The sequence below is a fragment of the Micromonospora sp. PTRAS2 genome (assembly GCF_054052245.1).
Map to the genome: position 1 here is coordinate 1 of NZ_JBSWBU010000021.1, position 52,713 is coordinate 52,713.

The following is a 52,713-nucleotide window of genomic DNA, read 5'->3' on the forward strand; positions in this document are numbered from 1 at the left end:
CCTCCAGGGGTCCGAGCTCGCACCAGGATTCACCCGCCTTGATCCGTTACTTCGTCGATCACCAGCGGCAGCAGCAGCCCCGAGAACACCGTCTTCGTAAGATCATCGATCTCGCACACAAGGTCCCAACGACATCGACCACCTTCGGTCACCACCGAATGTGAGGCAGAGCCGTTCGTCTTACAGTCCCCAACACGGGAACTCAGCCGGCGGTAAGGCCGAGGTCTCGTCGCAAGAGCTTCCACAGCTCAACGACTCGAGCGGGGACCGCCGTGCGGTTGGCGAACCGAAACCCTAAGAGAGGTTTGTCCTTCCGCCCCGCGCCCAGGCTCAACTCCGCCCAGGCGGACGCGTCCACGGTCTCAAAGAAGGCTTCGATCTCGCCGTACCCCTTGCGGTCGCCCGTGCCGAACTCCGTGGCGAGCGTCCGCACTCGGTACGGCGCCCACCGGCTTACGGCCTCTACGAAGGCTTCGTTAGTCGGGTCGGCAGGGGCAGGTGCGGGGTGGGGCAGCTTCGTTAGGGCTTTGCCCGGGGCAAACGCTGGGCCGTCGGCGACGATGGCATACGGGATCCCGAGGGCCTCCATGAGCTGTGAGTGCTTGGCGAACCGTTCGTCGCCGCCCACGCTCAGAAACACGACATGCGACGACTCTGGAGTGGGCAGTCCCAGCTCGTCGACCCCAGCCAACCAGGTCTCGAAGGCGTCGACCTCCGTGGGGCCCTCGACGAGCACCACGCCTGCAGCGAAGAGAAGCGCTCGCAGTTGGGAGTGCCTCAAAAGCTCCTTCAGTTCGTCGAACTGGTGCTGGTCGAGCCGCGGCTGGTGGATCTTGGTGACACTCCGCTGACGGGTCAGTCGCGTAATGACGGCGAGGTCGGATGCATCGTTGACCGGCACGAGATCGGCGCTATGTGTAATCATGATCGTTTGCCGGCCGCGTCGATGCTTACGCAGGACTTGCAAAACGCGGCGCTGCGCGATGGCACTTACGTTGCTGGCCGGCTCGTCGAGCACCAGCGCGTGGTGATCACCAGTCAGGAGCGTCGCCAGCCATGCGCTTTCTTCCACTCCGGCACCGGCCAAGCGGAGTGAGAGGTCCACATCCCGGCCGGTGACGGGGTGGGTGTCGACCACAACGGGAGTTAGGAGCAGCTCGTGCGCTTCGGGGCCAGAGGCTTGCTGACGTATGTCAAGCCGCTGGTCGGTAATTTCTTGGAACACGTCTTGGACTGCACGGAATCGCGTTCGGTCGGCGGCGTCTCCGGTTTTGAGGCGAAGCAGTTCAATGGCCAGGCCACTGCCATCCTCCATGCTCTGCAGTGCATTGATCTCCACTGGCTCGATGATCGTTGTCACGGGCACGCGTCGGTTGTCGGTGACGACAAGCGACGACGAGATCAGGTAATCGAGAACCTGAGCGAAGTGAAGGTAGCCCTGGACTGTTTCGCGGAAAGCCGGGAAGTGGGCCATCAGCCGACGCAGCGAAGGCAGTTCAGGATCGTTGTGGCTACGGCGTGCGACCAATTCGACCGGATTGCCGGAATTGCAAAGATCGGCGAAAGCGAACGAGGCCAAAGCTTGTGCGTACGGCTCCTCCCAGTTCGGCGGTGTCACCTGGGCGGTGAGGTCGGGAACAGGAGTGCCATCCGGAGTACGCAAGGCTTCGTGGGGTCGCTTCCGTGAAGACACCCGTCCGGCCTCGTCAAACACCGGGCCAGACGTGCCGGTGAGGGTATGTCCGTGCCCTAGATCGAGGCGGGCGATCGGATCGATGGTCTGCCAGCACACGCCCCAGGGTTGACTTCGCCGGTCGTCACGGCGAACGATCAGTTGGCCCCGTGCAAGCAAATCGCCCGCCCGGAGGCTGTCGGGGAGGAGGCCGTCAAGCCGAGCCAGGGTCTGCGCATTCTGAAGCTGGAAGGCAGTCAGGAAGGCCGCTCGAGCCCAGTCCTCAATGAGCGCAAGCTCTCCCTCCCGATCGAACGTGATTTCAACCCTCGCCTCGAACCGAGGGCTTCCATACCGTCCAGCGAGAGACCACTCTTGCTCCAAGGTAGCAAAGTCGCCAGAAGCCGCCGCTCGTACGGCCGCCCCAGCAAGCCGCACCAGACGCCCCAGATTCGTCTTGCCGCTGCCGTTCGAACCAACGATCACCGACAACCCGTCCGGCACATCGAGACTTAGCTCAGCAAACGACAGGAGATCCACAGCGGCGATGTGAGACAGACGCATGGCATCCAGCAAACCAGCAGACAGCCTCACATTCGAAGCGCCTCGCCGGGGCGTAGGGGCATGCTCGCACGGACGAGCCGCGCAGAGGAACTGCGAGTTGAGTGCTGCCCGCGCAGCCGCCGCGATCGAACCACAGGTGTTCCATAGGCGACAGCCAGCCTTGGTGACCAGGTTCCTGAGCCCACTCGCCTAGGCCGAGCGGCACGGCCGAGATCCTCGCCCATGTCGGCGCTCGCGGCCTGCCGGTGGCCAGGCGAGGCCTTGGGGCGGACCTCGACGGCAGCCTGAGAGCACGTTCGGGATGTGGGCTGGTCAGGCGTGTCGCACAGTGGGTGCGATCGATGGGCTGGGCATGGTGGGTGGGCGGGTATGGATCAAGCACGGCGGTACCCGTCTGACATGACGATGCCAAGTGGGAGATCATCGAGCCGATGCTGCCGTCGCCGCAGTGAATGGTCAGACCGGAGAAGCATCCTCGTCGGGCGATCGTCGACGCCGTCTGCGCAGTGCGGACCGGCTGCGCGTGACGGTACCTGCCGGTCGCCCTGGCAGACCGTGTACTCCCACTCCCAAGTAAGAAACCGGCGGGGCGTGACCGAGCGGATCCTCACCGAACTGCGGAAGCAGGTCCGCCTGGCCCACGACCGGTAGCCCGAGCCGACAACAGGGACCATCGACTCCCAGAGCGTGCGGGCTGGCGACACCGTGCACCGCGACATAGCGGCTACGACAGCGGGAAGAGGGTCAACGGTCGCGAGCGGTTCATCGTGACCGACACCCTGGGTCTGTGAGCTCCCCCCGCTTTGATGGAGCGCCTCCCCCCAAGCCACTGAGCGGAGGGTTCACCAGTCCAGGCCGCGTGGCGTCGTCGGCCAACGTCCCTACTGGAGCTACGTTCGCGGCGCGGGGTAGGAGCGGGTGGTCTTCCCCGGTCAAGGCGCTCAGGGCGCGTGCAACTTCGTACACGTCCGCTCTGACGTACGTGCTGGTCGTGCCTGCGTCTGACCTGCCGTTGTGGCCTGCGTAGGCGCGCGCTATGCCGTACCCGAAGTTGCGCTCCACCCACGTCAGCGTGGTGTGGCGCAGCCAGTGGGTGCTGACTTGTTGCGCCCCGACCCAGGGGAGGTGTCTTCCCAGGCGTTGCCAGAGATGGTCGTAGCGACGGCTGGTGATGGGAGCGCCCGTCCGATATCTCAAGAGCTGAGCGTTTGCTTCACCGGCACCTCGTTCCTCGATGTGCTGGAGCAGGCAGCCGGCTAGCGTAGGCGAGACGGGCTGCCAACGGACGGTGCCGCCCTTCTCGTGCAGCTGGAGGAGGCACTGGTCAGTGTCGAGGTCTGTGCGGTGGAGCGCCAGCGCTCCTCCTCGCCTGCATGCGGTTTCGAGGTGGAGCCTCAGCAGGAGAGTGTCGAGGTTCGGATCGTTTCCGGTCGTACCTGCAATGTTATTGATCATCGCCAGTTGCCGTTCGTTGAGTGCCCGACGGGTACTGGCTAGGCGCCGTGGCTTCGGAACGCGCTTCGCCGGGTCGTCGCGCTCAGCGATGAGGCCGTCGGCTACGGCGTGGCTGTAGAGACATCGCAGCGCGGAGATGAGGTGTTCGGCGGCGCTGCGGCCGCCCCGCGAGTTTCGGCGCACGACCGTATTCTATTTCGCCTGCTCGGCAAGTTGTCTTATCTCGGAAGAAGTCGGCTCGCTCAATCGTCGACTGCCCCAGGCGGCGCTCACTCGACTCCAGTAAGTTCCGTACAACCGCCGCGTTGCTGGCGTGACGGCCATACACACACGCTCGATGTACTCGTCGAACGTCGGCACCTCACGGGATCCCGCAGCCCCCGATACGAGTTGCTCAGGAGTAACTCCCATCCGGGCGAGGATGGCGCGTATCGCCTCCAGTTCTCCACTGCTGAGACCAGTGGGTTCCGCGCCTGTCACAGCACCTCACCACCATGCGTTGCGAGGTATGAAAGGAGCGCTAACTCAAGGAAGCCCGCGGCCACGACCATCAGCAGGCCATCTGCGTGATGCGCTGCTACTAGCAGACGTTCCCCCGGCATGATGCCAGCGCTCGCCCGGACTGCCCGCGACAGGCGGAGATGGCCTTGTGAGGTGATCACCCATTCTCGCCGCTGACTTGCCGAAACCCTAACGACTCCCTCCTGAACCCTGATCTCCACCGGGTCACCAGGCGACCAGCGCATCGCCCGCAGAACGGAACGGTTTGCTAGGCGCCCGCGCAGGTCGACCACTGTTAGGCAGTAATAAGCCTGCGGCTTTCTCGACCTCCCACCAATTCGAGGGAGAGGAAGCCCACCGGGAGCAGGGGGTGGAACAACGGTATCGCGCTGGCGAACATGGCTACCACTTGCCCGCAGGACACCCTGGTGCACGTCGCCGAAACTCGGAAGGATCATGTCCAGCGGCCAGACTTGAGGCTCACGACACATTGAGACTTTGTCGGGATAATAAACTCCATCTCATCCTCTCACATGAGCCACCCCAGAACCTCGAGGTTGCACTGCGACCGCACCCGAGCAGGCGACACGCCGGGATATCGCGGCCCGCGAAAGCCACGCCTTCGACGCAACCGACGCCAGTCAGCCCGCTCATCGAGATTCTGCTACAACTCAGCCGATCATTCGATGCTACGCACCAACCCGATAAGCACCAAGGGAAAGAACCAGGAGTGGCCGATTCGGCGCCTCCTGTCGAGAGGTGCCAACAATACCGCTCCTGAGCCCACGCCAGAGCGACCTTGCATCGTAAGCGTGAGCACAGCGACCCTGCAATCGGTGACGAGGAAGGTCGCGTTCTTCCACAGTCGGAGAGTGATAGGTACCTGGTGTCGGCTGGAAGAGGGTCTGCTGCACCGGCAGGGTGAGCCTGTACATGTCGGCCAGACCCACCCTGCCTCCGCGGTAGCTACGCCAGGGGATGGGGCTCGTTGGTGAGGGCTGCGAGCGCGGCGGCTACCTCCTGGAGGCTCGCCCGCACGTAGGTCGTGGTGGTGCCGACGTCTCCGCCGCTGTCGGAGTGACCGGCGTACGCACGTGCCACCGCGTAGCCGAAGTTCCGCTCCACCCAGGTCAGCGTCGTGTGCCGCAGCCAGTGCGTGCTGATTTGCTGCACGTACACCCAGGGCAGGTGCTCACCGATACGGACCCACAGGTGGTCATAGCGTCGGTAGGTGATCGGCTGACCGTTCCGATACCGCAACAACTGGCTCGTACCCGTGGCGTGCCGCTCCTCGGCATGCCGTTGCAGGTGTCGCATCAGGGTCGGTGACACCGGCTGCCAGCGCACCGTGTCTCCCTTCTCCCGCAACAGGATCAGGCACTGATCTGGGTCGAGGTCGACCGGACGCAGCGCCAGCGCCCCGCCCCGCCGGCACGCCGTCTCGGTATGCAGCCGCAGCAGCAGACTGTCCAGCGCCGGATCGTCACCCGTGCTGGCGGCCACAGCGTTGATCTCCGCCAGCCGGGTGTCCGCCACCGCCCGCCGGGTGCTCGGCAACCGCCGTGGTTTGGCCACCTTCAACGCCGGATTGTCCGCCGCCGTGATGAACCCGTCGGCGACCGCCCGCTTGTACAGACACCGCAACGCCGCGATCAGGTGTTCCGCCGCGCTGCGCCCGCCACGGGCGTTACGCCGGGCCACCACATGCTTCTTGACGTACTCCGCCAACTGCTCGATCTCCGACGGGGACGGCTCGTCCAGCCGTCGCTGCCCCCAGTGCTCCACGACCCGGTTCCAGTACGAGCCGTACGCCCGCCTGGTGCCCGCCGCCGACACGACCGGAACGTACTCGGCGAACGTCGGCGCCGGCGGCCGCGCGGACGCCGCCTCGACAAGATCAGCCGGCGAGATCCCCATCCGCGCCAGCAACAACCGCGCCGCGTCCAACTCGGCCCGCCCCGCCGTGCTGTCGCTCATGCGCCGTCACCACCAAGGACCGCCAGGTGGGCCTGGGCGATCATCGCGTCCAACGCAGCCGGAGGGTGCACCACGAGCCGGGAGGTCTCCGGCTCAGCCGCCAGGAACACCCGGTCACCGGCGGCCAGCCCACACCACTGCCGGACCACGGCCGGCAACCGCAGGCGCCCCTCCCTGGTCACGGCGAACACGCCCCGCTCGTCGGCGGCCACGATGACCAACCCGCCGTGTTCCCGGATGTCGAGGCGACGGCCCGGAGCCCAGCCCAGAGCCCTCATCACCGTCCGGTCGGCCATACGTCCATGACAATCCAGCGTCACCAGGCCATAGACCGTGCGCGCAATACGGCGGGGGTCCGCGAGCCTCGCCAACGGCAGAGGCGGTCGCCTGGCGACGCCAGTGGATGATCTTCCGCCACCGGCACTCACCTGGCCGGGCAGAGCCACAGCCGGAACGACAGTGGAAGCAGCAGAGGTGCTCACGATGCCCACCGCCCCGCCAGCGGGACAGCCAAGGGCTTACAGAGAGTCAACGAGGGTGGTTGAAGCCGCTCAACCACCGCTCCGCACAACGTCGCATGAATGCTACGCGGGAGTGTCCGAGGGGGGACTTGAACCCCCACGCCCTATACGGGCACTAGCACCTCAAGCTAGCGCGTCTGCCATTCCGCCACCCGGACCTACTCGCCCAGCCTACCGTGTCGACCAGAGGTGACTTCGCCACCCTCCGGCCGCCCCGGTGGGCCGCACGGGGGCTTACTTTACACGGCGCACGTGGATCATGCACATCACCCTTTGGCCGCGACGTCCGCCCAGCTCAGAGGCGGCGACGGCCGGCCTTGAGGGCGCCTGGGAACGATCATGGCCGACCCGGCGGGTGGCGTCGGGACGCCCTCTCCGGGCAGCATGGCTGACGTGTCACAGCCCTCTCCCCTGGCCGCACTCCAGCACCGGGCGCTCGCGCTACGCGCCGCCGGCGACGTCGCGGGTGCCTGCCGGCTGTTGGCCGACGCGATCGACCCGCTGAGGGCCAGCTTCGGCGAGGACCATCCGGAGGTCCTGGGCACCGCCCACCTGCTGGCCCGCCTGCATCGCGAGGCCGACGACCCGGCCGCCGCGCGACGCGTACTGGAGGAGGCCCTCGCGGCCGGCGAACGCCGGTGGCATCCGGCGGACCCGCTGATGCTCGCGTTCTCCTTCGACCTCGCCTCGGTCGCCGAGGAGCTGGGCAACCGGCACGAGGCCCGCCGCCACTACTCGCGGGTGGCCGAGGCCGGTCCCGCCGTGCTCGGTGCGGACCACCCGGCGGTGCAGGCGGCCCGGCACTACCTCGGGGGCGCGGGGGCGGGCACGACGCCGCCCCTTCCTCCCGTTCCTCCCCCGCCACGCTATCCGACCACACCGCCGGTGCCGCCGGCGTTCCCGCGTCAGCCGCCACCGCCACCGCTGCCGGTTTCCGCCCCGCCACGGCAGCCGCCACCGCCTCCGCCCCGGATCCCGGCGCCGTCCCGGTCGCCGGAGTCCGCCGCGCCCGCCACCACCCGGCACGGGTCGGAGCCGCCGCAGCCGGCGACAGTGCCGGGGGTGCCGCCAGCGCCGCCGGTGGCCGCGCCCCCGGCGGCTGCGACGAAGCCCACTTCCGGCACCGACGCGCCGCCGCAACAGCCGGTCTCGCCATGGGCTCCGCAGGCGGCACCGCCGGCACCACGGATCCCGGCTCCCCCACGGCCGGGGCCCGGGGGGCAGGGCGGGCCGGTGCCGCAGCCGCCGCCCGCTCCGACGCGCGGTTGGGACGAGCCGACCATCCAGGTACGGCAGATCGACCCCCTGCTGCGGGAGGAGGCCGCCCGGCAGGAGGCCATCCGGGCGGCGACCGGACCGGGCGGCGACAGTTCGCCGGCCCCGGCGATCGGGGCGGGCCCTTCCGGGGGCGCTCCGCCGGGCGGCGGGCCCGTGAGCGGCGTACCCGCCAGCGCACCACCGTTGCGCGCCACACAGGACGATGGTCGACCGGCCGGCGACACTCCGGTCAGTGGAAGCCCGATCAGCGGCGTCCCGGTCAGCGGCACCCCGATCAGTGGGAGCCCCGTGCCGCCGTGGGGCATGACCGCACCGCCCTGGAGCGGGGTCTCGCCGCCGCAGTCGCCGGCCGAACCGGTCGGCGCGGAGCCCACCACCCGGGACGACGCTGAGCCCACCGCACCGATCGGAGCTGAGCCCACCGCACCGGGCTGGGCGGGCCACCCGCCCGCCGAGAGCACGGACCAGCCGGGGCCGCGCGGCCAGGTCCACGGGGCAGCGCAGCCGGACGTGCCCGTGCCGCCACCGGCACCGGACCGCCGCCCGGCGGCCCGACCCCACCAGCCGCCGTGGCCCGGTCAGGGGGCGGTCGAGCCGGGACCGGTCGGTCACGGGCACGCACCGGTCGACCACGGTCCGGTCGAGCACGGGCCGGTCGAGCACAGGCCGGTCGCACAGGAGTGGGACGGGCAGTCGGGGCAGGGCGGGCCGGCGTGGCCCGAGCGGGGCGGCGGGGAAGCCGACGACGGTTACCCTTCCCCGCGCGAGGCGTGGCAGACGACGTACCCCCAGGAGGAACAGGCCGGGCGCGGCCGGCTGATGGTCGTCGTGGCCGTGGTGGTGGCCCTGGTCGTGCTCGTGGTCATGGTCGGCGTCGCGGTGCTGGTGCTCGGCCACGACGGGGCGCCGCCGCCAACGCAGGCGACGCCGCCGTCGGCGGCGGCCGGGCCGACGGTGGACGGACCGCCGCCGGGTGACCTGAAGCTGCGCGACGACAGCAGCACGATCACCCTGACCTGGACGGACCCGTCGGCCGGCGCGGTGCCGTTCATGGTGGCCGGCGGCCGGGCCGGGCAGAAGCTGGGGGTGATGGCCACGGTGGACCCGGGGCAGACCAGCTACACGGTGAACGGGCTGAACGCCCGGGTGGACTACTGCTTCACGGTGCTCGCCGTGTACTCGACCGACGCGTTCGCCACGTCCGGGCAGGTGTGCACGCAGCGGGAGCGGACCGCCACGCCGCGCTGATCGACCGTCCACTTGGCATGCACGCTGGGTGCGCAGGGGCCGACGGTGCGGGTTTCCCCTGTCTCAGGGTGGCCATATGATGGCACCCGGCTCACGGGAGGGTCGCCGGTGGACGGCGGTCACCTGCCACGACGACACGGGGAGGCAGCCGCTTGTGGCCACCATCGACGACGCCGTGAGCACGGAACCGGGTGCGTCCCGCCGGCGGCGCTGGCGCGGTGGCCTCGTCACCGTCGGCACGGTGTCCGCGCTGCTGGCCGCGATGGGGCTCACCGTCCTCGGGTTGGGCGCCGCCGACAACGCGGTGGCCAACTACGACGCCAGCAGTTGGCTGTGGAGCGCGGCGCGCAGCGAGCTGGCGCGGGTCAACGGCGTGACGGCGCGGGTGGACACGCGGGTGGAGGTGCCCGACTCCCGACGGCACCCGGTGCAGGTCGTCCAGACCGACCGGCTGCTGGTCCTGCGCGACCTGAACACCGGGCAGGTCAGCTCGCTGGACCTGGCCACCCTCCAGATCACCGCCACCACCCGGACCACCCCCGGGCTGGGCGTCAACGTGGCGCTGCACTCCGATGCCGCGTTCGTGGTGGACGCCGTGCAGGGCATCGTCCGGCAGCTCGACCCGCGTTCCCTGGCCCCAGTGGGCGAGCCCGTGCGCTACCCGCCGGGCATCACCGGCGGGGCGTTCGACGGCGAGGGCCGGCTGTGGATCGCCGTGCCGGCCGAGGGCACCGTCTCGGCGGTCACGGCGGCGGAGCTGCCGTCCGAGCCGGGCTCCGCCGCGCCGCCGGGAAGCGGCATCTCGCCGAAGAGGATCGAGACGTACGACGTCGCGGAGCCCAGCCACGAGCTGGTGGTCTCCACGCTGGACGACGGGGTGGCGGTGCTCGACCGCACGGTCGGCGCGTTGGTGCGGGTGCAGCGCGGCGAGGTGGTCCGCACGCCGCTGACGATCACCGGTCCGGGGTCGCTGCCGGCGCGGACGAGCGGGCCGAAGGTGCCGGTTACCGTCCCCGGCGAGCGGAAGGTCCACGTGATCGGTGCCGGCGGCGAGGAGCGACAGTTCACCGTGCCGGGGCGGGGCGACAAGCTCAGCCCGGCCGTGGCGTGGGCGGACCGCTTCTACTGCGCCGACGAGTCGACGGGCACCGTCTACTCCTTCGACGCTTCCGGCCAGCTCGTCGACACGATCGGCGGCAAGGGTGCCACCGGCCCGCTGGAGCTGGAGGTGCGGGAGAACCGGCTGTTCATCAACGCGCCGGACTCGTCGACCGCCCGGGTCGTCGACGACAAGCACCAGGTGCGCGAGGTCAACAAGTACGCCAACGACGTGCTCGGCGGCGACCCGCCGCCGGTGCCCCCGCCGCCGCCACCGCCGAAGAAGCCGAAGGTGGGCAAGCCGAGCGCGCCGCGCAGCGTCACCGCGTCGGCCGGCAACGCGCGGGCCCGGGTGAGCTGGCGGCCGGCGGCCGCGAACGGTGCGGAGATCATCCGGTACGTGGTGGAGGGTGCCGGCGAGCGCCGCGAGGTGGGTGCCAACCAGCGGTCGGTGGAGGTCACGGGCCTGACCAACGGCGAGACGTACCGGTTCTCGGTGCACGCGGTCAACGCCAAGGGCGACGGCCCGGCGCGGTCCAGCAACCCGGTGACCCCGACCGCGGCGGTGCCGGACCCGCCGTCGGGCGTCACGGCCGAGGCCCGACCCGACGGCACGGTCCTGGTGAAGTGGCCGGCGGCGAACGGCCAGGGCAACACCATCGCGAAGTACGCGGTGACGGCGACCTCGGCGGGCGCCAACGCCCCGGCCGGCGAGTCGACGAAGACGGAGCTGGTCGTGCCGGCCGGCGAGCTGGACTACGGCACGCAGTACGCGTTCACGGTCGTCTCGGTCAACGACAGGGGCGCCGGCTCGGCGGCGTCGCCGGTGAGCAACAGCGTGGTGCCGTTCGCCGCGCCCGGCACGCCGGTCGACCTGCGGGCGACGACGGTGGCGAACCGGCCGGGCACCGTGGCGGTGCAGTGGTCGCCGGCTGCGGCCAACGGCCGACCGGTGACGAAGTACCTGGTGGAGGCGGGGGGCCGCAGCAGCGAGGTGACCGACACCCGGGCCACCGTGGACGGCCTGGGCGACGGGCAGAGCGTCACGGTGACGGTGAAGGCGGTCAACGAGGCGGGCCCGGGCGCGGCGGCGACGGCCACCGCCCGCACGGTGGCACCGCCTCGGGTCACGGTCACCGGTTCGTCGGCGACGGCCACGGCGGTCACGGTGAACTTCACGGTGGACGCCGGCGGCGGGCAGGCCACCTGCACGGTCAGCGTCCCGGGCGAGAAGCCGGTCACCGCGCGCAACTGCGCCAGCGCGACCGTGCCGGGCCTGACGCCGGGCACGGCGTACACGGCGACGGTGACGGCCAGCAACGCCGCCGGGGAGGGCACGGCGAAGCGGTCGCAGAGCACCGACCCGCTGTACGGGGTCGCGACGTGCAACAACGGTCCCGACGGCGACCAGCGGACGTACTGCGACAAGGATGTGGCCGGCCGCAACGGCAACGAGATCTTCTCCGTTCCCCAGCAGGACAACGACAAGCAGGTCGGCTGGGCCAGACCGGGCACCCGGTTGAAGGCGTACTGCAAGCGGCAGGGCGAGAACGTCGACTCCTGGATCTACAACGGCCAGAAGCAGAGCAGCTGGTGGGTGCGGGTCGAGTTCGAGGGGAAGAACTACATCCCGTGGGCCTGGCTCAACCTCGAAGGCGGCGACAACATCAACGTCCTGCCGACCTGCTGACCGCGCCACCAGGCAAGGAGCACCGCCGTGAACACGCACGAACCGCTCACCCAGCCGGAGGTGCAGGGCTTCGCGGCCCTCGCCGCCCGGCTGGCGGAGAACGTCAACTCGGTGGTGCTGGGCAAGCCGAAGGTGGTCCGGCTGGCGTTGACGGCGTTGTTCGCGCAGGGGCACGTGCTGCTGGAGGACGTGCCGGGGGTCGGCAAGACCACCCTCGCGCGGGCGATCGCCGCGACGGTGAAGGGGCGGTGGCGGCGCATCCAGTTCACCCCGGACCTGCTGCCCTCGGACGTGTCGGGGGTGACCATCTTCAACCAGGCCACCCGGGGTTTCGAGTTCCACCCGGGGCCGGTGTTCGCCAACATCGTCATCGCCGACGAGATCAACCGGGCGTCGCCGAAGACCCAGTCGGCGCTGCTGGAGGTGATGGAGGAGCGCACGGTCACGGTGGACGGGGTCCGGCATCCGGTGCCGCAGCCGTTCCTGGTAGTGGCCACGCAGAACCCGGTGGAGATGGACGGCACGTACCGGCTGCCGGAGGCGCAGCTCGACCGGTTCCTGGTGAAGCTGTCCGTCGGGTATCCCGACGAGGCGGTCGAGGTGGAGGTGTTGCGCGGGGCGACGGTCCGCTCCCCCGAGGCGCTGCCGGCGATCACGGACACCGACACGGTCGGTGAGATGGTGCGGATGGCCCAGCGGGTGCACATCGCCGAGCCGTTGTACGCGTACGCGGTCCGGCTGGCCGCCGCGACGCGGGGTCACCCGCAGGTGCGGGTGGGGGTGAGTCCCCGGGGGGTGATCGCGCTGACCCGGGCGGCGTGCGCGTACGCGTTGATCGACGGGCGGGGCTGGATCATGCCGGAGGACCTGAAGGCCCTCGCCGAGCCGGTGTTCGCGCACCGGCTGCTGCTCACCTCCGATGCGCAGGTGCGCGGGGTGAGCGCCGCCGAGGTGCTGCGCCAGGCGGTCGCCTCGGTGCCGGTGCCGCTGCCGTCGGGCCAGGTCGCCCCGGCCCCGTCCCCGGCCTCGCCCCTGGTGCAGGGCTGAGGCGGCTGCGGGGCGTGGGGATCACCGCCCGGGGTGCCGGGCTGCTCGTGGCTGCGGTGGTGCTGCTCGCTGCCGGTTTCCGGTTCGCGTACCCGGAGTTGACGCTGCTGGGCGTGGCGGCGGCCGCGGCGGTGGGCTACGCGCTGCTGGTGGCGCTGTGGCGGCCCCGGCTGGAGGTGACGCGGCGCGCGGACCCGGACCGGGTGTCGCGGGGCGAGCCGGCGCGGATGGTGCTGACGGTGCGCAACGCGGGGCGGCTGCGGGCGGCGAACCTGCTCGCGGAGGACCGGTGCGGTGACCGGACGGTGCCGGTGCCGGTACTGCGGTTGCGGCCGGGGCGGGACACGACGGTCGACTACGACGTGCCGACGGACCGCCGGGGGGTGGTGCCGGTCGGGCCGCTGCGGGTGACCCGGCGCGACCCGTTGGGGCTGGTGGCGCTGGCGCGGTCGTATTCGGCGGTGGTGCCGGTGTGGGTGCACCCGCGGATCCACCCGCTGACGGCGGTGCCGACGGGCGCGGGGCGCAGCCTCGACGGCCGGGTGGACGGGGTGCCGCAGGGTTCGATCACCTTCGACTCGCTGCGGGAGTACGTGGTGGGCGACGAGCTGCGCCGGGTGCATTGGCGCACCAGCGCCCGGGTGGGCGAGCTGATGGTGCGGGAGAACGTCGACACCAGCCTGCCCCGGATCGTGGTGCTGCTGGACAACCGGGCGACCGCCCACCCGGGCCGGGATCCGGAGTCGTTCGAGTCGGCGTGCGAGGCGGCGGCGTCGGTGGTCGCGGCGGCGCTGCGCGCCGACCTGCCGGTGTCGTTGCTGCTGGTCGCGCCGGAAGGGCTGGCCACGCCGGAGGGGCCGGCCGGGGAGGCCGCCGGCGTGGGGGTCGGGCCGCTGGACCGGCTCGCCGCCGCCCGGCTGGACACCGGGGACGCCACGGCGGCGTTGCGCGCGGCGGCGACCCGGCTGCGCCGGGACCGGCTCGGCGACACGTTGGTCTTCCTCACCGGGCCGGGCGGGCGGGGCGAGCTGGGGCATCTCGGCGCGCTGCGCGGGGCGTACCCGTCGGTGGTGGTGGGGGTGTTCGGGGCGACGGAGCCGGCGCCGGCCGGCGCGACGGGGATCGTGGTCGTCGACGCCGCCGACGGGGCGGCGTTCGCGGCCGAGTGGGACGGGGTCCGCCGGTGGTGAGGGGGTGGCGGGCGCTGCGGGCGGCGCCGCTGCCGGTCGCGCTGGTCGCGATGGTCGCGCTGACCGGGGTGGTGCTCGGCCGGGTGTACGCGGGTGGGCTGCTGACCCGGCTGGTGGTCGGCGCGGCGGTCGGTTCGGTGCTGGTGAGTGTGGCCGCCCGACGGCTGCCGTCCTGGCTGGTCGCCCCGCTGTCGGTGGTGGGCCTGGCCGGTTTCACGGCGTGGTCGCTGCGGGTGTCGGCCGACGCGGCGGGGCTGCCGGGCTCGCTGGTCGAGGTGGCGGCGGACGCGGCCCGCAACGGCATCCCCCGGCTGCTGACCGCGATGATCCCGGTGGAGCCAACGCCGGACACGGTGCTGGTGCCGCTGGTCGCGGCGTGGCTGGCCGGGCTGGCGGGGGCGGAGGTGGCGCTGCGGGCCGGCCGGGTGCTGCTGGGCTACCTGCCGCCGGCGCTGCTCTACGCCGGGGCGGTGTACGTGGTGGGGCCGAACGCGGACCCGGCGGTGTGGCCCACGGTGGCGTTCGCGGCGGTCGCCGCGCTGGGGCTGGCGGTGCCGTCCGGCCGGCCGGGCCGGTCGGCCCCGGATCCGACGGCCGGGCTGGCGCCGGGGGTGCGGGCGGCCGTTCGGGTACGCCTCGCCGCCACCGCCGCCGCCGGCCTCGTCGTGGTGGTGGGGCTGGCGGCCGTGGTCGGGCCGGTGGTGGCGGGCCGGGTCGACGAACGCCCGGTGGACCCGCGCCGGTACGTGGAGCCGCCGCAGGTGGAGTCGCTGGACGAGAACCCGCTGATCCGCATCTCCGGCTGGGCGTTGAATCCGCAGCAGAAGCTGCTGGACGTGGCCACCGAGCGCCCGGACGCCCCGGATCCGGCTGGCTCCCCCGCCGGCCCGCCCGGTGCCGCCGGGGAGACCGGCGGGGGCCGGTCGGTGCGGATCCGGCTCGCGGTGCTCAGCGACTACGACGGGGTGACCTGGCGGGTCGGTGCGACGTACCGCAACGCCGGCCGGATCCTGCCGGCGGCGCAGCCCGCGCCGGGGGCGACGGTGGAGACGGTCCGGCAGGAGATCACCGTGGCGGACCTGAGCGGGCGGCTGCTGCCGGCCGTGGCCACCCCGCGTGAGGTCGGCGGGGCCCGGGTGGCGTACGACCCGCTGACGGGGACGCTGATCCGGCCGGAGGGGCTGACGCCGGGGCTGCGGTACACGGTCACCTCGGCGGCGGAGCGGCCCGACAACAACCTGCTCGCCACGGCGGACGTGCCGGCCGGGGAGGAGGTGGCCCGGGTGCTGCGGGTGGCCGACGGGGTGCCCGACCCGGTGCGCCGGCTCGCCGCCCAGCTCGCCGAGGACAACGGGGCCCCGTACGCGCGGGCGGCGGCGATCGAGCAGTTCCTCGCCGAGCACTACCGGGTGGTGGCGGACGCGCCGAGCGGGCACGCGTACCCGAATCTGAACTTCTTCCTCTTCGGCCCGCGCAACGGCGGCGGGCAGCGCGGCACGTCGGAGCAGTTCGCGGCGGCGTTCGCGGTGCTGGGCCGGCTGTCGGGGTTGCCGACCCGGGTGGTGGTGGGCTTCTCCTCCAGCGGGAATGGGCCGGTGCGGGCGGCCGACGCGTTCGCCTGGCCGGAGGTGCTCTTCTCCGGGCTCGGGTGGGTGGCGTTCGATCCGCTGCCCCGCCCGGACGACGAGCCGCGCCCGGTGGAGGAGGACTTCCGTCCGGTGCCGGAGGACCCGCCGCCGTCGGAGGTGCCCGAGCCGACCCTGGAGCCGACGGAGGCGCCGCCGCCGCAGGCGGGGCCGGCGCGCCCGGTCGACTCGGGCGGGTTGTCGACGCCCGTGCTGGTCGGTGGCGGCGCGGGCGGCCTGCTGCTGGTGGTGGGGGCGGTGCTGGCGGCGCTGGTCGGGATGCGTCGGGCGCGGTCGCGGGCCCGACTGTCCACGGGCGACCCCGGCCAGCGGATAGCCGGCGCCTGGCGGGAGGTGACCGACGCGCTGCGGCTGGCGGGTCGGCCGGTGGGCGGGGACCTCGCCGCCTCGGAGGTGGCGGAGCGGGCCCGCGCCGCCCTGGCCGAAGCCCGCGCCACCCGGACCGACCGCAGCGACCGTGAAGCCGGGAAGGAGCGTGACGCCTTGGCCGACCGCGCCGCCGGGGCCGACCGCGAAGCCTTGGCCGTCACGCGCACGGCTCGCGCCACCGCCGGTGCCGTCGACCCCGCCGCCGCTGCCGTGCCGCCCGACCTGGCGGAGCTGGCCGGGGTGCTCAACCGGCTCGCCTTCGCGCCGGGCGCTGCCGCGAACGAGCAGGCGGACCGGGCCGCCGCCCTGGCCGGCGAGTACGTCGCCGCCCTACGCAGCGCCCGCCCCTGGTGGCGCCGGCTGCTCTGGTCGATCCATCCTGGCCCACTACGCTGGCGCCCCTGACCCGCCCGCCACCCACCACCCGACCGCCCGCGCACCGGGCACCCGCACCGGCGGCACCGGCGGCACCGGCGATCTTGCACTTGCGGCCCTTGGAAAGTCCATTTCGCCCCGTAATGCCGGGGCCACAAGTGCAAGATCGCGGAGATGAAGGGACACCGACGGGCAGCGCGGGCAGGGCCCGTGCACCTAACCCGCGTGGAGCCGGCCCGACCCGCCTGCGACAAGATCGTGCTCCTACCTGGATCGAGTGGCATCGGCGTCGCGTGGAGGCCACTCGATCCCGGATCGAGCCCGATCAAGACCGGGCACGGCGGGCCCAGGCGAAGGCGCGGAGGCGGGCGGGGCGCGGGTGAGCGGGGTCAGGCGCGGAGGCGGCGGACCAGTTTGCGGAGGCCGGCCTGCCAGCCGTCCGGGTCCTCGGCGCGACGGAGGGCGTGCTGCGCGACCTCGGGGTGAGGCAGGATGAGGAAACGCTCCTCGGCCAGGCCGGCTATCACCGCGTCGGCCACCCGGTCGGGGTGCAGCACCGCGCCGGACGCGGCGATCACCCGCGCTCCGAGGTGCCCGGTGGCCAGCCCTTCGGCGAGCATCGGCGTGTCCACCCCCTGCGGGCAGAGCGCGCTGACCCGGATGCCCTGGTCCCGGTAGGTGACGGCGAGCCACTCGGCCAGGCCCACCGCCGCGTGCTTGGTCGCGGTGTACGGGGCGTCGCCGACGGCGGTGAGCAGCCCGGCGGCCGAGCAGGTGTGCAGCAGGTAGCCCTGCCCCCGGGCCAGCATCCCGGGCAGCACGGCCCGCGTGGAGTGGACGTGGGCGAGCACGTTGACCCGCCAGGCCCGGTCCCAGTCGGCGTCGGCGGCGTCCAGCCCCGCCGCCGTGGCGACGCCGGCGTTGGCGCAGAACAGGTCGATGTGGCCGTACCGCCGCTCGGTGTCGGCCACCAGCGCGCGGACCTGCTCCTCCACGGTGACGTCGAGGCCGGCGGCGTGGACCACCGGGCCGACGGCGGCGGCGACGGCGCGGGCGGCGTCCGCGTCGAGGTCGGCCACCACGACGGCCGCCGCGCCCTCGGCGGCGAACCGGCGGGCGAGGGCCGCGCCGATGCCGCCGGCGCCGCCGGTGATCACGGCCACCCGGCCGGTGAGGTTCACGTCGGCTCCCCGCCCCCGACCGGCCCGAGCCGGGCGATCAGGTCGGCCAGGGCCGCCGGGCCGCCGGCGGCCAGCTCGGGCGTGGGCAGCAGGGCCAGCACGGGTACGTCCACTCCGGCGTCGGCGTAGCGGCGCACCTGGTCGCGGCACTGTTCGGGGGACCCGTGCAGCACGAGCGCGTCGACGACCTCGTCGGGCACGGCGGCTGCGGCGCCCCGCCGGTCCCCGGCCGCCCAGGCCCGCCACACCGGGTCGAGGATCTCCGCCCGGCCCAGCCAGCGGTGGAACGCCGCGTACGCGGGCACCGTCAGGTAGGTGGTGATCAGCCGGCGGCCGAGGGCGCGGGCGTGGCCGGCGTCGGAGGTGGGGCAGACGAAGATCCGGGCGACCACCTCGAACCCGTCGGGCCGCCCGCCCAGCTCGGCGACGGCGGTGGGCACGTCCTCGGCGGCGAGCCAGTTGAGGATCACCCCGTCGGCCTCGGCGGCGGCCAGCCGCAGCATGCCCGGGCGCAGGGCGGCCAGCAGCAGCGGCGGCGGCACGGCCGGCGGCCGTTCCAGGGTGAACCGGCGCACGGCGAAGGTGTCGAACGCGCCGTCGACGGTCTGCCCGGCCAGGGCGGCGCGCAGGAAGCGCAGCACGTCGCGGGTGCGCTTGAACGGTTCGTCGAAGGCGACGGCGTTCCAGTCGCCCACCACCACCGGGGAGGACGCGCCGATGCCGAGCGCGAACCGGCCGGGGGCCGCCTCGGCCAGCGCGGCGGCGCTCATCGCGAGCAGCCCGGGGCCCCGAGTGAAGGCGGGGGCGATGGCGGTGCCGAGCCGCAGCTCCGGCTGCCAGGCGGCGGCCAGCGCCAGCGGGGTGAACGCGTCGGCCCCGTTGACCTCGGAGGACCACACGTCGGTGAAGCCGGCCCCGTGCAGGGTGGCGTAGGCGGCGGCGTGGTCGGCCAGCGGGAGGCCGCCCAGCGGCACGGTCATGCCCCATCGGTTCGTCACCGGTCGATCCTGCCCGCTGCCCCGCGCTTCCGGCAAGGGCGGCGGATCGTGGCGGATCCGGGGGAACCGGGCCGGGGCGGCGGGCCGGGGTGCTACGACTGCCAGGTGGAACGGTACGACGGCGGGAGCCGCTGAGCATGGCCGCCGGGGCGGACCGGCCCGGCCGGTGGTGGCGCGCACCCCCGCCGGGCTGGGTGAGCGGCCTGCAGCCGGCGAGCGCCGGAGCGACCCGGGCCACGTTCCTGGAGCTGTTCTTCGACCTGGTGTACGTCTTCGCGCTGACCCGGGTGTCGGCGCGGGCGTTCGAGGACCTGGCGGTGGAGGCGGGCGGCACGAGCGGCTGGTCCCCGTTCACGGGCACGGGGAAGACACTGCTGCTCCTGCTGGCGCTCTGGTCGGTGTGGCAGGGCACCGCGTGGACCACCAGCCGGTACGACCCGTACCACTTCGGGTTGCAGGCGGTGGTGGTCACCGCGCTGGTGGCGAGCATGGTGATGGGGGTGGCGATCCCCCGCGCGTTCACGGTGAGCGGGTTGGCGTTCGCCGCCGCGTACGTGGTGGCGCAGGTGACCCGGCCGCTGCTGCTGCTGGTGGCGCTGGGCCAGCACGAGTACCGGCAGCTGAAGCTGCGCATGTTGATCACCTACCTGTTCCTCGGGGTGCTCTGGCTGACCGGCGCGTTCCTGCCCACGAACCCCCGGGTCGTGCTGTGGGCGGCGGCGCTGGCCGGCGAGTACCTCGCCTCCCGGTTCGGCTGGCCGGTGCCCGGGCTCGGCCGTTCCATGGTCAACCGGTGGCAGGTGGTCGGCGAGCACCTCGCCGAGCGCTACCAGCAGTTCTTCCTGATCGCGTTGGGCGAGACGATCCTGGTGGCCGGGTTCGCGTACAGCGCCCACCCGTTCGGGCTGGCGCGGACGGCCGCCTTCGGCACGGCCATCGTGATCTCGGTGCTGCTGTGGCGGATCTACTTCCAGCGGGCCGGGCAGATCCTGCCCGAGGCGGTGGCGAAGGCGACCCGGCCGGCGGTCATCGGCCGGTCCGCCGCCGACACCCACCTGGTGATGGTGGTCGGCCTGACCGCCACCGCGATCGGCTACGAGCTGACCATCGAGCACCCGTTGGGCCATCCGGCGGCGGCCTGGATCGCCATGGTGGTGGGCGGCCCGGTGATCTTCCTGGCCGGCCGGGCCCGCTTCGAGTACGAGGTCTTCGGCCGGGTGTCGCGGTCGCGGTGGATCGCGGCGCTGGCACTGCTGGCGGCCGTACCGGTGCTGTTGCACGTGGCGACGCTGGTGTCGGCCGCGGCGGCGGCCATGGCGCTGCTGGCGGTGGCGGTGGCGGACGCCCGGCGGGCCTGGGGCCGCCCGCCGGAGCAGCCCGCGCCGCCGTTCTGACCCCGCCCGCGAGCCGGGCCGGCGGGCCGCCAGGGCGCCCCCTGACGACCTCGGGGTGCCCGACGGGTCAGCCGCCGAAGGCGAGCAGGCGCAACCCGGCGGCCCCGAGCGCGGTCCGCTCCCGGCCGGTCAACGGGTCCCGGCCGGTGGCCTTGCGGAGCACCGTCAACCGGTCCCAGCCGAGTTCGGGCGGCACGGCCCGGCCGCCGGTCAGCAGCGCCGCGACGACCTCGGCCGCGGTCGGGGTCAGCCAGGGTCCGCGGCCCAGGGCGGCGGCCAGGTCCAGGCCGTGGACGCCGACCTCGACCACCCGGGTCACCAGGAACTCGGTCAGGGCCATCGCGTCGCCGTGCCGGGTGCGGACCACCCGGTCGACGCTCTGGCGGGCCACCGCCGCGTCGGCCGCGCGCCAGTCCCGGTCGAACGCGGCGGCGATCCCGGCCGGGTCGGTCGCCTCGCGGGCCTGCCGGCGGGCGCTGTCGACCCGGTCCCGGTCGACCTGCGGGGCGAACTTGGCCGCGCCGAAGTAGCCGGCGGCGTCCACCTCGGCGCGGGGCGGGGCCGGGGCGGCGAGCATGCCGGTGAGCCGGCCGGCGCCAGCGTGGACGTGGGCGACGAGGTCGCCTACCGCCCAGGGCGGGCAGTCGGTGGGCCGGTCCAGGTCGGCGGGGGTGAGCTCGCGCAGGACGTCGCCCAGCGCCGTGCACTCGTCGCGGAACGCCGCCCGCACCGTGTCGTGGGCCGTCCGCATCGATCCTCTCCTCCGCCGTCAGCCCTTGACGCGGGGCACCAGGCGGTGCACGACGGCGAGCACCAGCGCCGCCACCACGGCCATCGTCCCGGCGATGCCGGCGGCGCTGCCGGCGTAGCCGACGAACAGCGACCGCCGGCCCATCTCGTCCGGGTCGAGTTGGGGCAGGTCGACCAGCCAGGACAGGGCCAGCGCCGAGGCCACCACGGCGATCGCCCCGCCCAGGCCGAGCAGGACGGCGGCGACCCGGTGCGCGTCGGCGGGCTCCACCTGGGCCTGCTCCCGCTGGGTGACCAGGAGCAGCAGCCCGGCCAGCGCCGCCCAGACGCCGACGACGAGGAACGCCGCGACGGCGTCGCTGGGCCGGTGCCAGCCGGCGGAGAGCGTGGCCACGCCGGCCACGGCCGCGTACGCGGTGCCGAGGTACGCGCCGAGCACCCGGACCGTGGGCGGGAGGACCAGGATCAGCGCGAGGGCTACCGACGCGGCCACGGTGGTGTGCCCGCTGGGCAGGCTGTTGCCGGCGGCCGACCGCTCGGGGTCGATGCCGAAGTCGGGCCGGGCCAGGAAGTGTTTGAGCAGCTGGGTGCTCACGTTCGCCCCGGCGATGAGCAGGGTCGCCGTGATGGCCAGGGCGACCCGCCGCCGGATGAGCGCGATGAAGCCGATCATCGCCGTCGCGGCCAGCAGCGACAGCGCGGACATCGTGTTGAGGATGCGGTTCACCGGCTCGGCGATGCGGTCCTGGCCGATCCGGTTGCCGGTGAGGGCGACCGTGTCGAGCCACTGGCCGAGCTCGGTGTGCAGGGCGGCGCGCCACACCACGAGGAAGGCGGCTGTCTGGGCCAGGGCCAGTACGACCAACCAGACCGCCGTCCAACCCCTCGCCGTCGCGCGCACCCGCACACCGTAGCGGCACTCGCCGGAGCGTTCCCCGGTGGCCCGCCGGGGCCCTGCGGTTAGTTTGGGGCGGACGTACAGGAGGTTGCCGGTGACCGCCGCACCCGGGCCCGAAGGCCCTTCGCACCCCGTTCCGTCGCCGCCGGCCGACCGGCCCGAGTCCCTCGCCGACCTGCTCGGCGGGCGGCGCGGTGCGGTGGACGCCACCGCACCGCCGGTGGCGTTCGCGCTCGGCTGGCTGGCCACCGGTCACTCACTGGTCGGCGGGGTGGCCGCCGCCGTGGTGGCCGGCACGGCGGTGGCGGCGTGGCGGCTGCGCCGGGGCGACCGGCCACGGTCGGTGCTGATCGGGCTGCTCGCGGTCTGCGTGGCCGCCCTGATCGCGTTGCGCACCGGGCGGGCCACCGACTTCTTCCTCGTCCAGGTGCTGTCGAACGTGGCCAGCGCGCTCGCCTGGGCCGTGAGCATCGTGGTCCGCTGGCCGTTGCTGGGCGTCCTCGTGGGGGTGGCGCTGCGGCAGCGGGGCCGGTGGCGGCGCGACCCGGCGCTGCTGCGGGCGTACGGGCGGGGCAGCTGGGTGTGGGCGGCGACGTACGCGCTGCGGGTGGCGGTGTTCGTGCCGCTCTACCTGGGCGGGCAGGTGGTGGCCCTGGTGGTGGCGCGGGTGGCGCTGACCTGGCCGCTGGTGGCGTCCGCGCTGGCGGTGAGCTGGCTGGTGATCCGCCGGTCGCTGCCGGCCGGGCATCCGGGGCTGCGGCACCCGGTGACCGTGCCCGACCCTGCGCCGGAGGCTGGGACGGGGCCCGGTGCGGGGCCCGGTGCGGGGCCCGGGACGGGGCCCGGGACGGGGACAGAAAGGGAGAGGCCGCCACGGGGGGAGCGGCCTCTCCGGTGACGTACGTTACTCCGTCCGCGACCGTCACGTGATCCCTGGACGGTCACTTTTTCCGGGGCTTTTTCGCGGCAAGTTCAGCTTCGGGCGGTGGGGCGGGCCGGCCGGTCCGCTGCGTTGACCGGACGGCCGGCCCGCCCCGGCCTGACCGTGGGAGTCAGGCCGTCCGCCGACCGGGCTCATAGTTCCCCCGGGCCCGGCCGGGCTCCGGGTGGACGGGCCGCGCCGCCCACCCGGAGGGGTTGGGTCACCCGTTCGGGAAGAGCATCCCGTAGTCGGCGTACGCCATGGCGATGTCCGACTGGGCCCAGAACCGGTGGTAGTTGAACGTCGGCTCGGGGCCGCCGTCGAGGTACGCCTGCACCTTCGGCCAGTCCGGGTCGTTCTTGTAGAACGACCGGATGTCCAGGAAGCTCTTGCCGGCGGCGATGGCGTCGCCGTTGGGCATCTTCCCGGTCCAGCCCGGGGGCACGTAGAGGCCCTGGCCGTCGGCGGCGTTGTAGACGTCGTCGAAGCGCTTGTAGTCGCCGCGCTTCTCCGTCGTCGAGACACCCTTGCTGTCGGCGGAGGCGGACAGGGCGTCGAGTAGGCCCTTACCGGTGGTCTTGGCCGCCGTGTTGCCGGACTTCGCCGCGTACGCGATCAGGGTCCGGGCGAGGGAGCCGGTGACGCCGACGTCCTGGCCCGTGGAGGAGACCTCGACGTGCAGGCCGGTGTTGGCCGCCGGGCTGCTCGGGTTCCAGTTGGCGGGCTGGCCCGTCCACTTCAGCTCGGACGGGACCGACCAGTTGGTGCCCAGCGTGGTGTTCGCGATCGCCCACGGCACCCACTTGTCGAGCAGCGCCTTGGCCTTGGTGTTGCCGGTCTCCAGGTACAGCTCGGCGATGCGCTGCATCGACCAGACCTGCATGCCGAACCACTGGTTCGACGGCGGGTCGTTGTAGACCGGGTCGACGTCGTAGAACATGCCGTAGAAGGTGGCGGTGCCGGCCGGCGGGGTGCCGTAGTTGCCGTCCCAGCTGTTGGTGGCGCCACCGGCGATGCCGCCCTCGGCGGACTGGAGCCAGGTGTAGAACTCCAGCTGCCGGTCGAGGCTCTTCTGCCAGTCGCCGACCGCGGTCGGGGACTTCGGCTTCAGCTCGTTGACGTTGGTCATCGCCCAGGCCGCGAACGGGTTCTGGTAGCCGAAGTGGCTGTGGCTGGAGCCGATCCGCCACGACCAGTTCTGGCTGGTGTCGTACGCGCCGCCCCAGGCGTAGTACCAGGACAGCAGGTAGTGCGCCGAGTCCTTGCCGCTGCCGGCGGGGCAGGTGCTGGCCCCGACGCAGTTGCCGATCTTCTTGAAGTACTTGTCGTACATCGCGTACCGCAGGTAGTCGCCCATCTTGGCGGCCTTGGCCACGGTGGCGGCGACGTCGGCCTGCTTGCCCTGCGCCTTGGCCCAGGTCAGCGCCCAGTACGCGGCCTGCACGGCGCGGGCGTCGGCGTCCGGGGCGTTGGTGTACTTCCACTGCTTGGCGGGGGCGCCGGTGTCCTTGACGAACAGGTCGAGGTAGCCGTACTGCCCGCCGTGCTTGAAGGTGTCGCAGGACGGCTGCGGGATGGTCTCCCACACCGATTCCTGCGTGCCCCGCTGGAAGGTGTTGATGTACGCCGGCTTGGTGGTGCCGTCACCGCAGCGGCCGAAGCCGTAGGTGTTGTCGACGTCCATCAGCCAGTGCATGCCGTAGATGTCGCCGGTGCCGTAGGTGCTCTGCAGCTCCGAGCGCAGCGGGTCCTGGCCGACCGAGATGTTCGGGTTCAGCGCCGACGGGTACTGGCTGGGCAGGTTGTACTCCGCGGCGTACTGCGGGGTGCCGGCGGAGCCCGCGGTGGGCTGGTCGGCGTGCGTGGGGATGATGTACTTCTCCATCACCGTCCACGCGTTGTTGAACGGGGCCCAGTTCTGGGTCACCCGGCCGTAGTAGGCCTCCAGCCACAGCCAGTAGCTGAACGCCTCGGAGGTGGTCTCGTGGCCGTGGTCGGGCGCCTCGACGATCAGGGTCTCGATCGAGTGGTACGGCACGCCCTCGGGGCTGAAGTAGCCCGAGTTCTTGATCTTGCCGTACTGGTCGAGGAACTTCTTGACGTAGGCGTTGTCCCCGCCCGGAACGTCGTTGTCGACCTCGGTGACGGTGACCGCCAGGGGGGCCAGGCCGGTGCCGGAGGCGGTGACGGTGGCGGTGCCGCCGACGGTGTCGGAGTCCTCCGCCGCCGCCACGGTCACGGTGACGCCGGTGTTCCAGTTCGCCGTGGTGAGGGTCGCCGAGGCCGGCGTGACGGTGATGTCGGTGTCACCGCTGCGGGTCAGGGTCACCGGGACGCTGGCCGTCGGGGCCGCGCTGAGCTTGAGGTTGAAGGTGGCGGTGCCGCCCTCGCTCACGCTGACCGCGGACGGGGTGGCCACCAGGCGGGGGCCGGAGGCCGCGCTGACGGTGAACGCCTTCTCGTCGACGCCGATGCCGTTGGCGTTGTCGTAGGCCTTGGCCTGGACGGTGTAGCTGCCGGCCGGCAGGTCCTCCAGCGTGTAGCCGTACGGGGCGGTGGTGTCGGTGTTGACCAGCAGGCCGTTGCGGTAGAACTCGACCTTGCTGATGGTCCCGTCCGGGTCGCTGGCCGTGGCGGTCAGCGGCACGTCCGCCGGCGCCTCGAACGGCCCGCTCGGCACGCCGAGGGAGACCGTCGGCGGCTGGTTGGCGGCGGTGCCGTTGCAGGGGGTGCCGTTGAGGGTGAACGCCGTGGGCTTCGGGTTGCTGCCGGAGTAGCTGCCGTTGAAGCCGATGGTGGTCGACGCCCCGGTGCCGAGGCTGCCGTTGTACGACTCGTTGGTCGCGGTCACCTCGCTGCCGGTCTGGCTCCACTTGGCCGACCAGCCCTGGACGACCCGCTGACTGCTGTTGGGGAAGGTCCACTTGAGCGTCCAGCTGCTGACCGCGTCGCCCAGGTTCTTGATGGTGACGTTGCCGGTGAAGCCGCTGCCCCAGTCGTTGGTGGCGTAGACCACGTCGCAGGCCGGGGCGGCCTGCGCGGCGCCGGCCGGCAGGGCGATGCCTCCGATGACCAGCGTGGTGGCGGCGAGCATCGCCGTCCGGCGACGTCTTGCCATGAGTCTCATGTGCGCGGTGTCTCCTCGGACCAGGCCGGGGCCGCGGGGCCCCGGCGGGGCGCCTCCACGCGCGCAGGGGCACGGGGGGACGGAGGCGCTCGGGAATGGTGGTCGATCCGGCCCGGTCGGGGTTTCGGGTGCGGTGCGTCGACGCTGGTCGACCGCGCCGCGGCCCTCCTGGGGGTGCCGTCCGGATGACCCGGATGCCCTCGGCGACCCGCACTCACGCGAGCTGGCTCCTCGTCGCAGTGTTCGACAGTCTTGCATGGAAGCGCTCCCACGACAAGAAGAGTCCACGAACGAGCAGCTACTTGTTTCGATCTCGTTTTGGGGCTTTCACAAACCGGTGACGGGCGTTACAGTCGCTGCATCGCCGATGGGAGCGCTTCCATCGACGGAGGTCACAGAAGGTGTTGACCGGGAGCGTCGTGCCCGCGACGTCCCCGGCACATTGCCCGAAGGCTGACGGCGGGCCAGCCCGGACGCCGCCGCCAGCCACCACCCACCGGCAATGGAGGGAGGTGGAACCAGAGCCACTCGCGTGGCCCGGCTCCCGCGCGACACGCACGACAGGACGCCAATTCCGCTCGTGCGTGTGTGCAAACAAAGGTGGGGACGGGGGTTGCCCTCCCCCGTCCCCACACTAAACCCCCCGACACCATGGGAAAAGAGGCCGACGGGTCAGGCGTGTCACGCCACCCGGCCGGCCTCGCTCGCTATGGGCGTAGCCGGCGGGCGTCTCGCAGCCACGACCGACGCCCCGACATCGCCTCCCACCAGCGCATTCGCGCGACCGGCCACGCGCCGGAACAGCCCGCACAACAGAGCCGACCCGCCACAGGCGGGCTCGGCCGCCCCCGCCTGCCTTATGCTGGGAGCGCTCCCGGCCGTGCGGCGGTGGGCACCCATCACGAGGAGAAGGCCCCATGTCGATGCTCACCCGGCGGCGGCTACTCAGCCGCGCCGCACTCTCCGCCACCGCCGGGGCCACCGGCACCGGCCTGCGCGTGGGCGGCACGGCCGCCACCGCCGCCGTCTCCGGCGGCCTGGCCACCGGATGCGACGCCGGCACCGACCCCGACACCGACCCTACCGGCGGGCCCCGGGGCGACCTGCGCTTCCCGACCGGTTTCAGCTGGGGCGCGGCCACCTCGGCGTACCAGGTGGAGGGCGCGACCAAGGAGGACGGCCGGGGCGAGTCGGTCTGGGACACCTTCAGTCGCACCCCCGGCCGGACCCGCAACGGTGACACCGGCGACATCGCCGCCGACCACTACCACCGCTACGCCGACGACCTCGACCTGATGCGCGACCTGGGGCTGGGCAGCTACCGGTTCTCCATCTCCTGGCCGCGCATCCAGCCCGACGGCACCGGCACACCCAACCAGCGGGGTCTCGACTTCTACCGCCGCCTCGTCGACGGCCTGCACGAACGCGGCATCTCGCCGATGGCCACCCTGTTCCACTGGGACCTGCCCCAGACGCTGCAGGACGCCGGCGGCTGGGAGAACCGCGACACCGCCTACCGGTTCGCCGAGTACGCCGAGGTGCTCTTCCGCGGCCTCGGCGACCGGGTCCCGGTCTGGCTGACCATCAACGAGCCGAAGACCGTGGTGCAGAACGGTTACCTCCACGGCCACCACGCCCCCGGCTTCCAGGACCCGCAGGCGGCCTACCTGGTCGCCCACCACCTCCAGCTGGCGCACGGGCTGGCCGTGGAGACGCTGCGGGCCACCGACAGCACCGCCCGGATCGGCCCCGCCCTCAACCTGCACCCCTGCTACCCGGCCGACGACAGCGCCGAGGCGGCCAGCGCCAGCCACCTCTACGACGGCTACGAGAACCGGCTCTACCTCGACTCGATCCTCAAGGGCAGCTACCCGGCGGACGTGCTGGCCGACCTCGGGCCCGGCAGCCGGATGGCGCGCGGCATCCGCGACGGCGACCTGAAGACCATCTCCGCGCCGATCGACCTGCTCGCCGTGCAGTACTACACCCCGTACTACGTGACCGGCACCGGCGGCACGGTCACCCGCTGGCCCACCTCGCAGGCGGACTGGCAGCAGATCTACCCCGACGGCATGTACGACATCCTGACCCGGGTGACTCGCGACTACGGCCCCGTCCCGCTCACCGTCACCGAGAACGGCCTGCCGCAGGCCGACACCCTCTCCCCCGACGGGACCGTCGACGACGCGGGCCGGGTCAGCTTCCTGCGCGACCACATGGCCGCCGCGCACCGCGCCGTCACCGACGGGGTGCCGCTGGAGAGCTACCACGTCTGGTCGCTGCTGGACAACTTCGAGTGGGCGGAGGGGTACGACCAGCGCTGGGGCCTGGTCTACGTGGACTACCCCACCCAGCGCCGGGTGCCCAAGCGCAGCGCGCTGTGGTACCGCGAGGTGATCCGGGCCAACGGCCTGTAGCCGGGAACTCCCCGCCGGGCGGGCACGGTCGCTCCGCACCGCCCGGCGGGCGTTCCCCGGGTCGTGGCGAACCGGCGCCGGCCCGCCCGGTCGCGCCGCTCAGCCCAGCGGGGGCAGCGCCTGCTGGAGTTCGGCGCGCAGCGCCGGGGTGAGCATCTCGCCGGCCTGCTTGGCCAGCCGTGCCATCTCGTAGCCGACCACGCCGATGTCGGCGTCCCCGGCGGCCAGCGTGGCCAGGATCGAGCCGTCGCGCACCTGCATCACCAGGAAGTAGCCGCGGCCCATCTCCACGACGGTCTGCTTGACGATGTCGCCGTCGAACATCTGCGCCGCACCGGCGGTGATGCTCATCACCCCCGAGGTCACGGCGGCCAGCTTGTCGGCGTGGTCGCGCGGCAGGTGGTCGGAGACGGCGACCAGCAGCCCGTCCGAGGAGACCACGATGGCGTGCGCCACCCCGGGCACCCGTTGCGCGAACGCGCTGACCAGCCAGCTCACGTCCCGTGCCTCCTGGCTCAACGTCATCACTGATGTCCCCCTTCGGTGCGCCCGCCGGCCGGCGGCAGGAAAATCTCGGTGGTCTCCTCGGCCTCGGCCCGCCGTACGCCGCTGTAGAGCCGCGTCAGCATGCCGCCCACGGCCTCCGGGTCCGGGTCGTGCCGGGGAGCGGGCTCCTGCGGCCGGGCCGGCTGCGTCACGGCGGCGAGCTGGGCCATCGGCACCCGGACCGGCAGGCCGCGCTCGTTGACGCCCCCGGTCACCGGCACCGTGGGCGGTGCGGCATCGGGCGTCGCCGCGCCGGCCGCCGGGCCCTGCCGCGACCACCAGCCGCCCCCGGCGGGGGCGGCCGGGCCGGCGGCCGGGGTGAGCACGTCCTCCGCCCGCACCGGCACCGGCCGTCCGGGCCGGGGCACGGTGACGCTGCGCGGCCGGCGGCCCGCCACCGGCTGTTCCGCCGGGTCCGGCGGAACGGCCACGCTCGGCGGAACGGCGGCGCCCGGCGGAACGGCGGCGCCCGGCGGAACGGCGGCGCCCGGCGGAACGGCGGCGCCCGGCGGAACGGCGGCGCCCGGCGGAACGGCGGCGCCCGGCGGAACGGCGGCGCCCGGCGGTCGAGCCGGGCCCTGGGCGGCGACGCCCGGCGGCCGACCGCCCGCCACCGGGGCCGGGTCGTCGGCCAGGGGCGCGGTCACCCGGGGCAGGTTGGTCAGGGTGGTGGTCAGCATCCGTGGCGACACGGGCGGGTCCAGCTCCACCATCGGCGGGGCCGGGGTGAGCAGCGGGGCCGGGATGCGCACCCGGGCCACGAGGCCGTCGGGGGCGGAGTGCAGGCGGACGACCACCGCGTGCCGGGCGGCCAGGTGGCTGACCACGAACAGGCCCATCCGCTCGGACGCCGCCACGTCGGCCGCCGGCGGGGTCGCCAGCACCTCGTTCGCCTCGGCGAGCGCGGCCGGGCCCATGCCCAGCCCCCGGTCGACGATCTCCACCACCGCGCCGTGCCCCTCGGGCCGGGCGGTGACCAGCACGGCGGTGTCCGGCCGGGAGAACGTGGTGGCGTTCTCCAGCAGCTCGGCGAACAGGTGCACCAGGTCGCCGATGACGTGCCCGACGACGTGCAGGTCGGCGACCTGCTCGTGGCGGACCCGCTGGTACTGCTCGATCTCGGCGCTGGCGGCCAGCAGCACCGCGCCCAGCGCCACCGGACGGTTCCACCGCCGGGTCGACTCGCTGCCGGCGAGCACCAGCAGGCTCTCGTCGTTGCGGCGCATGCGGGCGGCGAGGTGGTCGAGCTTGAACAGGTTCTCCAGCTGGTCGGGGTCGCTCTCCTCCCGTTCCAGGCCGTCGAGCAGCTCCAGCTGCCGCTCCACCAGGACCTGGCTGCGCCGGGCGAGGTTGACGAACATCAGGTTGACGTTGCGGCGCATGGTGGCCTGCTCCACCGCGACGCTGACCGCGCTGCGGTGCACCGCGACGAACGCCTCGGCCAGCTCGCCGACCTCGTCGAGGGAGCGGACGACCGCCGCCGGCACCTCGATGTCGGGCACCCCGCCGGAGACCTGGCGGAGCCGGTCGAGGGCGTCGGGCAGCTCGATCTGGGCGATCCGCAGCGCCTGGCCGCGCAGCAGCCGCATCGACCGGGCGATGGTCCGCCCGACCAGCACCGAGATCAGCAGGGCCACCAGCAGCACCGCGACGATCCCGCCGGCCACCAGCAGGGTGGTGCGCAGCTGGCCGGCACTGGCTTCGTCGGCCCGGCCCACCGCGTCGTCGACGACGCTAGCCTCCAGTTGTCGCAGCAGCTCCTGGCGCTGCTCGCTGGCCGCCCACCACTGCGGGGCGGGCAGCACTTTCGAATCCGCGCCGCCGCTGGGCAGGCTCTGCTCTTCCAGCTTCGCGGCGGCGGTGAACGCCGGGTCGACGGAGACGGCGTCGTAGCGGCGGATCTGCTCGGTGGTGGCGGCGACCCGGAACGCACCGAGGGCGGTCAGCTGCTGCGCCCGCAGGTCGGTCAGCTCGACCTGGTCCTCCACCCCGTACCGGCCGGCGCGGGCGGCGGCGTACAGCTCCGCGCGGACCCGGGAGGAGAGTTCCTTGACCCGGGCGAGCTGGACGTAGCGCAGCACCGCCTCGTTGAGCGCCCGCCGGCCCTCCCCCGGCGAGGGCTGGGCGAGCAGGTTCAGCAGGGCGGAGACGGCCCGGTGGTAGTTGCTGAGGATCGTGTCGCTGGCCAGCACCGCCGGGGGCACCGCCGCGCGGATGTAGACGACCTGGTCGTACGCCTCCAGCGCCGCCGAGTAGGCCACCTGCCAGGCGGCGTCGGCGTCGGCCAGCGGGCCGGCCGCCCGCCGCAGCTCCTGCACGGCGGCGTCGGTGCTGGACTGCAACGGCTTCAGCGCGGCGATCGCGGCGTCCCGGGCGGCCCCGCCGCCCCCGCTGCGGCGCAGCTCGGCCAGCTCGCCGGCGGTGCGGTCGCGTTCCTGCTGGAGCTGGTGCACCACGTCGGTGATCTGGCGTCCGATGCCCACCTGGCGGGCGAAGTCGCTCAGCTCCGTGGTGCGCCCGACGAGGCCCTGGGTCTGCACGCCGGCCAGCACCAGGAACGCCACGGAGGGGATGACCAGGACGGTGGCGAGCTTGGTGCCCATCCGCCAGTCCCGCAGCCGCAGGGGCGATCGGCGGCGGTGCGGCACGACGCGGACGTCGAACCGGCGCCTACGGTGGTTCGACACCCCGTTTCGCGCCGGGTCGGGACCTGCGCCCACACCTGCCTCCTAGGTCCCTCGCGTCCGCCGCACCGGACAGCGGGGTCCATCCAACCAGTCCCGACGGCGGTGTCAACGGGCTGACCTGAGGCGGGCCTCAGGAAGGATACCGAGGGTGGCGCTGTCCTGACGGGGTCGGTGAGGGCGGCTCATCCGTCCGGCCGATGGCCACGAGTGGCACCGCGGCGTCCAGCCGGCCCAGCGCCACCCGGGCCGCGCCCGTCGCGCCGACCTCCGGGTCGGGGTGGTGGTACACGCGGCGGGGCGCGAGGACGTCGGCGAACGACTCCCGCCACCACGCGGAGGCCTCCACCGCCCCGCCGCCCAGCACCACCTCGACGGGGCCGCCCACGGTGGACTCCAGCTCGACGAGGTCGGCCGCGACCAGCCGGCAGACCCCGGACATCAGGCCGGCGAGGATGTCGACCGCGCCGGTGCCGAAGCTCAGCCCGCCCAGCCCGCCCGAGCCGGCCGGCGCGTGACCGGGCGGCCGGTCGCCCCCGAAGTGCGGGTCCGCCGCGACGCCACCGCCCCGGGGGATCCGGGCCAGCGCGGCGTCCAGCGCCGCGCCCCGGGGCAGCCGCAGCTCCCGGTCCGCCCAGGCGAACAGGTTCCCCCCGGAGGAGTACGCGGCCCCGGTGACCACGTGGTCGTGGTCGACCCGGTAGCGCCACAGCCGGTCGGGCAGCGGCGGCAGCTCCGCCCCGGCCGGCACCGCCTGGACCAGCCGGACCGCCGACGAGGTGCCGACCGTCACCGCCGCCCGGCCCGGGTCCACCGCGCCGGAGCCGACGTTCGAGGCGGCCCCGTCGCCCACCGGCGCCGCCCAGGCCGCCTCGGCGAGCTGCGGCCAGCGGCGGGCGTGCTCGGGGCGCAGCCGCCCCCGCCAGCCGTCGCCGGCCAGCTCGGGAAGCTCCCCCGGGCCCACGGCGGCCAGCTCGCACGCCTCGGCGTCCCAGGTGAGGGCGCTCAGGTCGAACAGGCCGGTGCCGGAGGCCTGGGAGACCGACATCGGGGCGGCGTCGAGCAGGCCGCCCAGCACGTACTCGGCGAGGCCGAGGAACCGGGCGGGCGGGGTCGAGGCGCGCCCGCGCAGCCACGGCAGCCGCACCGACCAGTAGCAGCGGTGCCACCAGGTGCCGGTGCGCCGGTGGAACGCGGCCCCGTCGGCCGGGCCGGTCACGCCCGCCGGGGGCTCGGGGCGGGTGTCGAGCCAGGTGAGCACCGGCCCCAGTGGCTCGCCGGCCCGGTCGACCGGCAGCACCGAATGCCACTGGGCGCTGGTGGCGACCAGACCGACGTCGCGCAGGTGCCCGCCGGCGGCCAGCTCGTCGAGGCACTCGGCGAGGCAGGCCAGGTAGGTCGGGGCGTCCAGGGTGCCCGCGCCGTCGTCGTCGACCGTGACGCGCACCTTCCGACGGGCGAGTGCGCCGGGGCGCGGCACGGCGTCCGGGTCCAGCACGAGGCCGCGCACCGAGGAGGTGCCCAGGTCGAGGGCGAGGATGTTCATCGTGATCACCGTACCGGGCGGGTGCGCGGCCGAACCGCCGGTCGGCCGTCGGCGCAGGTGGGCGGCGGCCGGTCCCGTACCCCGGGATCGGGTTCCCCGGCGGCGGCCACGCGCGTAGGGTGACGGCATGCCCGCGCACCTGACCTGCTGGTGGCCCGCCGACCCGGCGGCCCACCCCCGCGCGTAGCTTCCCACGCGGCCGCCCCACGAGGCGGCCGCCGGTTCTCCTCCCGGCCCGGGGCCGCCACCGGCGGCGCCGCCCGGCCACCACCAGGAGAATCCGATGACCCGCCCGCACGACCTGCTCGCCGCCGTCGCCGACGGCGTCGACCCCGGCCCCTTCGCGCTCGTCCGCCGCGAGGGCGCCGACCACCTGGAGCTGTTCACCGGCACCGTACGCGCGGTCGACCGGCTCGCCGACGTCCCGCTGCCCGACGGCCCGGCCGGACCGCGCACCCTGGCGCTGGTGCCGTACCGGCAGGTCACCGAGCGCGGGTTCGCCTGCATCGACGACGGGACCCCGCTGGAGTGCCTCGCGATCTCCGGGCACGAGCGGTTACCCCTGGCCGACGTCCTCGCCGCCCTGCCCGACGCGCCGGTGGTGACCACCGACGCCGGGTTCGACATCCCCGACACCGAGTACGCCGACACCGTCGCCCGGGTGCTGGCCGAGGAGATCGGCCGGGGCGAGGGGGCGAACTTCGTCGTCCACCGCACCATGCGCGCCACCGTGCAGGGCTCCCCGCTGGTCGCGGCCCTGGCCGCGCTGCGCCGGCTGCTGCTGCGCGAGCGGGGCGCGTACTGGACGTTCGTGGTGCACACCGGCACGCGGACCCTGGTCGGGGCCAGCCCCGAGCGGCACGTCAGCGTCGACGACGGCCTGGTCATGATGAACCCGATCAGCGGCACCTTCCGGCACGGCGGCACGGCCGACACCGCGTCGGCGCTGCGCTTCCTCACCGACCCGAAGGAGGTCGACGAGCTGTACATGGTGCTCGACGAGGAGCTGAAGATGATGGCCACCGTCGCCGAGCGCGGCGGGCAGGTCGTCGGCCCGTACCTCAAGGAGATGTCGCACCTGGCGCACACCGAGTACCTGCTCGCCGGGCAGAGCTGCCTCGACGTGCGGGACGTGCTGCGGGAGACGATGTTCGCCCCGACGGTCACCGGCAGCCCGATGGAGAACGCCTGCCGGGTCATCGCCCGGCACGAGCGCACCGGGCGGCGCTACTACGCCGGGGTGCTGGCCCTGCTGGGCCGCGACGACGCCGGCCGGCAGACCCTGGACGCGCCGATCCTGATCCGCACGGCGGAGATCTCCCCCGACGGGGAGCTGCGCGTGCCGGTCGGGGCGACCCTGGTGCGCCACTCCACGCCCGAGGGCGAGGTGGCCGAGACGCACGCCAAGGCGGCCGGGGTGCTGGCCGCCCTCGGGTTGCGCCCCGACGCCCCCGACCTCGGGCCGGGTCCGGCGCCCCGGCTCGCCGACGACCCGCAGGTACGCGCCGCGCTGGCCGCCCGCAACGCCCCGCTGGCCCGGTTCTGGCTGGACCAGCGCCCGCCGGGGGCGGTGGCCCTGCCCGGGCTGGCCGGCCGGCGGGCGCTGATCGTCGACGGGGAGGACACCTTCACCGGGATGCTCGCCCACCAGCTGCGCGCCCTCGGGCTGGCCGTCGAGGTGACGCCGTGGCACCGGCCGGCCGGCGACGACGCGTACGACCTGGTCGTCGCCGGCCCCGGCCCGGGCGACCCGAGGGCCGTGGACCAGCCGAAGATGGCCGCCCTGCGCGGGCTGCTCGCCCGGCGGCTCGCAGCCGGCGCGCCGACCCTCGCGGTGTGCCTGAGCCACCAGCTGCTGGCCGGGCTGCTCGGGCTGCCGCTGCACCGGCGCGACGCGCCGTACCAGGGGTTGCAGCGCGACGTCAGCGTGTTCGGCACGAGCCGCCGGGTGGGGTTCTACTCCACGTTCACGGCCGTCGCCGCCGCCGACCGGGTCGCCAGCGCGTACGGGCCGGTGGAGCTGGCCCGCGACCCGGTCGACCGCGCGGTGCACGCGCTGCGCGGGCCAGGCTTCGCCGGGGTGCAGTTCCACCCCGAGTCGGTGCTCAGCCGCGACGGCCTGGCGGTCCTGGCCGACCTGCTGGGCCACCTGCTGTCGGTGCCGCCGGGCCGGTCCCCGGCCGTGGCCCGCGCCGAGGGGTGAGGAGCGCGCCGGCCGCCGGAGGTCAGCCGGCGGCCAGGCCCCGCTTCAGCGCCGCGCCGATCTGCACCGCCCGCTTCGCGGTCAGCGCGGTGGCCGCCAGCGCCACGTGGTCCGGGGGAACCTCCCCGTTGTTGCTGGTGTGCGAGGCACCGTACGGGTTACCGGCGACGAACTGGCTCGGGTCGGTGTAGCCGGGGGTGACGACGACGCCGCCCCAGTGGTAGAAGACGGTGAGCAGCGAAAGCAGCGTCGACTCCTGCCCGCCGTGCGAGGTCGCCGTCGAGGTGAACGCCGAGTAGACCTTGTTCGCCAGCGCGCCCCGCGCCCACAGCGGGCCGGTGGTGTCGATGAACTGCTTGAGCTGGGCGGCGACCATGCCGTAGCGGGTGGGCGACCCGAGGATCACCACGTCGGCCCAGGACAGGTCGTCGGGCTCGGCCTCCATGACGTCCTGGGTTTCGAGGCGGTGCGCCTGCCAGCCCGAGTTGGACCGGATCGCCTCGTCGGGTGCCAGCTCGCGCACCTTGCGCAGCCGGACCTCCGCGCCGGCCTCGCCGGCGGCCTCGCACGCGGACTGCGCCATCTGATAGGTGATGCCGGTCGCGCTGTAGTAAATCACCGCGACCTTGATCTGGCCCTCCATCGGGTCCTCCTCGTTCTCCGGTCAGCTCCCGCGACTACCCGTTGCTTGCGGCGTCAAACGTCGACCGGTGCACGTGGTGGACCGCCCGGGTCCGCCGGGCGATAGCCTGGTGCGGTGATCCTGCCCCTGCCCGACGGCGAGTTCCAGGCGTACCTGTTCGACTGCGACGGCACCATCGTCGACTCGATGCCCCAGCACCACACGGCGTGGCGGCGGGCCCTCGGCGAATGGGGCTGCGACCTGCCCGAGGACCTCTTCTACGCCTGGGCCGGGCGGCCGGTGGCCGACATCGTCGCCGACCTCAACGACCGGCACGGCCTGGCGATGCCGGTGGAGGCCGTCGCCGCCCGCCGGGAGGCGCTCTACCAGGAGCTTCTGCCGACGGCGACCGGCGTGCCCGGGGTGCTGCGGCACATCCACGACGCCCACGGGCGGGTGCCCTTCGCGGTGGTCTCCGGCAGCACGCGGGAGTCGGTCACGGCGTCCCTCGGCGCGCTCGGCATCCTCGACCGGTTCGACACGTTCGTCTGCGCCGGCGACTACGCCCGGCCCAAGCCCGACCCGGAGGCGTTCCTGCTCGCCGCTCGGCTGCTGGGCGTGCCGCCGGCGGCCTGCCTGGTCTTCGAGGACGCCGACCTGGGCATCCAGGCCGCGACCGCCGCCGGCATGGCCTCGGTGCGCGTCCCGCAGCCGCGGCGGGGCTGACCCCGCCCGCGGCGGCTCGCTCAAGTTTTGCGCAAGTTCCACGGCCGGTCGGCCCCGGCCGGACCGCCGAGCGCCATCCTGATCGCACCGGCTCCGGCGGCCCGTGCCGCCGCCGGTGCGCCGGTCGACCTGAACGGGGGATCGCGCTCCGTCGGCAACGAGGCCGGCGTAGCGCGATCAGGGGGCCGGCGTGTCCGGCGGAACAGCGGCCGACGCGCCCCGCGGACCAAGGGCCCGGGTGGTCAGCGGACCAGGGCGTCCAGCAGCCGGTCGAGTTCCGCCGCCGGGTCGACGGTCAGCCCGGTGTGCACCGGCCCGGTCTGGATCATCGTGCTGCGCGGGGCCGCCAGCCAGCGGAACCGCTCGCCCCGCCGCATCCGCCCCGACGGGCCCTCGCCGACGCACGTCCGGTCCCAGGAGCCCAGCGCCGCCGCCACCTCGGCGAGGTCCACGTCCGGCGCGAGCGCCCGGACCCGGTCGGCGTCGAGATGGGTACGCGCCGCGAGGAAGTCCCGGCCCTGGCAGTAGAGGATGACCCCGACGTTGATCCGTTCGCCGCGCTCGACCCGGGGCACCAGCCGGATCACCGCGTACTCGAAGGGTTCTCTCACGCGGCGCTCCCCTGCGGCAGCCAGTCGGCGGTGCGCGCCACCCGGCGGGCGAGGTGGTCGGCGTACGCGGCGCGGGCCGCGTCGGCGGAGTCGAAGTCAGGCCCGGCCAGCCAGGCGTCCGGCACCAGCGCCAGCACCTCGGCGAGCAGCCCGGGGGTGACCCGGGGCGCGAGGTCGGCGTCGGCCTCGGCCAGCCGGCTCGCGTAGGGGGCGAGCACGTGGTCGTCGGCCCGGTACGCCCGGCGCACGGCCGCCTCGGCGCGCGGCCAGTTGTGGTGGAAGTAGAGGCAGGCACCGTGGTCGATCAGCCACAGCTCGCGGTGCCAGATCAGCAGGTTGGGGTTGCGCCAGCTGCGGTCGACGTTTTCGGTGAACGCGTCGAACCAGAGCACCCGGGAGGCCAGGGCGGGGTCGACCGGGTGCGCCACCGGGTCGTAGCCGAGCGCGCCGGGCAGGAAGTCCATCCCCAGGTTCGGCCCGCCGCTGCCGCGCAGCAGCTCCTGCACCTCCTGGTCGGGCTCGGCCCGGCCGATGACCGGGTCGATGTCCAGCACCACCAGCCGGGGCACCGCGAGCCCGAGCCGGCGGGCCAGCTCGCCGCAGATCACCTCGGCGACCAGCGCCTTCGGCCCCTGCCCCGCGCCGGAGAACTTCGCCACGTACGTGCCCAGGTCGTCGGCCTCGACCACACCGGGCAGCGAGCCGCCCTCGCGCAGCGGGGTGACGTACCGGATTCCGGTGACCTGACGGAGCACGAGGCCCACCCTAGCCGGAAACCCTCCGCCGCCCGCGCGGGCCGCCGCCGGCGCTCCTATTCACGGCCGGGCCGCGGAATGCTTCCGGAGCGGCTCGGGTAGCCACGTCGTGACCCACGAGAGGAAGGACGAGCCAATGCGACTGACCGAGCAGCAGATCCGCTCGCTGTACGGGCAGGACGTCCAGGACCGCTCGGGTGCGAAGATCGGCAGCGTGGGCCAGGTGTGGGCCGACGCCGCCGGCGAGCCGACCTGGGTCAGCGTCAAGACCGGAGCGATGGGCCACCACGAGTCGATGGCCCCGCTCCAGTCGGCCCGGATGCAGCAGGACAAGCTGAGCCTGCCGTACGACAAGGCGACCGTGCGCGGCGCGCCCAGCGTCGAGACGGGCACCGACGAGCCGCTGGACGCCCAGCAGCTCACCCAGCTCTACGCGCACTACCAGCTTCCGCCGCCCTCCCCGCCGGCCCCGCCGCGCCAGCAGGCCGCCGGCTACCCGCGGGGGCCGGAGCTGACCCGCTCCGAGGAACGGCTGCTGGTGGGCACCGAGAGCGAGCCGGCCGGAACCGCACGGCTGCGCAAGCACGTCGTCGACGAGGACGTGCACACCACCGTCCCCGTCGAGCACGACGAGGTGCGCGTCGAGCGCGAGCCGATCGCCCCGGGCGACCGGCGGGCGCGGGCCGAGATCGGCGACGAGCAGCAGGAGCTGCGGCTGCGCGCCGAGCATCCGGTGGTCAGCAAGGAACAGGTCCCCGTCGAGCGGGTCCGGCTGACCAAGGACGAGGTCGTCGAGGACCAGCCCGTCGACGAGCGGCTGCGCCGCGAGCAGGTGGAGGCGGACGTCCCGCAGTCGGCCCGGTCCCGCCGCTGACGCGACGCCCCGGCGGTGACCCTCCGCCGGACGGCGTGACCCCGGGCGGGCGGATCCCTGGTGATCCGCCCGCCCGGTCGCGTGTCCGGCGGGTGTCGGTGACCGGTTCTATGCTGGCCGTCGAGGTGGACGGAAGGCGGCGTGAGACGTGGCGACGAGCGGCGTGCGGAAGCAGACGGGCGGTGTGCGGCAGCAGGCGGGCGGCGCGGGGGAACCGGCGGGCGGCGGGCGGCGGGCGGCTGCCGGCGCGAAAGCACCGGTGGGCGCGGCGGAGCTGACCGGCGCGGAGGCGCTCGCGCTGCGGATGACGGCCCTGCTGCTGCGCCCCCATCCCACGGCCCGTCCCAAGGACGTGGCCGGGGTCGTCGAGTGGTTCGGCGCGATGCAGGCGCAGGACGCGGCGAGCGGCCTGTGGTCGCTCGGCCTGCGGCTGCCGGGCTGGACGCAGGCCGACGTGCAGGAGGCCCTGGAGCGGCGGGAGGCGCTGCGCACCTGGCCGATGCGGGGCACCGTGCACCTCGTGCCGTCCCGCGACGCCCGCTGGATGCTGGACGTCACCGGCGTGCGCACCCTGGCCGCCGCCGGGCCCCGCCGGGCGGTCCTCGGGCTCAGCCTGGCGGAGGCCGACCGGGCCGCCGACGTGCTCGGCGAGGCGCTGGCCGGCGGGGCGCGGATGACCCGGTCGCAGTGCCAGGCCACCCTCAACGCGGCCGGCATCGACACCACCGGCCAGCGCGGCTACCACCTGTTGTGGTATGCGGCCCAGAAGGGCGTCACCTGCATCGCCCCGCACGTCGGCACGGAGCAGACGTTCGCGCTGCTCGACGAGTGGGTGCCCGACCCGCACCGCCCCGACCGCGACGAGGCCCTCGGCATCCTCGCCCTGCGCTACTTCCGCAGCCACGGCCCCACCACCCGGCAGGACTTCGCCGGCTGGACGGGCCTGACCGCCACCGACGCGAAGCGGGGCATCGCCGCCGCCGGTGACACGCTCACCACCGTGACGGTCGACGGCGTCGAGGCGGTGGCCGACGCGGCCCTGCTCGACGCGCCCCGCACCCCGGTAGACGACGTGCACGCCCTGCCCGGCTTCGACGAATACCTGCTGGGCTTCAAGGACCGGTCGCTGATGGTCGCCCCGGAGCACAAGCAGGCGATCATCCCCGGCGGCAACGGGGTGTTCCAGTCGACGGTGGTGCGCGGCGGCCGGGTGGCCGGCACCTGGAAGCGGACGCTGGGCAAGACGAAGGTCAAGGTGGCGGTGCGCCCGCTGGTCGACCTCGACGCCGCCACCCGGGAGCGGGTGGACGCGGCGCTGGCGGCGTACGCGGCGTTCGTCGGGCTCCCGCCGGCCGTGGAGTGGGCCTGACCGGCCGCCCGTCGTCACGCGGCCGCCGTGAGGCCTCGGGCGAGGCCGTCACGGGGACGTAAGGGTCACTGAGACTGCTCGCCGCTCGGCGCGCCCAGGGAAAGGTCGCTGGCTCCGCTACACGACACGCTGACGCGATTGCACCGCAACCAGCCAACGATCGCCCCGCACCTGGGGCCGGCGGCGAGTCGCCACCGGCCCCGCGAGCCCGAATCGGTCAGTCGGCCAGCGCCCCGGACGACCGCCCCTCGTGCAGGGTCAGGTTCCGGCCCGTGGACGGGTCGAACAGGTGGATCTTCTCCAGGTTGAACCAGACCCGGCGGTCCTCGCCCTCGCGTACGGTCGACTCGGCCGACAGCCGGGTGACCAGGCTGGCCCCGCCGCCGCTGAAGTCCGCCCCGGCGTCGGCGGCCAGCTCCTCCAGCTCGGCGGCGCTGGCCCGCTCCCCCTCCAGCGTGAAGTAGACGTACTTGTCGGAGCCCATCGACTCGACGATGTCGACCGGCGCGGTGAACTCGGCGCCCCGGCGGCGGGTGTCGTCGTCGACCAGCTCGGCGTCCTCGAAGTGCTCGGGGCGGATGCCGAGGATCAGCTCGCGCGGGGCGTCGCCGGCCTCCAGCTCGCGGCGGATCCGGTCGCCGATCGGCACGTCGCCGACGGCGGTGCGCAGCTTCCCGTCGTCGACGGCGGCGTGCAGGAAGTTCATCGACGGGGAGCCGATGAAGCCGGCGACGAAGAGGTTGCGCGGGTGGTCGTAGAGCTCCTGCGGCGGGCCGACCTGCTGGATCGCGCCGCCCCGCATGATCACCACCCGGTCGCCGAGGGTCATCGCCTCGGTCTGGTCGTGGGTGACGTAGACGGTGGTGGTGCCGAGCTGCTTCTGCAACCGGGACACGACCGTGCGCATCTGCACCCGCAGCTTCGCGTCGAGGTTGGACAGCGGCTCGTCCATCAGGAACGCCTTGGGCTGGCGGACGATCGCCCGGCCCATCGCCACCCGCTGCCGCTGGCCGCCGGAGAGGTTGGCCGGCTTGCGGTCCAGCAGCGGGGTCAGCTCCAGCACCTTGGCCGCCTCGTCGACCTTGGCGTCGATCGTCTCCTTGTCGAGCTTGGCGAGCTTCAGCGGGAACGCCATGTTCTCCCGGACGGTCATGTTCGGGTAGAGCGCGTACGACTGGAACACCATCGCGATGTCCCGGTCCCGGGGGGCCTTGTCGTTGACCCGCTGGCCGCCGATGCGCAGCTCACCGGAGCTGATGTCCTCCAGCCCGGCGATCATGTTGAGGGTGGTGGACTTCCCGCAGCCGGAGGGGCCGACCAGGATGACGAACTCGCCGTCGGCGATCTCCAGATCGACGTCCTGCACCGCCACGGTCCCGTCGGGGAACGACTTGCTCACCTTGTCCAGCACGATGTCAGCCATCACTACACCACCTATCCCTTGACTGCGCCGGAGGTCAGGCCGGAGACGATGCGGCGCTGGAAGAAGAGCACGAACGCGATGATCGGTACGGTGATCACCACGGCGGCGGCGCAGATGGCCCCGGTGGGGTCCTCGAACTGCGACTCGCCGGTGAAGAACGACAGCGCCACCGGCACCGTGCGGGCCCGCTCGGTGGAGGTGAGCGTGATGGCGAACAGGAAGTCGTTCCAGCAGAAGATGAAGACCAGGATCGCCGTGGTGAACAGCCCCGGTGCGGCCAGCGGGGCGATGACCCGCCGGAACGCCTGGCCCTGGGTCGCGCCGTCCATCTTCGCCGCCTTCTCCAGGTCCCAGGGGATCTGCTTGAAGAACGCCGACAGCGTGTAGATCGCCAGCGGCAGGGCGAAGGTGATGTACGGCAGGATCAGCCCCGGCCAGGTGTCGAAGAGCCCGAGCTGCCGCTCGATCTCGAACAGCGGCGACACCAGCGACACCTGCGGGAACATCGCGATCAGCAGGGAGACGCCGACGAGCAGCTTCTTGCCGGGGAAGTCCAGCCGGGAGATCGCGTACGCGGCCATGGCGCCGAGCACCACGGCGACCAGCGTGGCGATCAGGGCGATGCCGATCGAGTTGACCAGCGCGCGGACGAACTGGTCGGTGTCGAAGATCGACCGGTAGTTGTCCAGCGTCCACTCCCGGGGCCAGAACCTGCCGTCGGTGAGGGTGGCCGGGGTCTTGAACGACAGCGAGGCGATCCAGAGCACCGGGACCAGCGCGAAGACGACGACGATGACGTCCAGCAGGCCCCAGCGCAGCTTCGCCCGCGTGGTGGTGTCGGCCATGTCAGCGCCTCTCCCCGTCGTCGCTGCCGGGGGCAGCGGTGCCGAACAGCTTCACGAAGACGAACGCGATGACCGCCACGGTGAGGAAGATCAGCACGGACATCGTGGACCCGATGCCGAGGTTGAGGCCCCGGATCAGGTTGTTGTAGGCCAGCATCGACACCGAGGAGGTCTCGTTGCCGCCGGCGGTGAGCACGTAGATGTTGTCGAAGACCCGGAACGCGTCGAGCGTGCGGAACAGCAGGGCGACCAGGATCGCCGGCTTCATCACCGGCAGCATGACCTTGGTGAACCGCTGCCACGCGGTCGCCCCGTCGGTGGACGCGGCCTTGAGCAGGTCCTCCGGCACCAGGGCGAGGCCGGCCATCAGCAGCAGCGCCATGAACGGGGTGGTCTTCCAGATCTCCGCGAGCATGATGATCGCCAGGGAGCTGGCCCGCTCGGTCAGCGGCGCGCCGTCGCCGAACAGGTTGGCCAGGTAGCCGGTGCCCGGCGTCCACGCGTACCGCCAGGAGAACGCGGCGACGACCGTGACGATCCCGTACGGGATGAGCGCGGCGGTGCGCACGATGCCCCGGCCGACCAGCGTCCGGTGCATGATCAGCGCCAGCCCCATGCCGAGGACCAGCTCGACGGCGACGGTGACGACGGTGATCAGCATGGTGACGCCGAACGCCGTCCACCAGAACTCGTTGGTCAGCACGGTCGCGTAGTTCTCCAGCCCGATGAACTTCCGCTCGTCGGGAAAGCGCAGGTCGTAGCGCTGCAACGACAGCCAGATCGAGTAGCCGATCGGGTAGGCGGTGACCAGCACCATGACCAGCGCGGCGGGGGCGCAGAGCAGCCAGCCGAGCTTCCGTTCGGCCTTCTTGTTCTCGCTCAGCTTTCCGCTCACGGCAGCACCCCCTTTGATTCGAGGGCGTCGGCGAGGGCGTCGCGCAGCTCGTCGGCGGTCTGCTCGGGGCGGATCGCCGACGGCGGCGACAGGATCGCCGACATCACCGTGGAGATGCTCTGGTAGGCCGGGGTCAGCGGGCGCGTCGCCGGCTCCTTCAGCTCCTCCAGGATGGTCTCCTTCATCGGGTACGCCTCGGCCATCTCCGGGTCGTCGTAGACCCGCTCGATGGTGGGCGGCACGCCGTCGTTGACGGCGGAGAACTTCTGGTTCTCGGCGTTGCGCAGACACCTGGCGGCCTCGAAGGACTCCGCCGGGTGCGTCGAGTACGCGCTGACGGCCAGGTTGACGCCGCCGATGGTGACCTTGCTGGGGGTGTCGGCGTCGATCCCCGGGATGCGCGCCCACTTGACCTTCTTCGCCAGCTCCGGGTCGGCCTCCTGCAGCGCCGGGTAGACGAAGGGCCAGTTGACCTGGAACGCGCCCTTGCCGGACTGGAACTTCAGCCGGACCGGGTCCTCGGTGGCGTTGCTGAACGACGGCGACGTCACGCCGGACGTGGCGAAGCGCCGGAGCTGGTCGAGCGCGGTGACGGTGCCGGCGTCCATGACCGCCTGCTTGCCGTCGTCGCTGAGGATCTTGCCACCCGCGCTCTCGGCGAGGGTGTTGTAGAGGACGACGAGGCCCTCGTACTGGGCGCCCATGGTGAGCACCTGGTACGGCTTGCCCTGCGCCTTCAGGTCCTGGGCCTGCTTGATCATGTCGTCCCAGGTCTTCGGGGCGTCCGGCACCAGGTCGGTGCGGTACCACAGGAGCTGGACGTTGGTGTTCTTCGGCGCCCCGTACAGCTTGTCCTGGTAGCGGGCGGTGTCCAGCGGCCCGGCGAGGGTGCCCTCCTCCACCTCGGCCCGGTCCTGCCCGGTCCACTCGCGGATCCAGTCCGCGCTGGCGAACTCCTGCGTCCAGGTGACGTCGAGACCGAGCACGTCCATCCCGGTGTCCCCGGCGGCGAGCCGGCGGACCAGCTGCACCCGCTGGTCGTCGGCCTGGCGCGGCAGCACCCGGTAGGCGATGCGGTAGCGCCCCTGCGCCTGGGCGTTGCAGTCGTCGACGACCTTCTGCAGGTTCTGCTCGGGCGGGTAGTACAGGTTGATGGTGGGCGTGCCGCCGTCGCCGCCGGAGCCGCACGCGGCCAGCGGCGCGACCAGCGCGAGCGCGGTGGCGGCGGCCGCCGCCCGGGCGGCGGGTCGACGCCGATGTCGGGCCGGATCTGTCATCGCCCCTCCCCTCTCTTCGGCGAAGAGCCGGGGAGGTCACCCGTGCCCCGGCGCACGGCGAGACGGTCGGGAGCGGACCGGACACCGACCCGCCCCGGGCGTTTCGTGCGGGCAACACTGCCCGACCTGCGAAGCCGCGAAACCTGGCGGCAACGCGCGCGACCCACGATCGCCGTTCGTCCGGTTCGTCCCGCCGGTGACCGGCCGGGCGGCGGCACCAGGGCGGCGGGGCGACGGAGGCGCGGTGCGCTGCGGGGCGGGTCGGTGCGCCGTACGCTCGGCCGATGGACGCCACCTTCTTCTTCGACCCGGCCTGCCCGTGGACCTGGCGCACCTCGCGCTGGCTGGTGGCCGTGGCCGACGCCCGCGGCCTGGCCGTCGAGTGGCGGGCGTTCAGCCTGGCCATCCTCAACGGGGGCGACGTGCCGCCGCAGTTCGCCGAGGCGATGGCCGCCTCCGGCCGGGCGCTGCGGCTGGTGGAGGCGCTGCGCGCCGAGGGCCGCCACGACGACGCCGGCCGCTTCTACGCCGCGCTGGGCGGGCGGACCCACGACGCGGGCAACCCGCTGTCGGACAAGCTGGTGGACGACGCCGTCGCGGCGGCCGGGCTCGCCGCCGCCGCGCCGGCCCTCGACGACGACCGGTGGGACGACGCGGTGCGCAGGTCGCACGCCCTGGCGTACGGCTCGGCGGGGCCGGACATCGGCTCGCCGGTGCTGATGGTGCCCGGCGCGGAGCGCGGCCTGCACGGGCCGATCCTCACCGAGGTCCCCGGCACCGACGACGCGCTGACCGTGTGGGACGCGCTGCTGCCGCTGCTGCGGCTCCCGGCGTTCCACGAGATCAAGCGCGGCCGCCGCTGACGCCCCCGCCCGGGCCGATGCCCGGGTGACCCGGGTGGCCCGGCCCGTCCGGCGCGTCGGACACGTGCGCGGGGAGGCTACCGGGGGTCGGCCCGTTCGACTAGCGTTTGCCGGGAGTTCCCCCGGACTCAACCGCCAGCGCGTCGCCGTCGAAGTCGATACGCCTCCGGCCCATCCCCGCCTGCCCGAACGGTGGGTAATCGAGCGAACCCCCCGCTGCCGGTCCACCGGTTGGGCAGGATCGTTGACGACGAGGAGGTGCCGTCGTGCAGGACACCCGCGCTCTCGCCCTGACGTTCGAGGTGAGCGGCCTGCCCCCGGTGAAGACCGAAGCCCTGTCCATCTTCGCCGCCGGCCACCGGCAGGCGACGAGGGTCCGGGCCCTGCTCCTGGCGGCCTGCTCGGCGGCCCAGCGCACCGGCTGGACCCCGTTGGGCGGGCCGGTGGAGGTGGAGTTGACCCTGCGGTGTCCGCCGGGGCACCGCACCTCCGACGCCAGCACCCTGCTCGGCGGCATCTGCGCGGTGCTGCAGGACAAGAAGAGGGTCGCCACCATCGGCCTGACCCACCTCGGGGTCCTCGCCGACGTCGCCCTCTACACCGACGACCGGCAGATCCGCCGGCTGTCGTACCTGGAGGAACCGGCGGAGGAGTTCTCCTACCGGGTGCGGGTGGCCGCTGTGCCGGCCGTGGTTTGACCGACGTCCGCGGTGGGGTACCGCGGACGCCGACGAAGGGAGCGCCGATGTCGGAGCCACATGTCACGCTCGATCCGAGCGGGCTCGACCCCGTGCAGCAGAAGCTGCGGGGCCCGCTGGAGGATCAGCTGACCTCGGCCCTGCAGGCGGCCACGGGACGGGTGCGGTCGAGCTACGCGGGCGAGCCGGTCGAGCAGGTCTGCCAGCGGCTGCTGGACGAGACCCGGGCCGGGCTGCACCCCGACATCGCGGCCGGCTTCCAGCCGGACATGGACGAGTTCTGCCGGGTGGCCGTGGCGATCGTGCGCGGCGAGGTCTCCTGACCTCCGCCGCCCGCCGGCACGGTCAGGACCGGGTCCGCAACTCCCCGGTCCTGACCCACCAGCCGTCCGGTGTGGCAGCGGATCGCCGCCGGTGGGCGCGCGGGCGGGACACGCCGCCCACGCCAGGCCCACCGGCGGCGATGCGGCCCGCCTGCACTCAGCTCCACGGTGCGCCACCGCCGGACTTCGGCGCGTTCCCGACTCACCCCGAGGAGCCGCGAACGCCGGGTCAGGTTAGGCAGCGCGGCCGGGGCGGAACAAGCCGTCCGGGCCGCCCACGGCGGCGTTTGCCGACCAGGCCGAAATCCGGCAGGAGGGCGTAACACGGGCAGCGGCGCGGGCGCTGTTCCCCCTCGGGAGCGGGTGCGTCCGGCGGGCGGCCGGGAGCCTCAGAAGTGCCGCAGCAGGTCGCCGAACGCGGCCAGCCGCAGCACCCCCGGGTCGGTCGGGTCGAGGTCGTCGTCCTCCAGCACCCAGGTGTTCTCGTTGGGGATGAACACCGCCCACATGCCGGCGGCCCGCGCCGGCAGGATGTCCGACTTCGGGGAGTTGCCGATCATCCAGGCGGCCCCCGGGTCGAAGCCGTGCTCCCCGACGAGCCACCGGTAGGTGTCGACGTTCTTCTCCCGCACGATGTGCGCGGCGTGGAAGTGGTGCAGCAGCCCGGACGCGTCGAGCTTGCGCTGCTGCTCCTCCCGGTCGCCCTTGGTGAGCAGCAGCAGCCGGTGCCGCTCGGCGAGCGCGTCGAGCGTCGCGGCCACCCCGGGCATCAGCTCGACCTGGTGGTTGACCAGCGCCTCGGCCAGGGCGTCGATCTCCCGGCGCTCCGCGGCGGAGGCGGGCCGCTGGCGCAGCCGCTCCAGGCACTCGCCCAGGCTGCGCAGGAAGACCTTGCTGCCGTAGCCGTGGACGGCCGCGTTGGCCCGTTCGATGTCGTCGAGGATGGCGCGGATCTGCGCCCGGTCCAGCGTCGGATGGTCCAGCCAGCCGAGGAAGTCGTCGATGACCCGCTCGAAGACGACGTTGTTCTCCCACAGCGTGTCGTCGGCGTCGAAGACCAGCACCTGCGCGTCCCGCCGGCCCGGCGTGTCCTGTCGCATGCCTCTCCCCTCCCCTTGGCCCGGGACACCGTACTGCCGGCGGCGCGGCGCGGGCACGTCGTTTCACGCCGGGTCGGCCCCCCGGCGGTGGCGCAGGGTGAGGATGAGGTCGGCGACCAGGGCCGTCCAGCCCGTCTGGTGCCACGCGCCCAGGCCCGCGCCGTTGTCCCCGTGGAAGTACTCCGGGAAGCTGATCAGATCCCGCCAGTCGGGGTGAGTCTGGAAGAGCTGGGCGGCGCCGTAGATGGGCCGTCGCCCCCAGCCGTCCCGGGTGAACAGCGAGATCAGCCGGGTGGAGAGGTCGTCGGCGATCTCGTCGAGGGTCCGCTTCACCCCCGAGCGGGTCGGATATTCCACCTGGAGGTCGTCGCCGAAGAACGCCGCGTAGTCGCGCAGGGCGCTGATCAGCAGGAAGTTCGTCGGCATCCAGATCGGGCCGCGCCAGTTGGAGTTGCCGCCGAACAGGCCGCTGGTCGACTCGGCCGGCTCGTAGCCGACGCTGAACTCCTGTCCGCCGAGGGTGACGGCGAACGGCTTGTCCAGGTGGGCGCGGCTGAGCGTGCGCAGGCCGTACTCGGAGAGGAACTCCTCGGTGTCGAGCATCCGGGCCAGCAGCCGGACGATCTTCTCCGGGCCGACCATGGTCAGCAGCCGCTGCTGGCGGCCGTCCGGGCCGATGCGGCGGGCGCCGATCACGTCGGCGTACTCGGGGCGGTGGGTGAGGAACCAGCGCAGCCGGGCCCCCAGCTCGGGCAGCCGGCGCAGCGTACGCGCGGAGAGCCGGGTGGTCGCCGCCAGCGGCAGCAGCCCCACCACCGAGCGGACCTTCAGCGGCACCTGGCTGCCGTCGGCCAGCCGCAGCACGTCGTAGAAGAACGCGTCCTCGTCGTCCCAGAGCCCCTGGTCGTACGCGGCGGCGGCGATGTAGGCGAAGTGCTCGAAGAACTTGGTGGCCGTGTCGACCCAGGTGCGGTCGTGTTCGGCGAGCACGACGGCGATGTCGAGCAGGTTGAGCGCGTACATGGCCATCCAGCCCGTGCCGTCGGACTGCTCCAGCGTGCCGGCCACCGGCAGCGCCGCCGAGCGGTCGAACGGGCCGACGTTGTCCAGCCCGAGGAAGCCGCCCTCGAAGACGTTGTTGCCGCCGGTGTCCTTGCGGTTGACCCACCAGGTGAAGTTGAGCAGCAGCTTGTGCATGACGCGGGCCAGGAACTCGTGGTCGCGGGAGCCGTCGATCTCGAAGACCTTCAGCGCGGCCCAGGCGTGCACGGGCGGGTTCACGTCGCCGAACGCCCACTCGTACGCCGGGATCTGCCCGTTGGGGTGCAGGTACCACTCGCGGAGCAGGAGCAGCACCTGGGACTTGGCGAACCCGGGGTCGACGCGGGCGATGCTGACGCAGTGGAAGGCCAGGTCCCAGGCCGCGTACCAGGGATATTCCCACGGGTCGGGCATGGAGATCACGTCGAAGCTGGTCATGTGCCACCAGTGGCTGTTGCGCCCGTGCCGGCGGCCGGCGGGGGGCGTGGAGCCGGGGTCGCCCTCCAGCCACCGCTTCACGTCGAAGTGGTAGAACTGCTTGCCCCACATCAGCCCGGCGATGGCCTGCCGGGCGACGAGGGCCTCGTCGGCGGTGGCGGCGGCCGGGATGACGCCGTCGAAGAACCGGTTCGCCTCGGCCCGCCGCGCCCACACCACCGCGTCGAAGCCGGCGGTCAGGTCGGCGGCCGGCGGCGGCGTCCCGCCGGGCGGCGGCGCGGTGCGGGTCAGCCGCAGCCGGATCTGCCGGTGCCCGCCGGCCGGCACGTCGAGGACGTAGTGCAGCGCCCCCTTGGTGCCCTCCCGGTCGGGGTTGACCGTGGCCGCGCCGTTCACCACGTGGTCGTTGATGCCGTCCTTCGGGTACGGCGAGCGGCCGGGCAGCCCCCAGAGCCGCTCGGCGTTGGTGTCGTTGTCGCAGAGCAGCGGCACCGGGTCGCCGTCGCCCTCCAGCAGGATCTGGCCGAGCACCCAGTGCTCGCCGACGAGCCGGGCGCCGACGCCGGCCCCGGCGGCGGAGCCGACGAGCCGGGGCACCCGGTCGCCGCCGGGCAGGCCCCACGCCCACGTGTTGCGGAACCACAGCGACGGCAGCACGTGCAGCCGCTCGTCGGTGTCGCCCCGGTTGGCGACGGTCACCACGATGCACATGTCCGTCGGGGACGCCTTGGCGTAGTCGACGGTGACCGCCCAGTACCGGTCGTCGTCGAAGATCCCCGTGTCGACCAGCTCGTACTCGGTGTCGTCGCGGCCGCGCAGCGCGTTGACGGCGACCAGCTCGTCGTACGGGAAGGCGGCCTGCGGATAGTGGTAGCGCCAGCGCATCCACGAGTGGGTGGGCGTGGAGTCCAGGTACCACCAGTATTCCTTGGCGTCCTCGCCGTGGTTGCCGCCGTCGCCGCCGAGGCCGAACATCCGTTCCTTGAGGATCGGGTCGCGGCCGTTCCACAGGGCGAGGGCGAAGCAGAACGTCTGTCGGTCGTCGCACACGCCCGCCATGCCGTCCTCGCTCCAGCGGTAGGCTCTGGACCGCGCGTGGTCGTGGGGGAAGTAGTCCCACGCCGTGCCGTGCTCGCTGTAGTCCTCCCGTACCGTCCCCCACGCCCGCTCGGACAGATAGGGACCCCATGCGCGCCAGTCCTGCTCCCCGGAGTCGGCCTGGGCGAGCCGGAGCCGTTCGGCGTCGGGTGCGGGCGCATGGGAGGGAGGCACCTCGGTGATCACGTGCCTATCTTCGGTGCCGCCGGGGTACTTCACCACAGCGGCCATTCTCGTCGTGGCGTGTTACACCTCGCCGCCGCTGGAGGAAAGTTGATCGACATTCGTTTCGGTTCGCAGGTGTGCGGGGAGCTGACGGGTGGGGCCACCAGGGAGTGGCTGGTTCCGGACGGCCTGGGTGGCTACGCCATGGGCACCGTGAGCGGGCTGCGCACGCGCCGCTACCACGGGTTGCTGGTGGTCGCCGGCCACACCCCGGCATCCCGGAACGTGGGACTGGTGAGCCTCGATCCGGCGGTCGTCCTCCCCTCCGGGGCGCGGCTGCGCCTCGGCGCGCACGAGTGGTCCTCCGGCGACGTCGACCCGCGCGGCTTCGAGCTGTTGGAGCGCTTCGACCTCACCGACGGGTTGCCGCGCTGGCGGTGGCGAATCGGCGACGTGGTCATCGAGCGCGAGCTGGCCATGGCGTACGGGCGCTCGTGCGTGGCGGTGGTGCACCGGCTCGTGTCCGGCGGCCCGGTCCGGCTCGACCTGTCGGCGGCCTGCACCTGGCGCGACGCGCACGGCGAGCGGCGCGCCGACGGCCCCGCGCCCCGGGTCGAGCCGGTGGACGGCGGCGCGGTGGTGGAGGGCGCGTTCCGCCTCGCCGGGCCGGACTGGACCCCGGAGGGGCAGTGGTGGCTCGGGGTGCACCACCGCGAGGAGGCGGCCCGGGGCCTGCACCCGGACGACGACGTCTGGCACGCCGGGCGGTTCTCCGGCGCGCTGGAGCACCCCGGCGACACGGTGTCGGTGCTCGCCTGGGCGGGCGACCTGGCCGCCACGCCGCCCCCGGCGGAGGAGGTCGTCGCGGCGGCGCGGCGGCGCAACCGGCAGGTGGTGGCGCGGGCCGAGCCGGCGGACGCGGTCGAGGCCACCCTCGCGCTGGCCGCCGACGCGTTCGTCGTGCGCACCGCCGCCGGCCCGGACGTCGTCGCCGGCTACCCGTGGTTCGGCGCGTGGTCGCGGGACACCATGACCTCGTACGAGGGGCTGTTCCTGTGCGCCAACCGGGCCGACGAGGGCCGGGAGCTGCTGCGGGCGTACGCGGCGACGCTGTCGGAGGGGATGCTCGCCAACACGGCCGACACGGGGCGGGTCGAATACAACACGGTCGACGCCGCCCTGTGGTTCCTGCACGCGGTGAGCCGGCACGTCACCGTCACCGGCGACACCGACCTCGGCGACGAGCTGCTGCCGGCGCTGCGCGGGATCGTCGACGCGTACCTGGCCGGCACCCGGTACGGCATCGCCGTCGACCCGGCCGACGGCCTGGTCACCCAGGGCGGCACCCCGGGCACGGCGCTGACCTGGATGGACGCCCGGGTGTACGGGGTGCCGGTGACGCCCCGCACGGGCAAGCCGGTGGAGATCAACGCGCTGTGGGTCAACGGGCTCGCGGGGCTGGCCGAGCTGACGGAGCTCGCCGGCGGCGACGCCGCCGAGCTGTGGCGGCTGCACGCCCGGGCCACCGCGTCGTTCGCCGCGCGGTTCCCGTCCCCGGTCGGCTGGCTGCACGACGTGGTGGACGCGCCCGCGCCGGCGTACCCGCTGGGCGGCGCGCCGTACCACGACGACGACCTGCTGCGCCCCAACCAGCTGCTGGCCTGGTCGCTGCCGTACGCGCCGCTGGAGCCGGACGAGCCGACGCTGCGCCGCGTCGCCGCCGGGCTGCTCACCCCGCTGGGCCCGCGCAGCCTCGCCCCCGACCAGCCCGGCTACACCGGTCGGCACCGGGGCGGGCCGGCCGAGCGCGACGGCGGCTACCACCAGGGCACGGTGTGGCCGTGGCTGCTCGGGCCGTACGTCGACGCGGCCCGCCGGGCGAAGCTGCCGGTGGACGACCTGTTCGTCGGCGTGGAGGCCCACCTGACCGAGCACGGGCTGGGATCGGTCAGTGAGACGGCCGACGGCGCGGCCCCGCACGCGGCGACGGGCTGCCCGTTCCAGGCGTGGTCGGTGGCGGAGGTGCTGCGCGCCCGGCGGGTGCGCCGGTAGGCCCTTCCGGGTCCGCCGGTAGCGCTTTACATCCCGGCAACGGCGACGTCTCCGCTGGTTATCCGGCCCGGTGCAGGATGGGCCCGAGATCCAGGGCTGGTCGGCGGCATCCGTTTTCCGCGGGTGCGGCCGGCCCGCGCGCCGGAGACAACTCCAAGGGGGCCGCATGTCACCTGACGCCGAAGTGATCGACATCAACCCGGCCCGGCACCAGCGGGTGCTCATCCTCTCCTGGGAATAT

The 52,713-nt window shown here is 73.4% G+C and carries 38 protein-coding genes and 1 tRNA gene; 16 read left to right on the forward strand and 23 right to left on the reverse strand.

What is annotated here, in order from left to right:
- Window positions 1-29: 29 nt before the first annotated feature.
- The 6 genes from ACVMYR_RS31575 to ACVMYR_RS31600 all read right to left on the reverse strand — a co-directional run bounded on the left by ACVMYR_RS31575 (window position 30) and on the right by ACVMYR_RS31600 (window position 6,848).
- Window positions 30-152 carry a hypothetical protein gene (locus ACVMYR_RS31575; protein WP_457123559.1) on the reverse strand — a complete coding sequence of 41 codons (123 nt, stop codon included), beginning with the start codon at window positions 150-152 and terminating at the stop codon, window positions 30-32.
- 50 nt (window positions 153-202) lie between these two features.
- Window positions 203-2,236: a TOPRIM nucleotidyl transferase/hydrolase domain-containing protein gene (locus ACVMYR_RS31580; protein ID WP_457123536.1), complete on the reverse strand. Its 2,034-nt coding sequence runs from the start codon at window positions 2,234-2,236 to the stop codon at window positions 203-205.
- A 762-nt stretch (window positions 2,237-2,998) separates the two neighbouring features.
- Window positions 2,999-3,874, reverse strand: coding sequence for a tyrosine-type recombinase/integrase (locus ACVMYR_RS31585; protein ID WP_457123537.1), 876 nt, complete (start codon window positions 3,872-3,874; stop codon window positions 2,999-3,001).
- 1,284 nt (window positions 3,875-5,158) lie between these two features.
- A complete protein-coding gene (locus ACVMYR_RS31590; protein WP_457123538.1) occupies window positions 5,159-6,169 on the reverse strand; it encodes a tyrosine-type recombinase/integrase in 1,011 nt (336 codons plus the stop codon).
- On the reverse strand, window positions 6,166-6,465 hold the full coding sequence (locus tag ACVMYR_RS31595; RefSeq protein ID WP_457123539.1) for an AbrB/MazE/SpoVT family DNA-binding domain-containing protein: 300 nt from the start codon (window positions 6,463-6,465) through the stop codon (window positions 6,166-6,168). Before ACVMYR_RS31595 ends, ACVMYR_RS31590 begins: the two co-directional genes overlap by 4 nt.
- 299 nt (window positions 6,466-6,764) lie before the next feature.
- Window positions 6,765-6,848: transfer RNA gene (locus tag ACVMYR_RS31600), tRNA-Leu, on the reverse strand.
- 235 nt (window positions 6,849-7,083) lie between these two features.
- Between ACVMYR_RS31600 and ACVMYR_RS31605 the strand changes: the two genes are divergently transcribed.
- From ACVMYR_RS31605 to ACVMYR_RS31625, 5 genes are all read left to right on the forward strand, one after another.
- Window positions 7,084-9,216 carry a tetratricopeptide repeat protein gene (locus ACVMYR_RS31605; RefSeq protein WP_457123540.1) on the forward strand — a complete coding sequence of 711 codons (2,133 nt, stop codon included), beginning with the start codon at window positions 7,084-7,086 and terminating at the stop codon, window positions 9,214-9,216.
- 154 nt (window positions 9,217-9,370) lie between these two features.
- Window positions 9,371-12,004 (forward strand): fibronectin type III domain-containing protein, encoded by a 2,634-nt coding sequence (locus ACVMYR_RS31610; RefSeq protein ID WP_457123541.1) that lies wholly within the window; start codon window positions 9,371-9,373, stop codon window positions 12,002-12,004.
- A gap of 27 nt (window positions 12,005-12,031) precedes the next feature.
- Window positions 12,032-13,051 carry an AAA family ATPase gene (locus ACVMYR_RS31615; protein ID WP_457123542.1) on the forward strand — a complete coding sequence of 340 codons (1,020 nt, stop codon included), beginning with the start codon at window positions 12,032-12,034 and terminating at the stop codon, window positions 13,049-13,051.
- 14 nt (window positions 13,052-13,065) lie between these two features.
- The gene (locus tag ACVMYR_RS31620) at window positions 13,066-14,241 is read left to right on the forward strand and encodes a DUF58 domain-containing protein (RefSeq protein ID WP_457123543.1); all 1,176 of its coding nucleotides are present in this window, start codon (window positions 13,066-13,068) and stop codon (window positions 14,239-14,241) included.
- Window positions 14,217-16,661 (forward strand): transglutaminaseTgpA domain-containing protein, encoded by a 2,445-nt coding sequence (locus ACVMYR_RS31625; RefSeq protein ID WP_457123544.1) that lies wholly within the window; start codon window positions 14,217-14,219, stop codon window positions 16,659-16,661. Before ACVMYR_RS31620 ends, ACVMYR_RS31625 begins: the two co-directional genes overlap by 25 nt.
- 359 nt (window positions 16,662-17,020) lie before the next feature.
- On the opposite strand, the gene ACVMYR_RS31630 is transcribed toward ACVMYR_RS31625, so the two are convergent.
- Together ACVMYR_RS31630 and ACVMYR_RS31635 are read right to left on the reverse strand one after the other, a co-directional pair.
- Window positions 17,021-17,812, reverse strand: a complete 792-nt coding sequence (locus tag ACVMYR_RS31630; RefSeq protein WP_457123545.1) for an SDR family oxidoreductase — start codon at window positions 17,810-17,812, stop codon at window positions 17,021-17,023.
- Window positions 17,809-18,792, reverse strand: coding sequence for an LLM class F420-dependent oxidoreductase (locus tag ACVMYR_RS31635; RefSeq protein ID WP_457123556.1), 984 nt, complete (start codon window positions 18,790-18,792; stop codon window positions 17,809-17,811). Before ACVMYR_RS31635 ends, ACVMYR_RS31630 begins: the two co-directional genes overlap by 4 nt.
- A 155-nt stretch (window positions 18,793-18,947) precedes the next feature.
- Here ACVMYR_RS31635 and ACVMYR_RS31640 point away from each other — a divergent pair, with 155 nt between their 5' ends.
- Window positions 18,948-20,204 (forward strand): low temperature requirement protein A, encoded by a 1,257-nt coding sequence (locus ACVMYR_RS31640; RefSeq protein ID WP_457123546.1) that lies wholly within the window; start codon window positions 18,948-18,950, stop codon window positions 20,202-20,204.
- Window positions 20,205-20,271: 67 nt separating this feature from the next.
- On the opposite strand, the gene ACVMYR_RS31645 is transcribed toward ACVMYR_RS31640, so the two are convergent.
- Both ACVMYR_RS31645 and ACVMYR_RS31650 read right to left on the reverse strand, forming a co-directional pair.
- The gene (locus ACVMYR_RS31645) at window positions 20,272-20,955 is read right to left on the reverse strand and encodes a maleylpyruvate isomerase N-terminal domain-containing protein (protein ID WP_457123547.1); all 684 of its coding nucleotides are present in this window, start codon (window positions 20,953-20,955) and stop codon (window positions 20,272-20,274) included.
- A gap of 18 nt (window positions 20,956-20,973) precedes the next feature.
- The gene (locus tag ACVMYR_RS31650) at window positions 20,974-21,861 is read right to left on the reverse strand and encodes a phosphatase PAP2 family protein (protein ID WP_077939280.1); all 888 of its coding nucleotides are present in this window, start codon (window positions 21,859-21,861) and stop codon (window positions 20,974-20,976) included.
- A gap of 166 nt (window positions 21,862-22,027) precedes the next feature.
- On the opposite strand from ACVMYR_RS31650, the gene ACVMYR_RS31655 reads away from it, so the two are divergent.
- Complete coding sequence (locus ACVMYR_RS31655; protein WP_457123557.1) at window positions 22,028-22,750, forward strand: DUF3159 domain-containing protein; 723 nt, start codon at window positions 22,028-22,030, stop codon at window positions 22,748-22,750.
- A gap of 244 nt (window positions 22,751-22,994) precedes the next feature.
- Here the strand turns inward: ACVMYR_RS31655 and ACVMYR_RS31660 are convergent, their stop codons facing one another.
- Window positions 22,995-25,892 carry a glycoside hydrolase family 48 protein gene (locus ACVMYR_RS31660; RefSeq protein WP_198956691.1) on the reverse strand — a complete coding sequence of 966 codons (2,898 nt, stop codon included), beginning with the start codon at window positions 25,890-25,892 and terminating at the stop codon, window positions 22,995-22,997.
- A 926-nt stretch (window positions 25,893-26,818) separates the two neighbouring features.
- On the opposite strand from ACVMYR_RS31660, the gene ACVMYR_RS31665 reads away from it, so the two are divergent.
- A complete protein-coding gene (locus ACVMYR_RS31665) occupies window positions 26,819-28,318 on the forward strand; it encodes a GH1 family beta-glucosidase (protein ID WP_396787988.1) in 1,500 nt (499 codons plus the stop codon).
- A 99-nt stretch (window positions 28,319-28,417) separates the two neighbouring features.
- Here the strand turns inward: ACVMYR_RS31665 and ACVMYR_RS31670 are convergent, their stop codons facing one another.
- The 3 genes from ACVMYR_RS31670 to ACVMYR_RS31680 form a co-directional block, all read right to left on the reverse strand.
- Window positions 28,418-28,843: a roadblock/LC7 domain-containing protein gene (locus ACVMYR_RS31670; RefSeq protein ID WP_043967724.1), complete on the reverse strand. Its 426-nt coding sequence runs from the start codon at window positions 28,841-28,843 to the stop codon at window positions 28,418-28,420.
- On the reverse strand, window positions 28,843-31,584 hold the full coding sequence (locus ACVMYR_RS31675) for a nitrate- and nitrite sensing domain-containing protein (RefSeq protein ID WP_457123548.1): 2,742 nt from the start codon (window positions 31,582-31,584) through the stop codon (window positions 28,843-28,845). Before ACVMYR_RS31675 ends, ACVMYR_RS31670 begins: the two co-directional genes overlap by 1 nt.
- A gap of 97 nt (window positions 31,585-31,681) precedes the next feature.
- Window positions 31,682-33,094 (reverse strand): FGGY family carbohydrate kinase, encoded by a 1,413-nt coding sequence (locus ACVMYR_RS31680; protein WP_457123549.1) that lies wholly within the window; start codon window positions 33,092-33,094, stop codon window positions 31,682-31,684.
- 283 nt (window positions 33,095-33,377) lie between these two features.
- Here ACVMYR_RS31680 and ACVMYR_RS31685 point away from each other — a divergent pair, with 283 nt between their 5' ends.
- Complete coding sequence (locus tag ACVMYR_RS31685; protein WP_457123550.1) at window positions 33,378-35,297, forward strand: chorismate-binding protein; 1,920 nt, start codon at window positions 33,378-33,380, stop codon at window positions 35,295-35,297.
- Window positions 35,298-35,319: 22 nt separating this feature from the next.
- On the opposite strand, the gene wrbA is transcribed toward ACVMYR_RS31685, so the two are convergent.
- The gene (wrbA, locus tag ACVMYR_RS31690) at window positions 35,320-35,940 is read right to left on the reverse strand and encodes an NAD(P)H:quinone oxidoreductase (RefSeq protein ID WP_077939272.1); all 621 of its coding nucleotides are present in this window, start codon (window positions 35,938-35,940) and stop codon (window positions 35,320-35,322) included.
- A 114-nt stretch (window positions 35,941-36,054) separates the two neighbouring features.
- Between wrbA and ACVMYR_RS31695 the strand changes: the two genes are divergently transcribed.
- On the forward strand, window positions 36,055-36,645 hold the full coding sequence (locus ACVMYR_RS31695; protein WP_077939271.1) for an HAD family hydrolase: 591 nt from the start codon (window positions 36,055-36,057) through the stop codon (window positions 36,643-36,645).
- Between the two features lie 242 nt (window positions 36,646-36,887).
- Here the strand turns inward: ACVMYR_RS31695 and ACVMYR_RS31700 are convergent, their stop codons facing one another.
- Both ACVMYR_RS31700 and ACVMYR_RS31705 read right to left on the reverse strand, forming a co-directional pair.
- Window positions 36,888-37,256, reverse strand: coding sequence for a DUF3037 domain-containing protein (locus tag ACVMYR_RS31700; RefSeq protein WP_077939270.1), 369 nt, complete (start codon window positions 37,254-37,256; stop codon window positions 36,888-36,890).
- Window positions 37,253-38,011: a HipA family kinase gene (locus tag ACVMYR_RS31705; protein WP_043969357.1), complete on the reverse strand. Its 759-nt coding sequence runs from the start codon at window positions 38,009-38,011 to the stop codon at window positions 37,253-37,255. The genes ACVMYR_RS31700 and ACVMYR_RS31705 overlap by 4 nt, the downstream gene beginning before the upstream one ends.
- Before the next feature lie 136 nt (window positions 38,012-38,147).
- Here ACVMYR_RS31705 and ACVMYR_RS31710 point away from each other — a divergent pair, with 136 nt between their 5' ends.
- Entirely contained in the window at window positions 38,148-38,885 is a 738-nt protein-coding gene (locus ACVMYR_RS31710) for a PRC and DUF2382 domain-containing protein (protein ID WP_077939269.1), read from the forward strand.
- Between the two features lie 304 nt (window positions 38,886-39,189).
- Window positions 39,190-40,254 (forward strand): winged helix DNA-binding domain-containing protein, encoded by a 1,065-nt coding sequence (locus ACVMYR_RS31715; RefSeq protein ID WP_457123558.1) that lies wholly within the window; start codon window positions 39,190-39,192, stop codon window positions 40,252-40,254.
- A gap of 217 nt (window positions 40,255-40,471) precedes the next feature.
- Here ACVMYR_RS31715 and ACVMYR_RS31720 read toward each other — a convergent pair whose 3' ends face one another.
- Genes ACVMYR_RS31720 through ACVMYR_RS31735 form a run of 4 tightly spaced genes read right to left on the reverse strand, consistent with a single transcriptional unit; the run spans window position 40,472 to window position 44,694 of the window.
- Window positions 40,472-41,677: an ABC transporter ATP-binding protein gene (locus ACVMYR_RS31720; RefSeq protein ID WP_457123551.1), complete on the reverse strand. Its 1,206-nt coding sequence runs from the start codon at window positions 41,675-41,677 to the stop codon at window positions 40,472-40,474.
- Window positions 41,678-41,688: 11 nt separating this feature from the next.
- Entirely contained in the window at window positions 41,689-42,522 is an 834-nt protein-coding gene (locus ACVMYR_RS31725) for a carbohydrate ABC transporter permease (protein ID WP_043967705.1), read from the reverse strand.
- 1 nt (window position 42,523) lies between these two features.
- Window positions 42,524-43,417: a carbohydrate ABC transporter permease gene (locus ACVMYR_RS31730; protein ID WP_256091897.1), complete on the reverse strand. Its 894-nt coding sequence runs from the start codon at window positions 43,415-43,417 to the stop codon at window positions 42,524-42,526.
- Window positions 43,414-44,694 (reverse strand): ABC transporter substrate-binding protein, encoded by a 1,281-nt coding sequence (locus ACVMYR_RS31735; RefSeq protein ID WP_457123552.1) that lies wholly within the window; start codon window positions 44,692-44,694, stop codon window positions 43,414-43,416. The genes ACVMYR_RS31730 and ACVMYR_RS31735 overlap by 4 nt, the downstream gene beginning before the upstream one ends.
- Window positions 44,695-44,978: 284 nt before the next feature.
- On the opposite strand from ACVMYR_RS31735, the gene ACVMYR_RS31740 reads away from it, so the two are divergent.
- From ACVMYR_RS31740 to ACVMYR_RS31750, 3 genes are all read left to right on the forward strand, one after another.
- The gene (locus ACVMYR_RS31740; protein WP_457123553.1) at window positions 44,979-45,557 is read left to right on the forward strand and encodes a DsbA family protein; all 579 of its coding nucleotides are present in this window, start codon (window positions 44,979-44,981) and stop codon (window positions 45,555-45,557) included.
- A gap of 266 nt (window positions 45,558-45,823) precedes the next feature.
- A complete protein-coding gene (locus ACVMYR_RS31745) occupies window positions 45,824-46,255 on the forward strand; it encodes a RusA family crossover junction endodeoxyribonuclease (protein ID WP_043967698.1) in 432 nt (143 codons plus the stop codon).
- Window positions 46,256-46,302: 47 nt separating this feature from the next.
- Window positions 46,303-46,578 carry a hypothetical protein gene (locus ACVMYR_RS31750; protein WP_043967697.1) on the forward strand — a complete coding sequence of 92 codons (276 nt, stop codon included), beginning with the start codon at window positions 46,303-46,305 and terminating at the stop codon, window positions 46,576-46,578.
- 389 nt (window positions 46,579-46,967) lie between these two features.
- Here ACVMYR_RS31750 and ACVMYR_RS31755 read toward each other — a convergent pair whose 3' ends face one another.
- Both ACVMYR_RS31755 and ACVMYR_RS31760 read right to left on the reverse strand, forming a co-directional pair.
- The gene (locus ACVMYR_RS31755) at window positions 46,968-47,678 is read right to left on the reverse strand and encodes an HAD family hydrolase (RefSeq protein WP_043967696.1); all 711 of its coding nucleotides are present in this window, start codon (window positions 47,676-47,678) and stop codon (window positions 46,968-46,970) included.
- 63 nt (window positions 47,679-47,741) lie between these two features.
- Window positions 47,742-50,486 carry an MGH1-like glycoside hydrolase domain-containing protein gene (locus tag ACVMYR_RS31760; protein ID WP_457123554.1) on the reverse strand — a complete coding sequence of 915 codons (2,745 nt, stop codon included), beginning with the start codon at window positions 50,484-50,486 and terminating at the stop codon, window positions 47,742-47,744.
- 42 nt (window positions 50,487-50,528) lie between these two features.
- Between ACVMYR_RS31760 and ACVMYR_RS31765 the strand changes: the two genes are divergently transcribed.
- On the forward strand, window positions 50,529-52,472 hold the full coding sequence (locus tag ACVMYR_RS31765; protein WP_457123555.1) for an amylo-alpha-1,6-glucosidase: 1,944 nt from the start codon (window positions 50,529-50,531) through the stop codon (window positions 52,470-52,472).
- Window positions 52,473-52,713 lie beyond the last annotated feature (241 nt).

Bases quoted from the DNA above. Each gene is read 5' to 3' on its own strand.
- ACVMYR_RS31580 (WP_457123536.1), bottom strand. From the start codon at position 2,236: ATGCGTCTGTCTCACATCGCCGCTGTGGATCTCCTGTCGTTTGCTGAG.
- ACVMYR_RS31590 (WP_457123538.1), bottom strand. From the start codon at position 6,169: ATGAGCGACAGCACGGCGGGGCGGGCCGAGTTGGACGCGGCGCGGTTG.
- ACVMYR_RS31595 (WP_457123539.1), bottom strand. From the start codon at position 6,465: ATGGCCGACCGGACGGTGATGAGGGCTCTGGGCTGGGCTCCGGGCCGT.
- ACVMYR_RS31635 (WP_457123556.1), bottom strand. From the start codon at position 18,792: ATGACCGTGCCGCTGGGCGGCCTCCCGCTGGCCGACCACGCCGCCGCC.
- ACVMYR_RS31640 (WP_457123546.1), top strand. From the start codon at position 18,948: ATGGCCGCCGGGGCGGACCGGCCCGGCCGGTGGTGGCGCGCACCCCCG.
- ACVMYR_RS31645 (WP_457123547.1), bottom strand. From the start codon at position 20,955: ATGCGGACGGCCCACGACACGGTGCGGGCGGCGTTCCGCGACGAGTGC.
- ACVMYR_RS31660 (WP_198956691.1), bottom strand. From the start codon at position 25,892: ATGGCAAGACGTCGCCGGACGGCGATGCTCGCCGCCACCACGCTGGTC.
- ACVMYR_RS31665 (WP_396787988.1), top strand. From the start codon at position 26,819: ATGTCGATGCTCACCCGGCGGCGGCTACTCAGCCGCGCCGCACTCTCC.
- ACVMYR_RS31670 (WP_043967724.1), bottom strand. From the start codon at position 28,843: ATGACGTTGAGCCAGGAGGCACGGGACGTGAGCTGGCTGGTCAGCGCG.
- ACVMYR_RS31680 (WP_457123549.1), bottom strand. From the start codon at position 33,094: ATGAACATCCTCGCCCTCGACCTGGGCACCTCCTCGGTGCGCGGCCTC.
- ACVMYR_RS31685 (WP_457123550.1), top strand. From the start codon at position 33,378: ATGACCCGCCCGCACGACCTGCTCGCCGCCGTCGCCGACGGCGTCGAC.
- wrbA (WP_077939272.1), bottom strand. From the start codon at position 35,940: ATGGAGGGCCAGATCAAGGTCGCGGTGATTTACTACAGCGCGACCGGC.
- ACVMYR_RS31710 (WP_077939269.1), top strand. From the start codon at position 38,148: ATGCGACTGACCGAGCAGCAGATCCGCTCGCTGTACGGGCAGGACGTC.
- ACVMYR_RS31715 (WP_457123558.1), top strand. From the start codon at position 39,190: ATGACGGCCCTGCTGCTGCGCCCCCATCCCACGGCCCGTCCCAAGGAC.
- ACVMYR_RS31720 (WP_457123551.1), bottom strand. From the start codon at position 41,677: ATGGCTGACATCGTGCTGGACAAGGTGAGCAAGTCGTTCCCCGACGGG.
- ACVMYR_RS31725 (WP_043967705.1), bottom strand. From the start codon at position 42,522: ATGGCCGACACCACCACGCGGGCGAAGCTGCGCTGGGGCCTGCTGGAC.
- ACVMYR_RS31735 (WP_457123552.1), bottom strand. From the start codon at position 44,694: ATGACAGATCCGGCCCGACATCGGCGTCGACCCGCCGCCCGGGCGGCG.
- ACVMYR_RS31740 (WP_457123553.1), top strand. From the start codon at position 44,979: ATGGACGCCACCTTCTTCTTCGACCCGGCCTGCCCGTGGACCTGGCGC.
- ACVMYR_RS31750 (WP_043967697.1), top strand. From the start codon at position 46,303: ATGTCGGAGCCACATGTCACGCTCGATCCGAGCGGGCTCGACCCCGTG.
- ACVMYR_RS31755 (WP_043967696.1), bottom strand. From the start codon at position 47,678: ATGCGACAGGACACGCCGGGCCGGCGGGACGCGCAGGTGCTGGTCTTC.
- ACVMYR_RS31760 (WP_457123554.1), bottom strand. From the start codon at position 50,486: ATGGCCGCTGTGGTGAAGTACCCCGGCGGCACCGAAGATAGGCACGTG.